Here is a 57,671-nt window from a genome sequence, read left to right as displayed (position 1 = left end):
TGATTCACTTTACAATTTGCTTATAGACTACTCACAAACCGTTGCACCACTGTTTCCTGCTCATGCCCAAACAATGCGGAGTTATCTACTTAATTATCAGCATCATCTACAAGTCATTGAAAATTATTCTGCTCCTAAGCTGATACAGCTGTTTAGGCCAGACTCGTATTTTGGCAAAATAAAGAATGGTCAACTTCACAATCTTCAAAAAACAGAAATTGAATTTCTAAGCACTGCAGGTCAGCACCACAAAGAATGGATTTCTGCCAAGCAACTTTCCCCGGCAGTGCTTTTTGCTCAGTTACTAACGACTTTATTGCAAGTCCCTGAAGTATTTCATGACCAGGAATTTAGACAATGGCTATTAAACCATTGTCTATTTTCGCCTATAGCAGAATTTTTGAGTGAAAATCTGTTACAGTCGTTACTTAGTCATTACCCTGCCAAAGAGTTTGAGGAAGAGCTTGCCAACATTTATCAGAATTTAAGGAAAATTGGTTCAGCCCTTGATATCGTAAAGAAATCAAATACCTATTCGACATTTTCTGAGGTGATTACAACCTTATATTCTCAATCCATAGAGGCTTTGACACTCGAAGTAGAAGTAACAACTTTTGCTCACCTCCCTCACTTATCCAATCTCTTGGGAATGCTTTTGCAAGCCAAAAAAACGCATTTATCGCAGCAACAAGTTGAGGCGTTATTACTCCCAACAAAATATAGTAATCACATGGATTTGGATTGGTTTCATATGGAGAGGGGGAAGCTTAGTAATATTGAAGATGAACTAATAGAGCGCTGTCGTAAATTAGCCATTTGGGGATTTAGTGCCAATAATGATAGCCAGAATTTAGCGCGATTAACCGCAATATCGCGTTCATTTATAAAAGATAGTTTAGAAAGTCTTGCGTATATTTTTAACGCGTATCAACCCCTTGTTTTTGATTCAAAACAAATTCTGACAGTCAATAAACTAATACATCTCATCGATGGAATTTATGCAGACCCGCAAAAAAGTTCCACCTTGCTAAAATGCTTAAATCCTGCTTTTTTAAAAGACCTCACCTGCTTCATGCTGAAAAACCCAAAAACTCATGAGAGTTTATTACGTAAAATTATTTATGCAGGTTTTGGTAAACTCTGCCAGAGTCTTATCGATATAGAACTTAATAGTGAATGGAAGATTAAACGAATTGATGAGAGTCAAAGTGAATTTATTGAGCAACTCTCTCCTGTACAGTTTGCCAATTTAACAAAAGAAAACTGTGAAAAAATTCTTATTCTGCAACATTTTCTTTTTACCATTAAAGCCCCCGCTGACTTTGAAGGCTGGCATCCTGGTGAGGAGCACGGACGAAATTATGCCCTTTTTTGTGCGGATGCCGCTCTCTACAAGAGCCTTCTTCATTTACAAAATGTAATTACCCAATCTGAGCTTCCCAATGATCTCGCCATACAAGCCCAGCAAAATCTGGAATATTGCTTTCACACTCTTACTCTAGAAACGAAAATCATCTCTTACAATACCGTCATGGAAAAATTTCATAAGGAAGTAAATACGAAACAGCCTGGTGTTTATTTTCATTGGTTGCGTCTATTTTCCTTTTTAATTGAAGACAGCGAGCGATTAATTTCTTCGTTTTTAAGTTGGTTATTGCAAACAGACGACCTTGATTTAGAAAAACAGCCCTTCCTGGAAAAATTATTACTGCATATTTTAAATCATGATCTGTTCGATGCATTGTGCAAACGACTCTCACAGATAGAAGGATTAACTAGCACCAAAGCAAATTGGCTTTTTGCACACATGGCAAAATTGCAGGCTAGTGCAGCTCATTTTATCCCTAATATAGTGCTTGCATTTTCTTGGGATTGGCTGAAAGACCATCTACAAAACTCCACAACAGAGCAGTTGATCTTACTTGATACTGCATTACATCAAGAGCAACATATAGCTGCAATCACCGCAAATACGAATACGAAATTAGCACTAATCTCAATTCTTGATAAGTGTCAATTTGTGGCTAATGACTTAATCAATTTACAAAAAAATATCGATAATAAAACTATTAAGTCTCTAATTAGTGCTCATTTGTTAGGACGCAAAGATTATATTGAAAAATTACAGGGTGAGTCGTTTCTCTCTCAATTGTCCACCGCGGTAAAATCTATTGCGCCACGATTACACCCTCTTGCAAAACATATGCATCTGGCGCAGCTTCCCTCGGATGCGTTAAAACAACTACATCCGGAAGCGGCAGCAACATTATTTTGTTCCATTAAAGATTTTCATCACCTCAATGAAACTTATGCTGAACCCTTTTTACACCTAATAGGTGAACACGATGAGGTGTTTATTAAATATTGGCTCACTTATTTTGGTACTCTTCCAAACAGTGAGACACCCTTAATTACTCTAGCAAACATTCGCACTAAAAAATTTATCACTGCGCTTACCAATCTTGCTGATGAGAAAAAGCGCGCCATTCTCTCTCTGTTAGTTAAGCATCAGGATAAACTTGGCTTGACAACCCTTCAGCAACTCACTCCTTTATGTGAGGAAGCTCATCTGAATTATGCGGTATATCTTTACCTCTATAAAGGTCAAGCAGAAGCTGTTTCAATTCAATTTATCCTTGACTTAACAGACAAGCTTCTTGAAAAAAAAGCTGCATTTTCTTCACAAACTATCCAGTTGCTTATGAGACTTAGTGAGGGTACTGCCTTTAGTGCACTACGTGGAAAACTGGGCAGAGCGACGAGTGATTACTTACGTAGCAGTGCTTTATTTGCTGATTGCTCCCTATTTTATGATGAGGGTCACTTAAATATTAAGCGAATGCAAAAGCTAGTTCCTCTGCATTCAAGTCAGACAACAACGGACACGCAACACAGCTTTCTTCAGGTTTTTACAAAATCATTTAAAAGTATGTTCATTGGAGCTGTCGAGACAACTTCCTTGCAATTAAACGATTTGGCAGTGAATCCGTTAATCGACTTAATTATGAAAAAAACCGGTAAATTGCAATCCTTTGATTATTTTTTAATTCATTACCAGGGGAAACTGGAGCCCCTACAGCGTTGTTTCAATGATTATCTTGATCATTTAGCTGAATCTCACATATCAACAAAAAAGGAACGGCTTCAAACACTTGCATGGCTGCTCACCCGGACAGAAATGAAGTTAGAGATTAGAGAAATACTGTTCAATGGTTTGCTTTCCCATCCTCAATTATTTAGTGAAGAAGTCAGTGCCGCGTTACTACTTTTTGATTGTAAACAAAGTATTCTTCGTTTTGGTATGAGCGGTGATTATAAAACCGTAATAAATTTATGCAAATTGGGTTTAACCTTCCTGGAAACTGGTTCTGAGAATAAAAAAATTGCTGAACGGGCGTTACAAGAAGCTCAATTTGAATCGTCCATACATTCAACTCAAGGATTTTTAGCAGAGTTTCGAGTTTGGATTAAACGTAGCTTTTTTTATGGTTGGGAAACTTGGTGGGAACCTAAAAAACCTCACTATGTTTTACTTTATGATTCCCAACGCCAAATATCTTCTCCGACAATAATTTTCCAAAAACTAAGCACCACGGATACAGTTGATTCTGACTATGTCGAGGAAAAATCACAACCTCGCGAAAATCTTGAAACGATTCTTGCCCGCATTGATGACAACAATCTCACTATTCCAGTACTTATCACAGTAGTAAATGCCTTGGCTATTTATGATTGGCAAAAACCTGTTCTTACAGAAATAGACACAAGAAAAGAGGTGGATGATTTATTTACAATGATATGGCAACGTAGTAAATGGGATCAAAGCCTGGCGACATGGCTGAGCCAGCACTTTGAACCTTTTCTCAATAATCGACGACGTTTAATTGGTCTTTATCTACAAAACAATCAACAGGAAAAATTAACATCGCTGTTGTTAACTGCAGCAACAGGACCTGGTCTGTTTCATGATGTCGCAAAACTTTTACTGGAAGCGCAAGAACCTGAGCTTGTCCCCAATCAAATTGAACCCCCTCCTTGTGCAGCAAACTCCGTCTCGATATTGAATAAGGTAACCAGTAGGATTTCATCCTTATCCTCTTATTTTTGGACCACCCAGGCTAACACTACCGATACCCCAGAAGCCGCAGCCCCTCCTCCACAACAATCGTGGTTTTTCAATTTATTTGGACGATGAAAAAAAGAACAACAAACTTCCTCGGAGGGAGCTAGCTCCCCTCGGGGTGTGTAGAGTTTGAATCAACTTGACATGCTATTTTTGTTTTAGAAATAAACTCTATAAAGCAAGTACAGGCCAATAAGTAACAAAATCACTGCAGTAACCAGCAGATAAGTCGGATTAGCTAACCACCATTGTCCAGCCTTTTGTGAAAACTCAGGCACCATTAATCTTAAAATGCCGACAATAAGCGTTAGCCATCCAATAATAGTAATAATTACCGGCCAACCCATAACCCAAACATTATGACTTATTACTAACAACAAGCCCAGAATAATGGTGATGGTGGCAATAAAAACTAATAATGCCCGTTGTACTAAAATATCCCCCATTACTGCTTTTAAATGCTCTTGACGAAACAGGGTATAAAGACTAACTATGATCAAATACCACCCAATTACCTGGGCTAAAAAAATCGTGATGTCCATGATTTTGCCCCCTAAAAAAACACCTACCCCTAAGGTCGTTGACAACTCACCTAAAATGTAAATCAACTTACCCTACTTTAAGTATAATCCTTGGCTACAATTTACTCGTCGAAGTTGATACTAAAAAAGCATTTTTATCCGTATCGAGTCTTAACCTGGTATATTCTTTGGTCGTAAAAAGAGAATGACCAGTAGTTACTGCATTGAGCGGGCGCCTTTGTACTCTGAACTTGCCAAGAATGCTGATAGCTGCTGAATTTGAGACGTTCTCAGCAAGAGTCAGTGCATCCTCACCATTTTTATCAACCAGTGTTAGACTAGCACCGGCATCTAGTAACTCCTTAAACAGCACAGTATTGGTATGAGTATAAGGTGATTGACATGCTAACATTAAAGGAGTGCGCCCATCTTTATTCCTGGCATCAATCATAACGTCGTCACAAGCAAGAAAAATTCTAACCAAGTCTAAATAGCCATAGTCACAGGCCATTGCCAGCGGTGTTAATTTCTCACTACCACACGGATAATTAATTTTAAATCCGCGTGCTTTAATTAATAAATTTATAACCGATTTTTGATTATTACCGATTGCATAAGAAACAGCATCACTAATTTGTGCAGGACTCAAATAATCAAAATTATTATGCAAATTTAATATTTGTCGCACCGTTCTTTCTTCACCATTTTGCGCACTGATGGCTAAAAAACCAACTTCTCTGCTATTTTTATAGGGGACCTGTTCGCGAAAAACGGGATAAATATCGTTTAATTGTTGAAGACGTCTTTTTAATTCAAGAGAGGGATGAGCAGCGATAAAATCTGTATTAAAAATGAGTCTTTGTTTATCCGAAAAACTTTCACTAAGTTGAGCGACAAGACCTTCATGATTCAAGATTAGGTATGGATATTCATCATTTTGTCGATAAAGCTTGTTAATATCAATAAATAACCAATGCGTATCTAATTTCTTAAGCCCTACAGCATGATTCTCACAACTCAATACCATGGACACCTTATCTGTCATTTTTAGTAATTGATGCAGTTGCGTGAAATAATCAATGGCATCTTCGCTGGTATCAAGCGCCACTGTTTTTAAAAGAAAACGCTTCACATGATTATTTCTCGCCAATTTATGACGAATTAACGATAAAATAGTATCAATATTGGTTTGGTTCAGTCGTTTCGCATAAACATCATCATACTCTTCTGGACTTTGAGCAAGACAAACAGACTCAAAAAAAGACTGGACATCTAAGAGTTGATCTTCATACCAATTAATGGCCTCTTTACTCTTTATTTTTAAATTAATACGCTCTATTTTAGAAGTGATATGATGCTTGTGCTGTCTAATTAAATTTAATCGCTGATAAAAACTCTGATCATTATCAAGTGCTGCATCCTGAGCCCAAGTCACTGTAAAGCCAAAGCAAACACCATCATCATGAACATAATCAAAATAATCTAATAGTGAGAGTATATCGCTGTGTTTTAAATATTTACTGTTGGTGGTCAAACTCTCCGAATTGGTAACCAAGAGTCGCTTAACCACAATGATTGTCGCTACCATCAATAACAAATAGACGACGTATATCATCTTACTTGTCCTCATCAAACTTTAGAAAACAACCCACACATGATTAGGCAGCATGGAAAATAAAATGCCAGCTTTTTATGCCAACTGTGAGCCAATAGTCTCTTTATAAGTAGTTTCAGGACTACAAGAATCAATAAATTTTGAAACGACAGTAGTACCCGTACGCGTTGTTAGATGAGCCAAAGTATAGGGTAACGAAATAACACCAAGAAGAGCACAACAAGGAAATAGTATCGCTGTTACACAAGCAACCATACCACAAAAATTACCAATGTCTCGTACTTCGCGTGCAAATTTAGACTTTCCAACTACACTGGCAACACCTGCAGTTAAATACGATGCAGCGCAAACAACAGCAGTTAATGCAGCAATAACTCCGGCAACTGCTGTGCCCAATGCTAGTGCAAATGGGGCATACAGCGGTGCACTTAAACTAAGTGCAATATCTTTACCACTGCTATAAGGCGCAAAAAAGCTGGGGACTTTCTTGTTATAAAGATCTTTTGATTCATTCCAAATGACATCTAATGCTTTAACAACAAAATTTTCACTTGCCATAGTTATCCCCATAAATATCATCCCTGTTAAATCATATTAAACCAAATCTTCCTCCAATGTTAACCATTTTTTACCAAGCACTTCCTGTCTGATGTCTTGTATATGATTGCCATTATCAACAAATATTACGGTAGGTTGATGTTGGTGGCAGACTTCGTTGGGTAATTGAATAAATGAGGCAATAATAATTATATCCCCTGGGGTTACCAGATGAGCAGCCGCACCATTGACACAGATGTCACTTGAGTTTTTTTCACCCGTAATCGCATAGGTTTCAAAGCGAGTCCCTGCGGTCACATTCCATACATTAACCGCCTCATTGGGTAAAATATTTGCAGCAATAAGCAATTCAGGGGAAATCGTAATACTTCCTTCATAATCAAGATCCGCCTGAGTCACTCGAGCACGATGGATTTTTGATTTCAGCATTTTTCTATAAAACATGGCATCACCCTGAAAATTAAATAGCTTGAGATAATTTGAATTCAAATTGAAGAGAAAATGATACCACAGAGCGCATTTTGCAAACAGCTTGCTTGTTTTGTGTGAGCAGTCCACTGAAAAAAGTAGATTGCTACAACGATTAATGCCTTGAAATTTCTTCCAAAGTTTCACCTTTGAGCTCATCTTCAGGGAAATTTGTAGCAATATCACCCAAAGAGAGCACACCAGCTAATTTTTTATTTTTATTTAATACAATCAAACGGCGAATTTGATTGTCTTTCATATATTTGGAAGCTTTCCTGATATCATTCGTTTCAAAACAATAGAAAACCCCTTGGTGCATGACATTTTCTATAGGGGGTATCGAGTCCTTTACCTGCAGCAAGCCCACCAATCACAAGAGCTCTATCAGTAACAGTACCAATAGCTTATCAGTAGCTTTATCACCTATCGGTAAAAAACCTACATCCAATTCTCGCATTTTTTTAGCAGCGTCGCTCAGTGTGCTGGTCCCTAGTAAATATTCAGGATTTGGAGTCATGATTTCTTTTACGTCCATGATGCACTCCTTAAACTTGCGATGTCTATTAATTACCGCTTCATGGTCAATTTTAATCAACATACCGGCATTTTTAGCCCATGCAAAGAATGACCTTATAACTTTGAATATAACAACTTTTGAACAGAAGTGACAAAGAGGGATGCTTTGCTGTTTTATGAGGGGATAATAATACCTTTGATGCTTAAAGCATCAAAGGTATTAAAATACCATCAAAGAAATGATGTAGGACCTTCTTTTCTTTCTTCAGCTTCACGCTTCTCTTGTTGTTCTTGTTGTTCAAAAGTATTTATTTTTTGAGTTAGGTCCGTACTTAAAGCTTTCGCCTTAACTACAGTTTCGGTGTCAGTTTTCCAAAAAGAATTGGGATTTGTAGTAACCAAACCGATGAACCAATTCGCTACCTGCTTTAAAAGCTTCAATGCTACTAGATAAGACTCTGGCTCTTTTGATAGATTACCTTTTAAGGCTGTATCTACTAAAGTTTCTAAATTCTTTAGAAAAGATTCCTGAACTTTTTTATCGAAAGGATTCTCAAGTAATTTGTTCGCTTCCTGATCTAAGTTTGAATGTAAACGCAGAGCAGCATTGCGAATATCTGCTTTTCTACTTTCCCCTTTGGTTTCCGGTAAAGCAACATTCACGTAGTCTTTAAACTCTTTAAGTAAATCTTTTAGCTCACCGCTTAATTTATCAATTTTTGCAACACGCTTTTCCTCAGCGATACGTCTCTTCTCTTCCTCTGCGCGTCTTTCCCTAATTTCTCTTTCTAGCTTTGCAACTTTTTCTTCCTGAGCCGATTGCTTGCTAGCTTTAACTTCAAGTACAGCTTCTAGAGCGGATCCTTTCTTTGCTGATACAGTTTCAGCTACCACTGGTTTTCTAATTTGCTTCTCCTCAAGTTCCGCTTCTAAATTTTCCTTCCAATCTTTAAAGTACTCAAAAATTGGTCTTAAATTTTCTTGTGAAAATTGAGCGAGCTCTTGTACATTCTCACCTTTGACCGCAGAAAGATTCCCTACTTCTTTAAGATACTTTGTCTTAGCCTCATCTAATAAGTTTATAGCTTCAGGTAAATTACCTGCTGTATAAAGCTCTATCACTTGTGCGTCAATGTTTAGTAATTCTTTTTTTAATGCTTTTAATTGCTCTAATTTGGATGGCTTCTCTGTTCTAGTTCTGGACATAATGTTTTCCTCTATTTGGGGTCTAATCGTAATTTTAGCTAATAAAGCTTAAGCCAAGATGATGAATTTATTGCTGGCTTGTTTGTTTTTAGTTAAGAAATGATAAGGAAGGGTCTTATTTTACAAAAAATTCACAAAAGAACATAAAAAAATTATTTAAAAAAATAGGTTTTCTACGGTTAATTAGGTATCATCATTCACTTATCGCATTGAAAATAATAAGAATTAATAAGGAGATTAATCCATGTTGCGATTTACAAAGAGTGCTCTCGCTGTTTTAGTCTTAGGTAGCAGTTCATTATTTGCAGGCACGATGGGTCCTGTTTGTGTTCCTGGTAATGTTACCGTTCCATGTGAGTGGCAGGGTTGGGATTTTGGTGTTAAAGCACTCTATCTTCAATCGACTTACGATGTAGATTATGGGTACGGCCCCTATAGATCATCAGACAATATTACCCGTTACTATCCTGACGTAAACACCGATTGGCATTGGGGATTTATGTTAGAAGCGTCGTATCATTTTAACACGGGTAATGATTTAAATCTGAATTGGTATCACTGGAAAAATGACATCGATTATAGTTATGCAGGCGCCTTTACTCCTGGCTTTAATGCGGGACTTTATGGTACCACTCGTTTTGAACCTCAATGGGACGCTGTTAATTTAGAATTCGGTCAACATGTCGATTTCGGTGAGTTTAAAGATATTCGGTTCCATGCCGGTATACAATATGCCCGCATAAAAAATGAAACGAGATCATCCGGCTATATCATTCCGGGAGCACTTCCTTTCTACCTCTCAATTGATAATACATTCAATGGGTTAGGTCCTCGTGTTGGTATGGATATGACCTATAATTTTGGTAATGGATTGGCTATTTTTGGTAATAGCGCTGCGGCCATTCTTGTGGGTGATTCAAAATTCAATACCGGAGCCACTATTCTTAGCGTACTGGGCTTAGCTGCTAACGGTTCAAAAACTACAATTGTACCTGAATTGGAAGCTAAACTTGGGGCTAAATATGGCTGGGCAATGACTCAAGGTAAATTGACTATTGATGCAGGATGGATGTGGGTCAACTATTTCAATCCTACCCATTTCATCGGTGTACTTGGTGGTAATAATGAATCCAATTTTGCATTACACGGTCCATTCATTGGTCTAAACTGGCTAGGAAATCTCTAATTTCTAGAAAAGCCTATCGTCTGGATAGGCTTTCATACCCTGCTTGAATCATAGAGTTAACATAACTTGTTGAATATTTTCTTATTATGAATAAAAAATAATCTTTCTTTAAAAAATTTGTTCTATACTGTAGATAAAAACTACTGCAGGAAGCCCTCTGAATGAAATTCTTCTGTATAGCCTGTTGTTTTTTCTACAGTATTTGCTTGTCCGCTAATCCTAAAATTATCATTGGCACACCTGTTTTTAATCCTCCTTATGTCATTGCAAGCCCGGCGATAACGCAGGGGTTTGACATTGATCTAATGAACGCTATTTGCTCTAAGCTCCAGTGGGACTGTAGTTATAAGTCATTTGCGTTTATTGATCTTCTTGATGCCATCCGTAACAATGAAGTTGATCTCGCTATTGGCTCCATTGTAATTACACCAGATAGAAGGCAAGAATTCATTTTTAGTATTCCCTATTTACCGTGTGATGGTGGCTTTACTGTATTGAAGGATAGTCCTGTCAAGAATGTCGATGATTTGCAAGGAAAACGCATTGGCGCCTTACGTCCAAGGGAATATTACCACTATCTCGCCGAAAATTTTATCGACCAATTCACAATAATCCCTTATGACCATTATCAGGATATATTCCTGGATCTTAAAAGTGGCAAACTCGATGCGGTCTTTGGGAATTACTTTAGTGGGCTTTATTTAGCACATCAATATCCCAATGATGTCAGAGTCCTTACAGAGCATTTTCAAATAGGTGAAGGACTGGGCATTATCGCCTCCCCTATCAATCAGGATAAAATCACACAAATCAACAAAGCTATTTTACAATTTCAAGTAGATGGTACATTTATTGGGCTATACAACTATAATTTTGAGTTTTTTACTCAACATCCCAATATCAGCAATTAACAAGGCTCTTTTAATTTCCAGCGTTTATGAAGCCAATGCCACTGTTCTGGATGTGTGAGTATTATGCGCTCCAGGGCTTGATTGTAGGCCAGTGTATTCTGATAAATTGATTCTTGTGCTGTCTCATAATCTTTCCAATAGATTGGCTCATGAAATTCAAGCACGTGTTTACCATTGGGTAAACGATAACCTGCTGCTGGCACTACAGGAACACCTGTGTGACGAGCAAAACTCGCTAAACTACGATAAGTTCCTGCCTTTTTACCAAAAAATTCAACCGCGACGCCATCGCGATTGACCAAAGAGGCGTGCTGATCGAGTACAAACACTACCGCATGATTCTGATCAAGCGCATTGCAAACTTGCTCGAGAGAATTTTTTTTGGGGATTACATTTAGACCCGCACGGTAATAACGTCGAAATAGCAATTGTTCAATAGTCTTATTACCCAAGGTTCGACGAATAAAATGAAACTGCCCCTGAAATTCCTTAAAATTTAATATCCCACCCAGGGGGGCAAATTCCCAATTACCGAAATGACCGGTTAAAATCAATACACCTTTTTCTTGAGCAACGATATCCAGTAACCGTTGGTATCCACGAACTTCTACCCGCTCGCGCAATTTTTTCTCACTCATGAATCGCAGCTGAATAATTTCTTTAATAGAAGTGGCCATGTGAGAATAAAATGCTTTTGCCAATCGCTCTTTCTGGATTGAATCTAGCTGATTACCAAATACCTGATTGATGTTTGCACGAATAATACTGCGCCGATAGGGAACAAATCGATGTAAAAAACGCCCCATCCATGAGATGCGTGCATTATCAATTTTCGTGCTTAATTCAGTCACAAGCTTTAATCACTATACAAGCGTTCATGCTGGCAAATCCTCGATTGATCATCATTGCGATTTTAGCCTTCTCTAGATGCCGATGTGCCGCGTTAATATTTAAATGCTCACCGGCTGATGTTGCCTTGGTAAAGTTAGCAATACCTGGTACACATTTATCTTTCAGCGCATAACTGGTTAATACTGCATCAACAACACCCGACGCACAAATAGTATGTCCCACTGCCCATTTAAAGGCTGTCACCGGTGTGTTTGCAAAAACATTCTGAATTGCTTGTGCTTCACTGTCATCTGATTTGATATTTCCATTCCCATGCGCGACGACGAAATCAATGTCCTTAGCCTCTAAATGATGTTCGTCCAAGGTACGTTTGATTAAAGCAGTCAGTGCCTCACCATCCGCCTCAAGAGAAAATAGGCCGTTTGCTTCACTTGCTGACATCCCCCCGGCGATTTCGCCAAAGCAACGGGCGGAGCGTGCTCGCACACTGGCTTCACTTTCCAGAACCAAGGCCGCAGCACCTTCTGCTAGAATGGTACCATCATGATCATGGTTAAAGGGCTTTAGATCGTGCTCACTGATTACCCCTAATTTTTCATAGTAATACAGAGCTTGTGGCTCAATACCCATATCATAGGCGACCACCACAGCTCGGTCAGCTTGGCCCTGCGCAATGGCATGATAAGCTTCGATTAGAGCTTGCGCTCCGCCCACAGCGTGGTTGGTAACATTGTGATTAGGGCCTTTAAAACCATAGGTAATACCGGTATAAGCAAGCACGTTATTGGGCAGAATACGTAACAGCCACATAGGGTGTACTTCATTGAATAGCTGGTCAGCGAAAGCTTTCATATCCCCTTGTGTTTTGGCCAACAAGGGTAAAAAATCTTCTTGTTGAAAATATTTATTGCCCGGTGAGCCAACATAAACAGCTGTTCTGTCATTAAACACGTCCACCATTTCAGGCTCTAGTGTAGTGCGATAGTCCACTAGTTGACTGTGATTAACCGCTTGCATTGCTGCATTAATACCGATTACATCTTGTCTGGAAATAACTTTCATTAATTTTCGATCAGGCAGCATTTTTGCAGGCTGAAAATTTTTCAGCTCACCACCTAATCGGTGCGACCAGGACGATAAATCCCATTGTTTAATTTCATCGATGCCAGTCTGCCCCTGTAAAATGGCATCCCAAGTGCTATCCGCTGTATCACCACAGGCGGTTAAAGCACTTAATCCCGTAATAAAAACACGATTGGAGTTTTTCATTAATTTTCTCCTCCAAACTCGGGATGCTTAAATAATAAGCAACTATTTGAGCCACCAAAACCAAACGAATTAGAAAGTACAACCCCTAATGATTTTTCGCGAGGACCATCAACTACGTAATCAAGATCACACTCAGGATCGGGTGTCGTTAAATTGGCAGTTGGGGGAATTTGTGCATGTTGAATACTTAGCACTGACAATACCGCCTCAAGCGCTCCTGCAGCAGCAATCAAATGACCAGTTTGGCTTTTTGTTGAACTTGTTGGCAGATGCTTCACATGATCTTTGAATACCGCTTTTATAGCATTGGTTTCACTTAAATCATTCATTTTAGTGGAAGTACCATGCGCATTAATATAATCAACATCACGGGCAGTAACTCCAGCGTCATCCAAAGCACGCTGAATAGCCTGAATTGCACCATCTCCATTGGGATGAGAATCAGTAATGCGATAAGAGCTTAATGAGTTTCCTTCACCAGCTAGTTCAGCATAAATCTTTGCGCCTCGAGCTTTTGCCTTGCCCCATTCTTCAAGAATTAAAAAGGCTGCACCTTCGCCTAAAACGAAACCATTACGAGTACCATCAAAAGGTCTGCTCGCAGTGGTTGGAGTATCATTATACGTTGACAAGGCACCCAACAGACAGAAACTTGATAAACCCAATGGGTTAATCATAGAATCAAAACCACCTGCTAGCATAAAATCCGCTTCACCTCGACGAATGACTTGCATGGCAAGTCCAAGGGCCTGACCTCCTGAAGCGCAAGCTGTATGTACAGAAGACGCATAGCCCTCTATACCAAATTGTTGTATTAGCAATGAAAGACCAGAATTTGACGTCGTTTTACCAAAATCAACCAAACGATAAAAATGCTGGGACTGCTCTTGTAAAGTTTGCCAGTTAATAATGCCGTCTTTGGCACAAGTATTTTGAAAGCGTTGCAAATAATCAAATTCGGCAGTCATCATCCCACTACCAGTCACCACGCCCCAGCGAGAAGCAGTCTGCTTATTAGGAAGAATACCTGCATCATCAAATGCCTGAAGTGCTGCATCCAATGCATAATGGGTGAATGCCATTGCAAAGCGATTATGCTTACCTTTAATAAGGGGACTAGGCTGAAAATGCTTTACTTCTGCCGCAATTCGAGTTGGAAACCCACTGGCATCAAATTGCTGAATTTCAGAAATACCTGAATTGCCCGCCATTAAATTTTGCCAAGTAGAATTGACATCATTGCCCAAGGGGGAAACGATACCTACTCCAGTAATTGCAACTCGTCTATTGTTCATAATTAGCAACCCCTCGCAGTCATAACCAACTCTAAAACACAGACACGCTTCCCTTCGACTTCACTGCGATAACTTAAAATTAATTGACTATCATCTTGTTGTTTGACTTTAACATGGCAGGTGACCGTATCGCCTGGATGAATAAAATCATTCATTTTTATTTTACGTAACTCGCTGATTTGGTAGGCCGTATTAAATTTTGATTGCGCCAAAAACTCTCGCGCTAAATTAAGCTTACACTCTAATAAAACAGTCATCGGCAACACCGGCTTTCTTGGAAAATGATCCGGAAAATAAGGTGCTGCTCGAGTTACATTTTTTTCTGCGATTAATGAGACGCCAGGTTCTAGCGCAACAATTCTATCAAAAGATAGCGCAGGAATAGGTGGAATAACTTCAGTTGTCATTATTTGCCAGGGAGAACCAGCACTTTGAGACCAATTCCCAGGTCGATTTATTTCATGAAATTGTCGGCGAACCTCTTCGACATCGATGAATTCCTCCATGGGAAGCAGGGGCCCCAAAGCACCATCGACTTCGAATACAATTTCATTACGAATACGTGCAACACTGTGATACTGCACAGCGGTATCATCAAGCCGCTCGATGAATGACTCTAATTCAAGAGTTTCTCCGACATAGGCAGAACGATAGATACGTGCACTTGCTACTACACCAGCCACAGGACGCAAGGTAAATCCATTAAAAGACATGACGTTCCATGCAGCCAATTGCCCAAGTGTTTCACCAATTAATGAAGGAATGAAACAACGTTTGCCTGTCTCATCATAGCATAGATAGGCATCATCCTGTGTGATATGCTTTATCCCCCGAATGGATTCTCCAGGAGATAACTGCAAAATTCTATCGACAAATAAAAACCGCATCAGGCCGGAGTTTCAGCTTTTTCATTAACTGCAACAACAACCAATTTACAAAAAGTTTCTACTGTAAAGAGGCTTGGAATCTCATTGACCTTTAGATTAGCTTTGAAATGCTCGGCAGGTACTTCACTTAAGTAGTTTTTAAGTGCTTGCATACCGTTAGCAGTTAACACACCGCCTTTTTCAAACTCATCTTCAGCCAAATCGCCACGAGCGTTTTTTTCTAATTGGCCGCGAGGGATCTTGATGCTGAATTCTTTTTCCAGTTGGAAAACCAAATCAAGAAAATCAATAGACTCTGCGCCTAAATCAGCTATCAGACGACTATTCAAAGAAACCTCTTCTTCGTCAATAACCAAGACATCAGCGATAATTTCCCTTACCTTAGGGTATACGCTTTCTACATTCATGTTTATTCCTCTAGAACTCTACTGGTTTTTCAAAACCCGGGAGTATATCATAATTTTTTAATAGACAGCTACGGCAACAAAGAGAAACACCAGATAAACGATTAATCCTTTTTGAACATATTGAAAAAATTATACCCACTCATAGATCAAGAACCGTTAAAATCTTAAGGCTATAAAAAAAAACAGTTATCTCTTATACTTTTCCTTTGGTGTTGAAAAATTTCTTAAGATTTTTCTTAAAAGGTAGTGGGGAATAATGCAAAAAATAAAAATAATCCTTTTGTCCGTTCTTGTTTCTTTACCATTCCATCTTGCTCATTCTTATACATCTCCTAATACGAGCTCGCAATCAATAGAGGTTAACCAAAATCAAGAGTTCCGCGACATGGTCATTGCGCACGTTCGCTCAGTTGCAAATAATGTGATTGTCCATACGCCTTTAGCAGCAACGCAACTAGACGTTCTATGGAATAAATCTTACCAAATTCCAAATTGGAGTACTGAAATCAGCGTTTATTATCAGGGCACCAAGATTGGACGAGGTAATGCACAAGGACAAGATTTGGCACACGTGGTGCAAACAGCCACCGAAAATGCTTTAAAAAATACCACACTAAAACAAATTACCGGAAATGAGTTGGCACAATTCCGCTTCAAGGTTAGCTTTGATTATTATCCCACACAAACGTATTCTTTTATTGAGTTTATGAAAAAAGGGTTAGAACTTTTAGGGAATCGTGTCGCAGTTCGCGTTCTGGATGTCCCAACCATTAAAGACCAAGTGGCCAATAGCCAAGAATATTTGCTCAATGTCATGCACCCCTCTTTACATGGTTTTTTTAAATTTTATGATGCCGGACAAGATAAACCAGAAGAGAAATTACGCACCATTTATAGCGCTTCAAGTTTGTATACTTTTTTAAAACTCTATAAATTTAACCATGACCCTAAACTTGAAAAAAATTTCAAACCCATTGCCAAGTTTATTTTATCCATGCAAGTACCTTCCGGACCACATGCAGGAGGATTTTATTATTCTTATGATCCTGCTTCGTCCCAGAAACAATGCCGTGTTGTTGTAGGAACAACCTCGAAAACAATTTTTACCCTTTTAGAGTTATATCGTTTTTATAACGATGATAGTTATCTTACTGCTGCCAAGAAAGCCGGGGATTGGCTGTTAACCATGGTAAAACCCGATGGCAATGTGACACCTATTGCTGTATGCAAAAACAATGACTGGCATGTTTATGATAAACAGTCTTTCCTTTATTCTGGCCAAGTACTCTCAGCCCTGTCGCGCCTTTATGCAATCACCCAAGAGAAGCGTTACTATAACGGCGCGACAAAAGTCGCAAATCACTTCAAAGATGAGGTTAAAAAGCAAAATATCTTTGTTGGTGATGATTTCCGACCCAAAAACTCTATCTCTACCAGTTGGGTCCTAATGTCCATGATTGATTATGCCAAAATCAATAATGACAATACCTATTTAGACATCATTCGCCAAACCTCTGCAAAACTATTATCGCAGCAAATTACCGATAATCATGATGCATATACCTATGGACGTTATCGTGATGCTATCACACCAAGTGGTAATGGGTGGATTAATGAGGTCATGGGAGTACTGTATGATTTTTGTCAAACCACTCATTTTACGGACTGCAACCAATATCGTAAACCAATGATATTGACGACTCGTTGGTTATTACAAAATGCCTACACAAAAGCCAATACCTACGACGTAAAAAATCCAGAGCGAGCAATTGGCGGCTTTATAACCAACTTTAGTACTCAAACGGTTCGTACAGATGCTGTTTGCCATGGTGTGAATAGTTTACTTAGCTTATTAGCCATGGTCAGTGATAGTACACAGCCACTACTGACAGTTCCCGAGAGACCTTTAGCAGAAATTTTGCCTTCTCTAAGAGCAGGTAGATTACCTGGCTAGTCTGCAAAGAGTTTACAGAAGTTTTCAATCATTTTTATGAGGTACCACCAACAATTGGGGTACCTCATAAAAACCATATGATTCTGTTTTGCTCATAATATGATAAAATTAGACACCTTTTTTAACTCTGGGTCTTCCAATGGCTCAATATATTAATTTACTTAATTTAACGGCGAGCAATCGCTCTTTAGTACACCAGCTTCTCACCGCCACCCCGAATAAAACTACATTTGCAATGGGTTCACACTGGATAGATGACGAAGAAATTATCTTCAGCCATCGCATTATTAGGCATTTAGACTCAACAAGCTCTAAAAATGTTTATGAGGTATTAGGCAATAACATTTATGGCAAAGGATGTTTTGGTGAGCTTTATTTAAGCTTGTTAACCATCTCTATTGATGAGAGCGAACTAATTACCAAAATTAAACCTGAGGATAAGCAACGCCTGGTTAAGGTGCAACCGTTTAAATATGTCTCGAAAGAAAACGCTGAAAAAGAGGTCAGCAATTTACGCGCTTTGAGCCTTTTCCACTGTAAGCCACTTACTGTTGATGAAGAGCAAAGTTATATCGTTATGCGTAAACTTCCAGGTCTACCGCTTATGGAGCTCATTGAGGCAAATCAGTTAACCATCCAACAACGATTCGACCTAACAATCATCCTGGTTCAAGCCCTCCAGGAGCAAATTCATAGTCAGGGATTTATCCATCGCGACATAAATCCTAAAAATATTTTAGTGGATAAGCAATTTATTGCGTACTTCATCGATCTCGCTTTTGCTATTATCAAAGGTTTTGATGATTCAAAAGAACATCATGGTGCAATTCCCTACGCAGCTCCCGAATGCTATTCGTTTTACCAAAACAGCACTATTGAAACCGATATTTATGCGCTTGGTCGAGTATTAATGCTTTTGTGGGGTGATGATGTGTTTGCAAATCCTGATTTTCACCCCACTGATGTCATTTGGGCAGCAAAATGTCCCTCCTTCGCCACGTTGTATTCTCGGATGAATGAAATTCCGACGTGTCACGCAGAGATTAAAGCGTTACTTCGAAATATGATGCATGAAGATTCTTTTGAGAGACCAACCTATTCTCAAATTTTAGATACGCTGGCGACTTTAGCGAATAAGCTAGATCCAATTCCCAATCCCTCTAAAAAGCAGATCCTAGCGTCAATCGTCACGCCCATGCACGAAAAGAAAGAGGACGTGTCTTGTTCATACGACAGTTATTACGCTGCTGATAATGAAGATGACAATGCTTATAATAAGTATTTAGGTTTTGGCACCTGCAATTAAGCCTTCAGAAAGAATTGATCAATTACTTTCCCACGTAAGCGGGAAAAGCAATTGATAGTAATCGGATGTTTTACCTGATGATTAGCCTACCTGGCTATAGCCCGCATCAACAAATAAAGTATGTGCATTAATCATTTTTGCTTCAGGTCGACATAAGAGATATATAACATCAGCCACATCTGCTGCTGTGAGCGGTTCTGCTGATAATGAATGAGCGTGGTATTCGTCTAATAACTGCTGACGGTTGGGGAAATGCTTTAGTGCATCAGTATCAACCACTCCCGCAGACACTGTATTAACCGTTATACCGAATTCTGCAAGCTCAAGACTTAAAGAGCGTACTAATGCTTCAAGCGCTGCCTTGGATGCACCAATAAATGCATAATTTGGGATCGCTCTATGCGCTCCTAAACTCGACAAAGCAATAACACGGCTCTGCGGAGGCATTAACTCTCGTCCTTCTGTCACTAAATGATTTAAAGCCAGAGCATTTGTTTCCAAACACCAACGCCAATGCTTGGTTGACATTTTTAATGCCGGTTTTAATACGCCACTCGCAGCATTGCTGATTAAAAAATTAAGTTGTGAGAAATGCTCACGAAATTGGGTAAACATCTCTTTAACAGATTGGTGGTCAGCAACATTCGCTTGTAAAGCGACTGCCTTACGTCCTAACTGTTGAATCTCTTCAACTAAGCGTTGTGCTTCATCAGAGCTGTTGTAATAAACAATTGCTATATCACTGCCAGCTTGTGCTAACTTCAAGGCAGTTGCTTTACCTATGCCTCGAGCTCCACCTGTAATTAATGATACTTTATTAGCAAATATGCTCATTACCCTTTTCCTCTCGGTAAAAAATGCATCAAAACTACAGTGATTCGCCCAGTCTGTCAATCATACTAACCCTATTCCTCCATTTCTTATAAAGATATCCTTGTCACCTAGACGCTAACTTTGTACCATCAGCAAATCACATTAAGAGGCCTTGTCGTTAATGAAGTATTCCTGGTTAAAAACAGTCTTTCCTATTGCCGCTATCTTTTCATTTCGTATGTTGGGATTGTTTATGCTAATCCCGGTTTTTACGATATTTGCCGGCAAGCTTGACGGAGCAACACCCTCCTTAATTGGTTTGGCGTTAGGAAGTTACGGTTTAAGCCAGGGATTATTGCAAATGCCATTTGGCCTACTTTCCGATCGTTTTGGACGTAAACCAATCCTAACCATTGGACTGTTAATGTTCGCTTGTGGCAGTCTAATTGGCGCTTTAAGCCATTCAATCTATACGATGATTTTTGCTCGCACATTGCAAGGTACAGGAGCTATCGGCAGTGTATTAATTGCCCTTATGGCTGATCTAACTCCGGACAATCATCGAACGCGAGCTATGGCCGTAATCGGTATGACTATCGGTATGTCATTTAGTTTGGCGATGGTTATTAGTCCTGCAATAACTTCACATTTTGGTTTAGCAGGTATTTTTTATTTAACAGCTATTCTTGCATTAATGGGCTTGTACTTATTGCATTTTGTCATTCCCACACCTAAGAAAGAAAGCTTCCATGCAGATAGTGAAGCGAATTTCACCTTGCTAAAAACTGTCCTGTCTAATCGACATTTACAGCGTTTAAATGTCGGTATTTTTTTTCAACATTTTATTCTAACTGCAACATTCTATGTTATTCCCCTTCTTCTACAGCAACATATTCGCCAAGCGCATTTAAGCCAACAATGGCATTTTTATTTACCTCTTATGCTTTTTTCCTTCGTAGTAATGATCCCCTTTATTTTGTTGGCTGAAAAAAAACGCCAAATGAAAAAAGTTTTTATTGGAGCAGTTTTTACAACGAGTCTAATGCAATTATTGTTAGCTTTTGTTAATCAACAATGGATGAGTTTGTGGGTTTTGATGTTTATTTATTTTGTAGCATTTAACATTCTCGAAGCAACCCTGCCTTCATTGATTTCCAAGCAGGCTGATCCCAGTAGTAAAGGTACCGCAATGGGTGTGTATTCCAGCAGCCAATTCTTAGGTATTTTTGCAGGCGGCGCCTTTGCGGGTATTTTATTTCAGTTAGGCGGAAGCATGACTGTATTTATCATTAATGCCTGTCTCGGGACTCTCTGGTTTGTCATCTCACTATTTATCAAACCCGATATCTATGTTTCAACCCTTATCTTAAGCTATCCCCAATCCATCACCGATGTGCAACAATTGATACATCAATTAAAAAACTTACAGGGAGTTCGCGACGTAAATATTTCTCAAGCTGAACAAGTTATTTACTTACGAATCGATAAGGCAACTTACCAGGACGGTAGTGCAGTACAACTATTAGAACAAATGGAAGTTAACAAATGATATAATGAGATATAGCTGCACCTCACGCCTACGCAATCGCCTCTAGATTGGGTATAATTTCGCTCTAACTATCGCATACAGGAGAAAAACAATGGCTCGTGGCATTAACAAGGTAATTTTAATAGGCAATGTTGGTGTAGATCCCGATGTCAGGTATATGCCTAATGGCAATGCAGTCACAACAATATCACTAGCGACTAGTGAAACATGGAAAGACAAACAAACTGGGGATAAGCAAGAGCGTACAGAATGGCATCGTGTCGTATGCTTTAATCGTTTAGGTGAGATCGCGGGTGAATATGTTCGTAAAGGTTCAAAACTCTACGTCGAAGGCAGTTTGCGCACTAGAAAATGGCAAGATCAACAAGGCCAAGATCGTTATACTACCGAAATCGTAGCGACAGACATACAAATGCTTGACGCTAAATCTGGTTCCTCGAGTTTTGACGAAATGTCTGCAGCAGCGGCGGCACCAATGGCTCAGCCAATGAATCGTAAACCACAAGCAACCCAAACTGCACAAGAAGCGTTTGATGAGTTGGATGATGATATTCCGTTCTAAATGTATATAAAGAGATTGATGAAGAATAATTGATTTGTCTTTATTCATTGAGCCAATAAACTAAGCCATCATTACATATAAAGATATTGATGGCTTTTTTATTCGAAACAATAGATATTCTAAAAATCTCTATATATTTAATATTGATATACATGCGCATAATGGAAATTAACAATTGGAAATAAAGAAATCCGCTTTGCAAGATCTTGCTGCACCGGAGGGTATCTGTTTTGGCTGCGGCTCAAAAAACGAGCATGGCCTGCAAATTAAAAGTTATTGGGATGATGACAATATACACGTCATCGCAAAGCATATGCCAGATGTGCGTTATACGGGTTGGCCATCGCTTGTCTATGGTGGATTGATCAGTTGTCTCATCGATTGTCATTCGAACTGGACAGCAATGGCAAATCATTATCGTACTGAAGACAGGGAAGTGGATACTCTACCACGCATTGACTGTGTAACGGGCTCTCTTGGCATTAAATATATTAAACCAACACCAATGGGCATTCTACTAACACTCAAAGCACGGGTCGAGGGTAACGTTGAGCGTAAGACTCGTGTATTATGCGAAGTTTATGCTGGCGATACACTAACGGCAATTGGTGACTCAATTTTTGTTCGAGTAGATGTTGGCCACTTGGCAAAGACTGCCCATGATGTAGCGTAATTGCATCTCTTGTCGCGTTTACAATTCCATTAGAACGACGCGAATATTGCCTCACAAATTCGTGCCAAGATAAAAAAAAACCCGCATCAGCGGGTCTTTTAGCGACAAAGATTACTCTTCAGTAGCTTCTTCTACAGGCCTGTCGACCAATTCAACGATCGCCATAGGAGCATTGTCTCCGGGACGATAACCGCATTTTAAGACTCTAACATAACCACCTGGACGCTCGACATAGCGTGGGCCTAAAGTGGTAAATAATTTACCTACAGCACTTTTGGAACGCAATCTATCAAATACATAGCGTCTTGTGGCGACAGAATCTTTCTTACTAACAGTGATCAAAGGCTCAATGTAGCGACGTAGCTCTTTAGCTTTTGGCAATGTTGTTTTAATTAATTCATGCTCAATAAGCGATGTACACATATTTGAAAACATTGCTTTTCTATGGCTACTTGTACGGCTAAAACTACGGCCTGAATTACGGTGACGCATGACAAACTCCTAAATATTACTCGCCAAGATTTGCTGGCGGCCAATTCTCAAGCTTCATTCCCAAAGATAAAGAGCGTGAAGCAAGTACGTCTTTAATTTCGGTGAGAGATTTTTTACCTAGATTTGGTGTCTTTAACAATTCATTTTCAGTCTTTTGAACCAGATCACCAATATAATAAATGTTTTCTGCTTTTAGACAGTTTGCAGATCGAACGGTAAGTTCTAAATCGTCAACAGGTCTTAGCAAAATAGGATCAAAATCATTTCGCTCTTTATTATCAGCACGTGACTCTTCAAACTTCATGTCAACAAAGGCATGTAGCTGACGCTGCAAAATAGAGGCAGAAATACGGATCGCTTCTTCTGGATCAAGCGTACCATCAGTCTCTAAATCAATAGTTAACTTGTCCAAGTCTGTTCGATTTTCTACCCGAGCACTATCAACAAAATAGGCAACTTTTTTGACAGGTGAAAAAGTATTGTCGAGTTTTAATTTTCCAACAGATTTTTGTTCAATTTCTTCATCAAAACTTCTGATGAAAGAATCTGTTGAATGGAACCCAACACCCTTTTCTACCTTTAAAGTCATATTCAACTTGCCGTTTTCATTCAACGTGGCAATGACCAATTCAGGATTAACAATTTCCTGGCCATGAGTCAATTGAATATCACCTGCAGTAACCTGACATGGACCTTGCTTACTTAAGGTTAAAACTGCTTCTTTTCCGGTAGTAAGCTTGATAGCAACCTGTTTCAAGTTTAAGAGGATATCTACTACATCTTCTTGTACACCCTCAATTGTGCTGTATTCATGCAACACACCATCAATAGCTACTTCGGTAATTGCATAACCTGGCATAGATGATAAGAGAATACGTCTTAACGCATTACCTAGGGTATGACCGTATCCACGCTCTAAAGGCTCAAGAACAACGCGTGAGTGGTAAGGCGACTTAGCATCTACTTTAAGCACAGATGGCGTCATCATTTCATGTATGTCCATTCGGTTTGTCTCCCGAGCTTACTTAGAGTAAAGTTCTACAACTAAATTAACGTTATAATAGGATGATAAATCATTCAGTGTAGGCGAAGATGTAAAAGTACCTTTAAAAGTACTTGCATCAACAGTTAACCAATCACAAGAGGCACGTTGCTCAGAAAGTGCAACAGCAGCTTGAATTCGGCCTTGACCTTTTGCTTTTTGACGAATTGAAACAACATCGCCTGGCTTCACTAAATAAGATGGAATATTTACAACTCCATCATTAACCAATACTGCTTTATGAGCAACTAATTGTCTAGCTTCTGCACGAGTACTGGCAAATCCCATTCTGTAAACAACATTATCAAGACGTCTTTCTAGAAGAACCATTAAATTCTCACCAGTAGACCCTGGTTGTCTAGCGGCTTTCTTATAATAATTATGGAATTGCTTTTCAAGAACCCCATAGAGACGTCTAATTTTTTGCTTTTCGCGCAACTGAACACCATAGTCACTTAGACGAGGCTTGTTAGCACCATGCTGACCTGGAAGCTTTTCAGATTTACACTTTGATTTATGGTCTCGAACACCACTCTTTAAGAATAAATCAGTGCCCTCTCTGCGTGACAACTTACATTTTGGACCAAGGTATCTAGCCATTAAAAACTCCTGAACTTATACACGACGTTTTTTAGGTGGCTTACATCCATTATGAGGTATGCCAGTTACATCGGTTATTTCTACAATTTTAAAATCCTGTGCGATCAGCTCGCGAATGGTAGATTCACGACCTGGTCCAGGACCATCAATTAATACTGCTACAGATTTCACACCGTATTCTTTTGCAACAACAGCTGCTCTTTCAGTAGCAACCTGCGCCGCATAAGGGGTACTTTTTCTTGAACCACGGAAACCAGAACCACCGGCAGTAGCCCAGCATAATGCATTACCTTGGCGGTCAGTGAAAGTAACGATGGTATTATTAAAAGAAGCGTGAACATGTACAATACCATCAGATACTATTCGCTTTACCTTCTTTCTTGATTTTTGCTGCTTTGCCTTATTCATCTTGTTTTCCTACATATAATTAGATATTGCTAGCTTTACGTCGACCTTTACGCGTACGCGCATTAGTCTTTGTACGTTGTCCACGCAATGGCAAGCCACGACGGTGACGAAGACCGCGATAGCAACCAAGATCCATGAGGCGCTTAATATTCATATTAATCGCACGGCGTAAATCTCCCTCAACGGTCATTTTAGCAATCTCAGTACGCAAAGCTTCGAGTTTTTCTTCAGATAATTGAGATACCTTTGTTGCTGTCTCAATACCTACAGCTTCACATAATTTAATTGCTGTTGTCTTGCCAATTCCATAAATCGATGTAAGGGCTATCACGATATGTTTGTGATCCGGTATGTTAACACCTGCAATACGAGCCATTAGTCTCTCCGAACGTTATTTTTTGCTCTGTCAGAAAGGGACAGAAGAATACTATTATAATGAACTAAAATCAAGCAAGGATTTTATCCTTGCTTTTGCTTATGCCGTGCATCTTTGCATATAACGCGAATAGTTCCATTACGCTTAATAATTTTACAGTTACGACAGAGTCGTTTTACTGATGCTCTAACTTTCATTAAAAACTCCGATAATAATCATAAAAGACCAGGCAACTTGGTCCCTCTAAAATTGGCTTTTTTCATCAACGAATCATATTGTTGAGTCATAAGATGCGCTTGCACTTGAGCAACAAAATCCATAATAACAACAACAATGATTAACAGCGAAGTTCCACCAAAATAAAAAGGCACATGCCAGGTATACATTAAAATCTGCGGTAACAAGCACACTAACACTAAGTATATAGCACCAACCAAAGTTAGGCGTGTCATAACCGAATCAATATAACGAGTCGTTTGCTCACCGGGACGAATACCAGGAATATAAGCCCCCGATTTCTTCAAATTATCAGCGGTATCTTTAGGATTAAACACTAAGGCCGCATAAAAGAAAGCAAAGAACAAAATTGCAATGGCATAAATAATTAAATAAAGTGGTTGCCCTGGAGAAAGTGCCATACCAATATCAGCTAACCAATCCATCCCTTTACCTTTGGCAAAAAACTGTGCCAGAGTCGCCGGCAATAATATAATGCTTGATGCAAAAATTGGCGGTATTACCCCTGACATATTAATTTTTAAAGGTAAATGGCTAGTTTGAGCTGCATAGACTTTTCGGCCGTGTGTACGCTGAGCATAATTAACTCTTATGCGGCGCTGCGCTCTTTCCATAAAAACAACAAAACCAGTAACCAATACTACAATCACACCTACTAATAATAGGGTGAGAGCTTGCATTTGGCCTTCTTTTACTTGCTGAAATACAGATGCAATTGCATGAGGCATACTGGAAACTATTCCTGAAAATATAATCAGGGATATCCCATTACCAACGCCCTTTTCAGTAATTTGCTCTCCAAGCCACATGAGGAACATTGTTCCTGTAACCAGAGTAACAACAGCGGTAAAGTAAAAGAATATGTCAGCATGCAAAGCTATTTGCTGTCCTGCAAGCCATCTTGCCATACCTAAAGATTGAAAAATAGCGAGGATCAGCGTCAAGTAGCGAGTATACTGGTTAATTTTTCTGCGTCCAGATTCACCTTCTTTTTTCAATTGCTCCAATTTTGGAGAAACAACAGAAAATAATTGAATAATAATAGATGCAGAAATATAGGGCATGATTCCAATTGCAAAAACAGTTACCCGTGATAAAGCGCCACCAGAAAACATATTGAACAAGCCAAATATAGTATTTTGCTGCTCGCCAAAAAAATTAGCCAATTTCTGTGGATCTAAACCAGGAACAGGAATATGTGCGCCTAAACGATAGACTAATATGCCTATTATGACAAATAACAACCTTGATTTTAGTTCCGCCAATCCACCGCGGGATTGGCCTGATGTTTGCCTCTGGTTATTCATAGTCACTCTTCAATACTGCCGCCAGCCTGTTCAATTGCTGCACGTGCACCTTTAGTTACACGCAAGCCCTTTAATTTCAGAGGAGCATTAATTTCGCCAGAAAGAATAACCTTCACTTCTTTAATGGACTTATTAATCAAACCAGAATCTTTCAATGCTTGAAGATCAATACTTTCTGCTTTTATTGTTGCCAATTCACCCAAGGTAATTTGATCAACAGTACGTGCAGTTCGTGATTTAAAACCCATTTTAGGAAGACGACGTTGAATTGGCATTTGCCCGCCTTCGAAATTAATTTTATGGAATCCACCTGCGCGAGCCTTTTGACCTTTATGCCCTTTACCACAAGTTTTACCTAAACCAGAACCAATTCCTCTACCAAGGCGCTTTTTTCCTGGACGTGAACCGGGATCTGGAGATAGTGTATTCAAATTCATTATGCACACTCCTCAACTTGCACCAGGTAATTAACAATATTAACCAATCCTCTTATTGCAGGATTGTCTTGTTGAACTACACTGCTGTTTAACTTGCCTAAGCCAAGTTGTTTAACTATTTCAATGTGCTTTGGCTTACGTCCAATGACGCTCTTCACCAAAGTAATTTTGATTTTTTTGCTCATTATTATTCCGCCATTACTTCTGCAACTGTTTTACCACGCTTAGCTGCTACATAATCAGGAGTTCCGATGTTAGTAAGCGCATTAATTGTGGCACGCACAATATTGCTTGGGTTGGTAGAACCAATACTTTTCGCCAAAATATTTTGAACGCCCAATACTTCAAGCACAGCTCGCATAGCACCGCCAGCAATAATTCCTGTACCTTCACTCGCAGGTTTCATAAATACTTTTGAAGCGCCGTAGTTCCAAGTAATTTCGTGATGAATGGTAGTACCTGCTAAAGGAATATAAGTCATATTCTTTCTTGCTTGATCCATTGCCTTTTGAATTGCAATCGGCACTTCTCTAGCTTTACCACGACCAAACCCAACTTTACCTTTACCATCACCAACTACTACTAGCACGGCAAAGCCAAAAACACGACCACCTTTTACTACTTTGGCTGTACGTGTTACAGATACTAATTTTTCTTGGTATCCGTCACTCTTTTGAATTTCATCAAATGCTGCCATAACCGTTCCTTAAAAATTCAACCCAGCTTCTCGAGCGCCATCGGCCAAAGCTTTCACTCTACCGTGGTATTTAAAACCTGAACGATCAAAAGAAACTTCATCTATATTTTTAGCCTTGGCTCGTTCACCTAACAATTTACCAACTTGCTGGGCTTGCTCTACTTTGGTTCCTGAAAGCTTTGACTTAAGCTCTTTATCCATCGTAGATGAACAAACAATGACTACGTCACCTTTTTCACCACGCACAACGATTTGAGAATAGATGTGAGTACCACTTCTATGCACGACAAGTCTTGCTTTCTCGGGATTACGGCGATGAATAGCTTTCGCCTTTAAACCACGTCGTATACGGGCCTGCTCTTTATTCTTCATCTCTTACACCTTATTTCTTTTTGGCTTCTTTACGAATAATAATTTCACCAGCATAACGAATGCCCTTGCCTTTATAAGGCTCAGGTGGTCTAAATCCACGGATTTCAGAGGCAACTTGCCCTAACAATTGTTTGTCAATACCACGGATTATAATGGTTGTGTTATTTGGCGTTTCTGCAGTAACACCTTGAGGCAAGGCGTATTCTATTGGATGAGAAAAGCCTAAGGATAAAGTAATTGCTTTATTATTAGCTTGAGCACGATATCCTACACCTACCAGTTCTAACGTAACATCAAAACCGTTGGTTACACCTTTAACCATATTATTTACTAAAGCGCGGACAGTTCCTGCATGTGCCCAAGCATTAGGATCGTTAGAAGCAGGTTTAAACTCTATCTTATTATTGCTATCTTCACTTTTGCTAACATTTACCAGCTTATTATAGTGCTGAACTAGTGAACCTTTTGGGCCCTTTACGGTTAAAGTATCTTTTCCGATGGTAAGCTCAACGTTTGCAGGCAAATTAATTGGGGCTTTTGCTACTCTAGACATATCATTCCTCTCAAGTATTAGGCCACTTCACAAAGAATTTCACCACCAACACCTTGTCTTTTAGCTGCAACATGAGTCATTACCCCTTTTGAGGTAGAAAGAATGGCAACACCAAAACCAGGAATTGAAGGCAAATCTTTAAATGATTTATAAACTCTTAAACCAGGGCGACTAATACGCAAAATACGCTCAATTACAGGTTTACCATGATAGTACTTTAATTGTAACGTAATAGATTTAATATTATTTTCAAGAAGTTGCACATTATAATCTAATATGTAACCTTCTTCTTTTAAAACCCTAGCTATTTCTTCTTTCAACTTAGATGAATTCAGGGTTACGCTCTGATGTTTAGCTTGCTGACCATTACGAATTCTAGTCAACATGTCAGCAACAGGATCATGCATACTCACAGTTGTTCTCCATAGAATAAAATTTACCAGCTGGATTTGCGACCACCAGTAACATTACCGGTCATTAGCTGCTGTCTTAAGCAAATCCTGCAAAGGCCAAATTTGCGATATACCGCATGCGGCCGCCCACATTGCTGGCAACGAGTGCTGTGTCGCACTGGATTAGAATTAATCGGAAGCTTAGACAATTTAGCCTGTGCTTCCATAATTTCATCAAAATCAGTAGACGACTTAATCAAAACTTTTAATTCGTTTCTACGCTCTTTATATTTCGCGACAAGTTTAGCTCTTTTACGTTCGCGTGCGAGCATTGATTTTTTAGCCACAGTATTACCCTTTTTTAGTGTTTATCTCTGTCTTTCAAAGGCAGGTTGAACGCTTCTAACAAGGCCTTCGCTTCTTCATTGGTTTTTGCACTTGTAGTGATACAAATATCTAAACCGCGGATGCCATCAGTCTTGTCAAAATCAATTTCAGGGAAAACCAATTGTTCATGAATTCCCATACTATAGTTACCTGTACCATCGAATGACTTAGGGTTTAATCCACGAAAATCACGTACTCGAGGGAGAGCAATAGTAATTAGACGGTCTAGAAACTCATACATACGCTCACGTCGCAGAGTTACTTTACATCCAATCGGCCATCCTTCACGAATTTTAAACCCAGCCAAAGACTTTTTAGCTTTAGTGACAACAGGTTTTTGTCCAGCAATTAAAGTCATATCCTCAAGCGCATGGTTCATAACCTTTTTATCACCAACCGCTTCACCAACTCCCATATTCAAAGTTATTTTTAGAATCTTGGGAACTTCCATTACACTTTTGTAGCCAAATCGTTTTACCATCATTGGAACTACATCTTTTTTATAAAAATCTTTAAGTCTAGCCATTTCAGTCACCTAATCAGACAAGATCAATAATTTCGTTATTTGATTTAAAATAACGAACTTTGTATTTATTGCCATCTTTTTCGAGGTATTTAAATCCAACTTTATCTGCTTTTTTAGATACGGGATTGTACATGGCAACATTTGATACATGGACAGGTGCCTCGCGTGAAATAATTCCACCTTGCTGGTTCAATTGTGGATTTGGCTTAACATGTTTTTTAATCATGTTACCGCCTTCTACAACAACGCCATCAGCGTAAACTTTGGTTACCTTGCCTACATGACCTTTACTCTTACCGGCGATAATAATTACTGTATCGCCTGATCTAATACGCTTCATAACTAATCCTTCTCACAATACTTCAGCAGCAAGAGAAATGATTTTCATAAACCGCTCTCTTAGCTCACGAGTTACAGGGCCGAATATACGTGTACCTATAGGCTCATTTTGGTTGTTTAAAAGAACAGCAGCATTACCATCAAAACGAATGAGAGAACCATCGTCGCGACGAACGCCTTGACTAGTTCTAACAACGACAGCTTTCATTACTGCACCTTTTTTTACTTTGCTACGTGGTATTGCATCTTTAATGCTTACTTTAATAACATCACCAATACGGGCATACCGTCTATGTGATCCACCAAGCACTTTGATACACATCACTTTTCGCGCTCCGCTGTTGTCTGCAACATCGAGCACAGTCTGCATTTGTATCATTTTATTCTCCAGCTCTAAATTCGACCAGAAAAAGGCTGCTGATTATATCAGGCCTCTTAGTAATTTAAAAGTAATCAAAATGAATATCAGGAAATTACTTCAACTAATACCCAACTTTTCATTTTAGAGAGTGGTCGAGATTCGCGAATTCTTACAATATTTCCAATTTTACCAATTTGATTTTCATCATGAGCATGTAGTTTAGTTCTACGTTTCATGATTTTTCCGTATTTCGGATGTTTCACTGTACGCTCAACCATGACAACAATAGTCTTTTGCATTTTATCGCTAACGACTTTTCCGACGATGGTTCTGGCGTTGGTTTCACTACTATTAGTCATGACGCTTTCCTACCTTCTGAGTCATAATTGTTTTAACTTGAGCAATAGATTTTCTAACTTTAGTAATAAGATGAGTCTTATCTAAAGAGCCATTAGCTTTTTTCATGCGCAAGTTAAACTGTTCTTTGCGAAGGGAGAGTAGCTCGGTCTGCAATTCATCGGTTGTTAAATCTCTTAACTCTTTAATGTCTTTCATCACATCACCTTGCGCTCTTCAAATATTACTTTGAAAGGAAGCTTCGCCTTGGCTAAATCAAATGCTTCCATAGCCAATTCTCTGCTAACACCTTCCATTTCAAATAAAACTTTACCAGGTTGAATTTGAGCAACCCAATATTCAACACTACCTTTACCTTTACCTTGACGGACTTCAAGAGGCTTTTGAGTAATTGGCTTATCTGGGAAAACTCGAATCCAAATTTTTCCACCACGCTTAATATGACGAGTCATAGCACGTCGCGCAGCTTCGATCTGTCGAGCAGTCAAGCGCCCTCTTTCAAGAGCTTTTAATCCAAACTCCCCAAAGCTAACCTTAGAACCTCTTTGAGCCAAACCGCGGTTGCGGCCTTTCATTTGTTTACGATATTTCGTACGTTTTGGCTGTAACATGATTGTAATTCCTCACTTACTTACCACTTTCAGTATTTCGATTCTTCTGAGGAAGCACTTCCCCTTTGAAGATCCATACTTTAACACCTATGATTCCATAGGTTGTTTTTGCTTCGGCAGTACCATAATCAACATCGGCACGGAAAGTATGTAGAGGAACTCGGCCTTCGCGGTACCATTCACTTCGAGCAATTTCAGCACCACCAAGTCTACCACTCACACAAATTTTAATTCCTTTTGCACCAGCCTTCATTGCTGAAGTTACTGCTCTCTTCATAGCACGTCTAAACATCACACGCTGTTCTAGCTGTTGAGCAATACCTTCTGCGACCAAAGTTGAATCTAATTCTGGCTTACGCACTTCTTCGATGTTCAAGTGAACTGGAACACCCAACTTAGAAGCAATTTCACTTCTTAATGCTTCAATGCCACCACCTTTCTTTCCAATGATGACACCTGGTCTAGCAGTATGAATAGTAACAACTGCATTACTGGCTGGTCGGTCAATACGAATCTTACTGACCGCAGCTGCCATAAGCTTTTTCTTAAGATGTTTACGTAGATTGATATCTTCATTGAGGAGTTGAGCATAGTTTTTACTAGCATACCATTTGGAATTCCAATCTTGAACGATACCTAATCTGATACCTATAGGGTTTACTTTCTGTCCCATTGCTATTCCTCGTCAGATACTTTAATTGTGATGTGGCAGGTACGCTTACAGATACGATTAGCACGACCTTTAGCTCGTGGACTAATTCTTTTGAGTGTTGCCGCCTCATCTACACACACTGCACCAACTTTTAATTCGTCAATATCTGCACCATTATTGTTTTCTGCACTAGCAATTGCAGATTCCAATAATTTTAGCATTAGGTGCGCACCCTTCTTGGGAGTAAATTTCAAAACGTCAATTGCGTTAGAAACGTCCATCTTGCGAATCATATCAGCGATCAATCTGCCCTTTTGGGCAGAAAGCGGTGCATTTTTTAATTTTGCTGTTACTTCCATCATTGCCTCTTACTTACCTTTAGCCTTTCTGTCGCCAGAATGACCTTTGAATGTACGAGTCATGGCAAACTCACCTAATTTATGGCCAACCATATTGTCAGTGATATAGACTGGAACATGATCTTTACCATTATGTACCGCGATTGTTAAATCAATCATCTCAGGTACAATCGTTGAGCGCCGGGACCAAGTTTTAATTGGTTTCTTAGACTTAGATTCGATCGCCGCTTCAACCTTCTTAATTAAATGGTGATCGATAAACGGACCCTTTCTTATAGAACGTGCCACCTTGATATCCTCTTGCTAATTATTTCTTCTTACGTCTTCTGACGATAAAACGATCAGTACGTTTATTACTGCGCGTTTTGTACCCTTTAGTGGGAATACCCCATGGAGTTACTGGGTGACGACCACCAGATGTGCGTCCTTCACCACCACCATGTGGGTGATCTACTGGGTTCATCGCAACTCCGCGAACAGTAGGTCTAATTCCACGCCATCGTTTTGCGCCAGCTTTACCAAGAGCACGTAAACTGTGTTCACTGTTACTAACTTCACCAATAACAGCTCTACAAGAACTCAGGACTTTGCGCATTTCACCAGAACGCAACTTTAACGTTGCATAGCTACCTTCTTTAGCTACAATTTGTCCACTGCAGCCAGCACTTCTCAACATCTGAGCACCTTTACCAGGCTTAAGCTCAACACAATGAATTGTAGTACCTACAGGTATATTTCGTAGAGGTAAGCAATTACCAGTACTAATAGGTGAGTCTTCACCACTAACAATAGTATCGCCGGCCGTTAAACCAGAAGGTGCAATAATGTAACGCCGTTCACCATCTTTGTAAACAACTAAAGCAATTAAAGCAGAGCGATTTGGATCATATTCCAATCGTTCAACTTTAGCCTCGATACCATCTTTGTTTCTTTTGAAATCAATTATACGATATTTTGCACGAACACCGCCACCAATATGTCGAACAGTAATTCGACCTTGGTTATTACGTCCACCTGTCTTATTTAACTTCTCAACCAGACTAGCATGAGGCTGTCCTTTGTGAATATTGTGATGGACGACTCGAATTTCACCACGTTTACCAGGTGATGTTGGTTTAGATTTTAATAATGCCATCTTAATCTGCCTTATTCAGTCACGGTAAAGTCGATGTCGTAATTTTCTTGCAAGGAAACAAAAGCTTTTTTCCAATCACTGCGTTTGCCGTTTAATTGTTTAAAACGCTTTTTCTTTCCTTTTACATTAATTACTGATACTGACTTCACTTTGACATTAAACATATGCTCTACAGCGTGTTTAATTTCTTGCTTAGTAGCCGTCTTTAATACTTTAAATGTAAACTGCTTATATTTGTCAGCCATTACAGTCGCTTTTTCAGAGGTATGTGGCTCACGCAAAACCATTAATATATGTTCAGCATTCATTGTAACTGCTCCTCTAAACTCTTAATGGCACCCTCTGTCATCAGCACTTTTTCAAAACTAAGTAGGCTAACAGGATCTAATGACGTTACATCACAAATGTCATATTCAATCAAATTACGAGAAGCCAGGTATTCATGCTCACCCACTTCATGCATAACGATTAAAGCATTTTGCAACTCTAACTCATTCATCTTTTTGATAAAATCTTTAGTCTTGTGAGATTCACATTGAAAATCACTGACTACAACAAGGTTACCTGTACGATGAAGTTCGGAAATTATACTACGCAATGCGCGTTTGTACATTTTTTTATTAATCTTTTGGGAATAATCACGCTTTTTAGAAGCAAAAGTTACCCCCCCTGAACGCCACAAAGGACTACGGATGGTACCAGCTCTTGCTCTACCAGTTCCTTTTTGACGCCAAGGCTTTTTTCCACCTCCACGCACTTCCGCACGAGTTTTTTGAGCACTGTTACCACTACGAGAATTATTCATAAAAGTAACAACTGCTTGATGGATTAAACCTTCGTTGTATACGTAACCAAATACATCTTCATTAACTTTAAGTGATGCTTTGGTATCAACAGTTTTAATTTCCATTATTTTTGCCCCCTTTAGTCTTAACTGCGGGCCGTACTTCAACTCGTGCACCAGGACAACCAGGTATAGCACCTTTGATCAGAAGCAAATTACGCTCTTTATCAACACGAACAATTTCTAAACTTTGAGTAGTGCAACGCACATTCCCCAAGTGTCCGGCCATTTTTTTACCTTTAAACACACGACCAGGAGTCTGGTTTTGACCAATCGAGCCAAGAACACGGTGCGAACGTGAGTTACCATGGGTAGCATCTTGTGTGCGAAAATTATGACGCTTAACACCACCGGCAAAACCTTTACCCTTCGTTGTGGCTGCAACATCAACAAACTGTCCATCATTAAAGATATCATGCACAGAGATAACTTGACCTGCAGTAAACTCGTCAATAGAGTCAACTCGAAATTCGCCCATCATATCGCCTGCATCAATTTCAGCCTTAGCAAAATGTCCTGCTAGCGGCTTGCTAACACGGCTTGATTTCTTCTCACCACCGGTTAACTGAATAGCAGTGTAGCCATCAGTGTCCATAGTTTTAATTTGTGACACACGGTTAGGAATCACCTCAACCACAGAAACAGGTATTGATATACCGTCCTCTGTAAATACCCGTGTCATACCGATTTTACGGCCTAATAACCCAATCGTCATTCTAACACCTCGTTAATAACCTTTGCCTTAGGACACATTATTCGTCATCAAGGCTAATCTGTACGTCAACTCCAGCAGCCAGATCAAGCTTCATCAACGCATCTACTGTTTTCTCTGTAGGATGCACAATAACGACCAGGCGTTTGTGAGTTCGTAATTCATACTGATCACGCGCATCTTTATTAACATGGGGCGAAATCAATACAGTAAATTTCTCTTTCTTAATTGGCAAAGGTATAGGGCCACGTAATTGTGCCCCTGTCCGTTTTGCTGTCTCAACAATCTCACGAATTGAAATGTCAATCAGTCGATGGTCAAACGATTTAAGACGTATTTTAATATTTTGATTATTGCTCATCATTATCACTCAATAATTTTTGCGACTACACCAGCACCAACTGTGCGACCACCTTCACGAATTGCGAAACGCAATCCTTCGTCCATAGCAATTGGTGAATGCAAGGTAACTGTCATTTGGACGTTATCCCCTGGCATTACCATTTCTATTCCGCTTGGTAATTCACAAGATCCAGTTACGTCTGTCGTTCTGAAGTAAAACTGTGGACGGTATCCATTGAAAAATGGAGTATGACGACCACCTTCATCTTTTGACAACACGTATACTTCTGCTTCAAACTTGGTGTGAGGCTTGATTGTACCAGGTTTCGCCAATACTTGACCACGCTCTACTTCGTCTCTCTTTGTTCCACGTAACAATACGCCAACGTTATCGCCTGCGCGACCTTCGTCAAGTAACTTACGGAACATTTCAACGCCTGTACAAGTCGTCTTCTGGGTATCTCGTATTCCTACAATTTCTACTTCTTCACCAACTTTTACTATTCCACTCTCAACACGACCAGTTACTACTGTTCCTCGACCAGAAATTGAAAATACGTCTTCAATCGGTAATAAGAAACTCTTGTCAATGTTTCTTACTGGTTCTGGTATGTAGGAATCCATCGTCTCTACCAACTTCTCAATCGCTGCCACGCCAATCTCGCTGGTATCGCCTTCCAGTGCTTTTAGCGCTGAACCGACTACAATAGGAATATCATCTCCTGGAAACTCATAACTGCTTAACAGGTCACGTACTTCCATCTCTACTAATTCTAACAACTCCGGATCGTCCACCATATCCGCTTTGTTCATGAATACTACAATGTATGGCACACCTACTTGACGTGACAACAAAATGTGTTCACGTGTTTGTGGCATTGGACCATCCGCTGCTGATACTACTAAAATAGCTCCGTCCATTTGAGCTGCACCTGTAATCATGTTCTTCACATAGTCAGCATGACCAGGGCAATCCACGTGGGCATAGTGGCGGTTCGCTGATTCATACTCAACGTGTGCCGTTGATATCGTAATTCCACGCTCTCGCTCTTCCGGCGCCGCGTCAATTTGATCATACGCTTTCGCTGTCCCACCAAACTTCTTTGCCATAATTGTGGTAATCGCTGCAGTCAATGTGGTCTTACCATGGTCTACGTGACCAATCGTTCCCACGTTTACGTGCGGCTTCTTACGCTCAAACTTTTCCTTCGCCATTTCAAATACCTCATTAACATTTATTGTTTCTTAATAATCGCTTCAGCAATGTTTGTGGGCGCTTCTGCATATCTAGAAAACTCCATAGAATATGTTGCACGACCTTGAGTTGCAGAACGAAGATCCGTAGCGTAGCCAAACATTTCAGCAAGAGGAACTTCTGCTCGAACAATTTTTCCAGCAGGAGAATCTTCCATACCTTGAACCATACCTCTTCGACGATTGAGATCTCCCATTACATCACCCATGTAATCTTCAGGAGTAACTACCTCTACTTGCATGATTGGTTCAAGTAAAACAGGCTTAGCCTTCAACGCACCTTGCTTAAAGCATTGGGAACCAGCAATTTTAAACGCCATTTCGCTTGAATCGACTTCATGGAATGAACCATCAAACAAAGTCACCTTGACATCAACAACAGGATATCCAGCGAGAACACCATTTTGAAGTTGCTCTTGTACACCTTTATCAACCGCAGGAATGTATTCTTTTGGAATGACACCACCAACGATAGCATTTACGAACTCATAACCAGCACCTGGTTGTTGAGGTTCAATTTTCAACCAAACGTGACCATATTGACCACGACCACCTGATTGACGAACAAATTTACCTTCTTGTTCAACAGCATTTCTAATTGTTTCGCGATAGGCAACTTGAGGTTTACCTACATTCGCTTCAACATTAAACTCACGCTTCATGCGGTCAACAATAATTTCCAGGTGAAGCTCACCCATTCCTTGAATAATCGTTTGTCCTGACTCTTCATCGGTATGAACACGGAATGAAGGATCTTCCTGTGCTAACTTACCTAATGCAACACCCATTTTTTCTTGGTCAGCTTTAGTCCGAGGCTCCACCGCTACTGCAATAACAGGATCTGGAAAATCCATACGCTCTAGAGTTACGATATGGTCAACATCGCAAAGTGTATCACCGGTTGTCACAGTCTTAAGACCAACTGCTGCTGCAATATCACCAGCTCTCACTTCTTTGATTTCTTCACGTGAGTTAGCATGCATTTGGAGCAAACGGCCGATACGCTCTTTTTTTCCTTTTACAGGGTTATAAATTGTATCGCCACTCTTAAGCACACCTGAATATGCGCGGAAATAAGTAAGCGTCCCCACAAAAGGATCTGTCGCAATCTTGAATGCTAGTGCGGAAAAAGGCTCGTCATAAGATGTCTTACGATGAGTTTCTTCACCATCATCATCTACACCCCGAATATCCGGAATATCGATAGGTGAAGGCAAGTATTCAATCACACCATCGAGTACTGCTTGAACTCCTTTGTTTTTAAACGCTGAACCGCAAAATACAGGTACGATTTCGTTATTAACAGTGCGCTTGCGTAGCGCGGTTTTAATTTCTTGCTCGGTGAACTCTTCACCTTCAAGATATTTTTCCATTAGCTCTTCAGAAACTTCCGCTGCAGCTTCGATGATCTTAGAACGATACTCAACACATTGTTCCAGCATATCAGCAGGGATATCTTTATATTCAAAAGACATTCCTTTAGATTCTTCATCCCAATGAATTGCTTTCATTTTGATAAGATCAATAACACCTTTAAAAGAATCTTCCGCGCCAATAGGCAATTGAACAACAACTGGGTTAGAACCTAGACGTTGCCTAATTTGTTCAACAACACGCAGGAAATTTGCACCCATCCTATCCATTTTGTTGACAAAAACAATACGAGGAACTCCGTATTTATCCGATTGGCGCCACACAGTTTCAGACTGTGGCTCTACTCCTGAAACAGAATCGAATACCACAATTGCACCATCCAGCACGCGTAATGAACGCTCAACTTCAATCATGAAGTCTACGTGGCCTGGAGTATCAATAATATTGATACGATGCCGTTGATAGTTCTTATCCATTCCAGACCAGTAACAAGTTGTTGCTGCGGAAGTAATGGTAATCCCCCGTTCCTGCTCCTGAACCATCCAGTCCATCGTTGCAGCACCGTCGTGTACCTCACCGATTTTATGCGACATACCGGTATAAAAAAGCACGCGCTCGGTAGTAGTCGTCTTACCGGCGTCAACGTGGGCGGCAATGCCAATGTTTCTGTATAGTTCCAATGAAGTAGACACGAGTTACCTCTCTATTAATTCCATCTAAAATGAGCAAAGGCTTGGTTGGCTTTTGCCATTTTATGTGTATCTTCACGCTTTTTAACTGCAGATCCTTTATTTTCAAACGCGTCCGTCAATTCTCCGGCGAGGCGTAACATCATACCTTTTTCACCACGAGAACGAGCAGCTTGCACAATCCAACGCATACCTAATGCAATACTTCTATCAGTACGTACTTCAACTGGAACCTGATAAGTAGCACCACCAACGCGACGAGATCTTACTTCAACGCTCGGGCGAACGTTATCAAGAGCCTGTTCGAAATAACGAAGAACACTAGTTGCAGCGCCTGAACTACCTTCATCGCCACCTTCTTCATCGTTTTTCTTTGTTTTCTTTACGCGGTCATTCAATAATTCCAAAGCACCATAGATTACTTTTTCAGCAATGGACTTCTTTCCACTAACCATTAGTACGTTAATAAATTTTGCGAGCAATTCACTGTGATGCTTAGGATCAGGTAAAATTTCTCGTTTGGGGACTTCTCTTCTTCTTGGCATGTCTAGTTCCTAAAATCAGATTATTTCTTATCTTTTGGTTTCTTAGTACCGTACTTAGAACGGCCTTGTTTACGATCGTTAACACCAGAGGTATCCAAACTACCGCGAACAGTATGATAACGCACCCCAGGTAAGTCCTTGACACGACCACCGCGAATCAATACTACAGAGTGCTCTTGTAAATTGTGGCCTTCACCACCGATATAGGATGTAACCTCGAAACCATTCGTCAAACGAACACGAGCAACCTTACGCATCGCTGAGTTAGGCTTTTTAGGTGTTGTTGTGTATACACGAGTACAAACACCTCGTCGTTGTGGACAGGATTCCAATGCGGGGACGTTACTTTTCTTTTTAGCATCCACGCGAGGCTTTCTTACTAACTGATTAATAGTAGCCATTTATTCTTAACTCCGAACTTTCTCTTTTGTATATATTTCGAATGCATAAGGAGGCCGGATTCTATATAGGTCCAGCAGGTTTGTCAAGTTCAAACCTGCTGGTTAATAGATCCTGCATCAATGATCATGATGATCTGCATTAAGTGCTTCACTTAATGCATGTTCGACATCACTCGCAGTCACCGTATGCGTACCTTGCTCACTCCCTGCAGCAGCCTTTGCGCGTCTAGCCTTGCGGCCTTGATGATAGGCGTAACCTGTTCCGGCTGGAATCAAGCGTCCTACCATCACGTTTTCTTTTAATCCACGCAGATCATCGACCTTTCCACTAACAGCTGCCTCAGTCAAGACACGTGTTGTTTCCTGGAATGACGCTGCAGAAATAAATGACTCAGTTGCTAAAGATGCTTTCGTAATACCCAATAAAATTGGAATGCCTTGAGCTAATTCTTTATTTTCTGTGCCAAGTTTATCGTTTTCTTGCAGCATTACACTTTCTTCAATCTGCTCACCCACCAAGAATTTTGAATCACCCGAATAAGTTATGACACGCTTGCGTAACATTTGTCGGACAATCACCTCGATGTGTTTGTCATTAATTTTTACCCCTTGCAAGCGGTATACATCTTGAACTTCATTAACGATGTAATTTGCAAGTGCACCAACACCTAGTAGACGTAAAATATCATGCGGATTAAGGGGACCATCGGCAATAACTTCACCTCGTTCCACATGTTCACCTTCAAAGACTGAAATATGACGCCACTTAGGTATTAACTCTTCATGAGAATGATGTTCTGATGCTGTTATTATCAGACGTCGTTTACCCTTCGTTTCTTTACCAAAGTTAACTAGTCCAGATACTTCTGCCATAACAGCTGCATCTTTTGGTTTTCTGGCCTCGAAGAGGTCAGCAACTCTAGGTAGACCCCCGGTAATGTCACGAGTTTTAGAACGTTCTTGAGGAATACGGGCGATAACATCCCCAACACCTACCGTACTACCATCCTCAAAATTGATGATCGCATCTACAGGTAAGTAATACTGAGCGGGAACATTCGTACCTGCCAGATAAATTTCGTCACCATCATCAGAAACAAGTTTAACCATAGGACGAAGATCTTTGCCCGCAGCAGTGCGCTGTTTAGCGTCGATAACTACGATATTACTCAAACCTGTTAGCTCATCAGTCTGACGATTCATTGTCATACCTTCGATAAGATCGACGAACTTTAACTTACCACTCACTTCTGAAATAACCGGGTGAGTATGTGGATCCCAGGTCGCAATAACTTGGCCTGCTTCTACTGACATGTTGTCATGTACGGTTAAAACTGCGCCATAAGGCAATTTATAACGCTCACGCTCACGTCCGAAATCATCAACAATAGATACTTCCCCAGAACGTGATACAGCTACTAAATTGCTATTTTCATGAGAAACCGTCTTAATGTTGTGTAGACGGATAACCCCTTTATTCTTAATTTGAATATTATTTGCAGCGGTTGCTCTTGAAGCCGCCCCTCCGATATGGAAGGTACGCATGGTCAACTGTGTTCCAGGTTCACCGATTGACTGTGCAGCAATAATGCCCACTGCTTCGCCGGTGTTAACCAAATGTCCACGAGCTAAATCACGACCATAGCATTTCGCACAAAGACCAAATCTCGTTTCACAAGTAATTGGTGAACGAACCGACACTTGGTCAACACCAAATTTCTCAAGTTTTTCAACCCAATCTTCATCAAGCAAAGTACCCGCAGTTACAATTGGTTCACCTTGATTTGGAATGTAAACATCAGTAGCAACTACACGACCTAAAACACGCTCGTGTAATGGTTCTACAATGTCTCCACCTTCAATCAATGGTTGCATCAATATGCCGTTCTCAGTACCACAATCATCTTCAGTAATGACTACGTCTTGAGCGACATCCACTAAGCGACGTGTCAAGTATCCAGAGTTAGCAGTCTTTAATGCAGTATCGGCAAGACCTTTACGTGCTCCGTGGGTAGAAATAAAGTACTGGAATACGTTCAATCCTTCACGGAAGTTTGCTGTAATTGGCGTTTCAATAATTGAACCGTCAGGAGCAGCCATCAATCCACGCATACCAGCGAGCTGTCTGATCTGTGCGGCAGAACCCCTCGCGCCTGAGTCAGCCATCATAAAGATTGGATTAAATGACTCTTGACGAGTTGTTTTCCCATCACGTGTTTCAACTTCTTCTGTAGCAATCTTAGCCATCATCGATTTGGCAACCATTTCATTGGTACGAGACCAAATATCGATAACTTTATTATAACGCTCGCCATTGGTTACTAAACCTGAACGATATTGTGCTTCGATTTCACGAACTTCATTGTCAGCTTGTTCAATAATCGCTGCCTTGTCGTCAGGAATTTCCATATCTTCAATACCGATTGAAGCACCGGCACGAGTAGCAAACTTAAATCCTGTATACATTAATTGGTCAGCAAAAATAACTGTTTCTTTCAATCCAAATTTACGGTAGCAAGTATCTACTACTTTGGATATTGCTTTTTTAGTCATTGCTCTGTTAATTAAAGAGAATGACATACCTTTTGGAAGAATATCTGAAAGAATAGCGCGACCCACTGTTGTTTCAACTAAGTGGTAACCTTCAGAATCTTCACGAGACATTCTTATTTTTACTTTCGCATGGATATCTACATAACCTGCTTCGTAGAAATTTTGAGCTTCTTGCGGGCTTGCAAAAATTTTACCTTCGCCTGGAGCATTTACACGCTCTCTTGTTAAATAGTACAAACCAAGTACCACGTCCTGACTAGGAACAATAATTGGCTCTCCACTCGCTGGTGACAAAATGTTATTGGTTGACATCATGAGTGAACGTGCTTCTAACTGGGCTTCCAAGGTCAGAGGTACGTGTACCGCCATTTGGTCCCCGTCGAAGTCAGCGTTGTATGCTGTACACACAAGTGGGTGTAATTGAATAGCTTTACCTTCAATCAACACGGGTTCAAATGCCTGAATACCCAAACGGTGTAAAGTCGGCGCACGGTTAAGCAGAATTGGATGCTCACGAATAACGTCATCGAGAATATCCCATACCACAGGATCTTCGCGTTCAACCATTTTCTTAGCCGCTTTAATGGTCGTTGCTAAACCTCGGAACTCTAGCTTACTAAAAATAAATGGTTTAAAGAGTTCCAACGCCATTTTTTTGGGTAGACCGCATTGATGTAAACGTAAAGTAGGGCCTACTACAATTACAGAACGGCCAGAATAATCCACACGTTTACCAAGAAGGTTCTGTCTGAAGCGACCTTGCTTACCTTTAATCATATCTGCTAATGACTTTAGCGGACGCTTGTTTGTACCTGTAATAGCACGACCACGACGACCATTATCAAGAAGGGCGTCAACAGACTCTTGCAGCATACGCTTCTCATTACGCACGATAATGTCAGGTGCATTTAAATCAAGAAGACGCTTTAGTCGGTTGTTACGATTAATAACTCGGCGATACAGATCATTTAAATCCGATGTTGCAAAACGGCCACCATCTAATGGTACTAATGGACGCAGATCAGGTGGAAGTACTGGTAAGACATCCATGATCATCCATTCAGGCTTATTACCTGATTCTTGGAAAGCTTCAAGTAGTTTGAGTCGTTTTGTAATTTTCTTGATCTTGGTTTCTGAGTTTGTTGTTGGTAACTCTTCACGAAGTGATTTAATCTCTTCTTCCAAATCAATTTGACGTAATAAGTCACGAATCGCTTCTGCACCCATACGTGCGTCAAATTCATCACCATACTGTTCCATTGCATCAAGATAAACTTCATCATTGAGTAATTGACCACGCTCAAGTTCAGTCATGCCTGGATCAACAACAACAAATGCTTCAAAATAAAGCACACGCTCAATATCACGTAAAGTCATATCTAACAATAAGCCGATACGGGATGGAAGTGACTTAAGGAACCATATGTGCGCAACAGGACTTGCCAGTTCAATATGGCCCATTCTTTCGCGACGGACTTTAGCAAGTGCTAGCTCAACACCGCACTTTTCACAAATAACACCACGGTGCTTAAGTCGCTTATATTTACCACACAAACATTCATAATCCTTAACAGGACCAAATGTTTTAGCGCAAAATAAACCATCACGCTCCGGTTTAAATGTACGATAGTTAATGGTCTCAGGCTTTTTAACTTCACCGTAGGACCATGAACGAATTAAATCGGGTGAAGCCAATGCAATTTTAATCGCATCAAACTCTTCACTTTGACCTTGTTGTTTGAGGATGCCAAGCAAATCACTCATCACAGGTGGTTTTCTCATTGGTTCGAGATTAGCCAAGTCTATGCCTCCAAAAATAGTTGTCAGAAATTATCGCTGAACGAATTAGTCATGTTCCAGTTCGATATCGATACCTAATGCTCTTATTTCTTTCAATAAAACATTGAATGATTCAGGCATACCAGGATCCATACGATGGTCACCATCAACTATATTTTTATAAATCTTCGTGCGTCCTCCGACATCATCTGATTTAACTGTTAACATCTCTTGCAACGTATAGGCAGCACCATACGCCTCTAACGCCCACACTTCCATCTCCCCAAAGCGCTGGCCACCAAATTGTGCCTTACCGCCTAGTGGTTGCTGTGTTACCAAGCTATATGATCCTGTAGAACGGGCGTGCATCTTATCATCAACTAAATGATTAAGCTTAAGCATATACATATAGCCAACAGTTACTGGATTATCAAATTGCTTACCAGTTCTGCCATCATACAACGTTGTTTTACCATCTGGACGTAAGCCTGCTAACTCCAGCATTGCCTTAATTTCTTTTTCACTAGCCCCATCAAACACAGGCGTAGCCATAGGAACACCAGCACGTAGGTTGTCAGCCAATATCATGACCTCCTCATCAGCCAGGCTATTTAAGTGAATTCGCTTTTGCCCGTCATGATTATAGATTTTATCCAGATATGATCTGACCTCTGCCACAGAATGTTGAGAATCAATAAGATCAGCTATTCTTTGACCAAGACCTTTAGCAGCTAATCCCAAATGGGTTTCCAGGACCTGTCCGATGTTCATACGTGAAGGAACACCAAGAGGATTTAACACGATATCGACAGCGGTTCCATCAGCCATGTGTGGCATATCTTCCACAGGAACAACAATAGAGATAACCCCTTTGTTTCCGTGACGACCTGCCATTTTATCGCCAGGTTGAATACGACGTTTAACGGCCAAGTAAACTTTAACAATCTTAAGTACGCCAGGCGCTAAATCATCACCTTGAACAATTTTCTTACGACTATCATTAAAACGCTTTTCCATTTCTTTTCCAAGTAATTCCATTTGTTTGGAAAGCTGTTCTAATTGTTGGCTTGTTCCTTCATCATCCACACGGATATCAAACCATTTTTCTCTATTTACTTTATCTAAATAATCAGAGGTTACTTTTGAACCTGGTTTAATGCTGTTTGGTCCACCAGTAGCCACTTTATCCAAGAGTAAATTACTTACACGGTGATAAATATCTTCTTCACGGATACGTCTTTCATCAATTAAGTCTTTACGAACACGAGCTAAGTGCTCCTCTTCAATACTTTTAGCACGCTCATCTTTCTCAAGACCATCACGAGTAAATATTTGTACATCGATTACGGTACCATTCATTCCAGAAGGAACGCGTAAAGAAGAATCCTTAACATCAGATGCTTTCTCACCAAATATTGCTCTTAATAATTTTTCCTCAGGCGTTAGTTGAGTTTCTCCTTTTGGTGTTACTTTACCCACCAAAATATCACCGGCACTAACTTCAGCACCGATATATACAACACCTGACTCGTCTAAACTTGCCAATGCTGATTCGCCCACATTAGGAATATCTGCAGTGATTTCTTCAGTACCAAGTTTTGTATCTCGAGCAATACAAGTTAACTCTTCAATATGAATAGTAGTAAATCTATCTTCTTGAACAATACGCTCAGAAATAAGAATAGAGTCCTCAAAGTTGTAACCATTCCAAGGCATGAATGCGACTAAGAGATTTTGTCCTAATGCTAACTCTCCCATATCGGTGCAAGGTCCATCAGCCAAAATATCTCCTCGCTGAATACGATCACCTGTAGAAACGATAGGACGTTGGTTGATACATGTGTCTTGGTTTGAACGGAAGTATTTCGTTAGGTTGTAAATATCAACCCCTGCTTCACCCGCTGTAGTTTCATCATCATTAACACGTACAACGATACGAGAAGCATCAACTAAATCAATGACTCCACCACGTCTCGCGACTACTGATACTCCAGAATCCGAAGCAACAGTACGTTCCATACCTGTTCCAACTAGTGGCTTTTCAGAACGCAACGTTGGTACTGCTTGACGTTGCATGTTAGAGCCCATGAGTGCACGGTTAGCATCATCATGTTCAAGGAAAGGAATCAAAGAAGCAGCAACAGAAACGATCTGCTTCGGAGAAACGTCCATATAGTTAATTTTATCAGGAGTTGTTAAAGAAAACTCATTCTGATGTCTGCAAGGTACCAAGTCCGCTAGAATATTGCCTTTTGCATCAACTGGAACATTAGACTGCGCAATGTATTGATCGACTTCTTCAATAGCAGAAAGGTATTCAATATCGTCAGTTACACGACCGTCAATTACCTTACGGCAAGGAGTCTCAATAAAACCATAATCATTAGTTCTGGCATATACTGAGAGTGAGTTAATCAATCCAATATTTGGACCTTCAGGCGTTTCAATTGGGCAAACACGACCATAGTGAGTAGTATGTACGTCACGCACCTCAAAACCTGCACGCTCTCTAGTTAAACCACCTGGGCCAAGCGCTGAAACACGACGTTTATGAGTTACCCCGGATAGTGGATTTACTTGATCCATAAATTGTGACAATTGGCTTGAGCCGAAGAATTCTTTCACCGCAGCCGAAACTGGTTTTGCGTTAATTAAATCTTGTGGCATTAAGTTTTCAGACTCAACCAAACTTAAACGCTCTTTAACAGCTCGCTCAACGCGAACAAGACCAACGCGGAATTGGTTTTCAGCCATCTCGCCAACGCTTCTTACACGACGGTTACCTAAATGATCAATATCATCGACCATACCGATACCATTACGTATATCAATAAGAGTTTTAATAACAGCGAGAATATCTTCTTTTGCTAATGTTCCAGGACCAGTATCTTCTTTTCTACCAACACGACGGTTAAATTTCATACGACCAACTGCAGAAAGATCATAGCGATCTTCAGCAAAGAATAAATTCTTAAATAATGCTTCTGCAGCTTCTTTAGTGGGTGGTTCCCCCGGACGCATCATACGGTATATTTCAACCAATGCTTCTAATTGGCTAGTGGTTGGGTCGATTCTGAGCGTATCAGAAATATATGAGCCATGATCTAGATCATTGGTATAAATCATCTCAAAGTTGAGGATACCATTATCAGCGAGTTGATCGAGTAACTCAGCACTTACTTCATCATTAGCCTGTGCTAAAACTTCGCCTGTTTCAGTATTAATGATATTTTTAGCAAGTACTTTACCAATCAGATAATCTCTTGGAACGACCAGATCTTGCATATTGCTTTTTTCCATCATTTTAATATGACGTGCAGTTATGCGTCGGCCTTGTTCAACAATTAACTCACCAGTTTCAGGAACAACAATATCAAAGGATGCAATTTCACCACGCAATCTTGCGGGTATAAGGTTAATATGAAACTCACCATTTCTTAATTGACAAACAGTTGTTTCAAAAAATTGAGCCAAAACATCTTCAGTTTCATAACCAAGAGCACGCAATAAAATAGTTACGGGTAACTTGCGGCGTCTATCTATTCTAACAAACACACAATCTTTTGGATCGAATTCAAAATCAAGCCATGACCCACGATACGGAATAATACGAGCTGAATATAGCAGTTTTCCGGAAGAATGTGTTTTACCACGATCATGTTCGAAAATTACGCCTGGAGAACGATGTAATTGAGAAACAACAACACGTTCGGTTCCATTGACGACGAAGGTACCTACGTCAGTCATTAAAGGAATTTCACCCATGAATACGTCTTGTTCACGGATATCTTTAATTGGTTTGGGTTCACCTGCTGCGTCTTTGTCTAGAACAACCAGACGAATTTTTACACGCAGTGGTGCAGAATATGTTAATCCTCTGAGTTTGCACTCACGTACATCAAACGCTGGCTCACCAAGCTTATAGCTCACATATTCGAGTCTGGCATTTCCAGAAAAGCTTTCTATAGGGAATACTGATGAGAACGCAGCATGTAAACCTGTTTTCTGTCCGTTTCCATTAGGATCGGTTTCTAAAAAATCGCGATACGATTTTAGCTGGATTTCAAGCAGATTTGGAATTTCCATTTTATCTGCCTGCCTACCAAAGCTTTTGCGAAATCGTTTTTTCTCAGCATGTGAATATTGAGGTTTAGCTTCTGCAATTGCCATGGTGGTTCCTCTGTAAAATTATTGATATCATCAAACACACAAACCCAGCCATGAAACCATGGCCGGGTTCTTAAACTTATCTACAACGGTATTACTTAACTTCGACAGACGCGCCAGCTTCTTCAAGCTTCTTCTTAATGTCAGCAGCTTCGTCTTTAGATACACTTTCTTTAACAGTTGAAGGAGCACCTTCTACTAGATCTTTAGCTTCTTTCAAGCCTAATCCAGTGATTTCACGAATTGCTTTAATAACACCGACTTTGTTTGCACCGAAACTGGTCATTACAACATTGAATTCAGTTTTTTCTTCGGCAGCAGCAGCACCACCTGCAGCAGGTGCAGCAACAGCTACAGCAGCAGCGGCAGCAGAAACATTGAATTTCTCTTCCATTGCTTCGATAAGTTCAACAACTTCCATTACAGTCATGTTAGAGATTGTTTCAAGAATCTCATTTTTTGATACAGCCATTTCTAGCTCCTAAGTTAAAAATTATAAAGATTATGTGGTCTATTACTGTTTTTTGTCTTTGATTGCAGCGACTGTTCTTACCAATTTGGCATGAGGTTCTGCAAGAGTACGGACAAATTTCTCTATTGGTGCCTTCATCACATACATTAGTTTAGCTAATGCTTCATCACGAGTAGGTAGACTAGCCACAGCTTCAAGTTGATCCGGACTATATACTTTACCACTCACTGCTAATGCTTTGATTTCAAGCTTATCAAATGTCTTGACGAATTCCTTTAGCATTCTTGCAGCATCGCTCGGAGCTTCGAGAGATAAAGCAATAAATAAAGGTCCAACCAACTTATCACTCAAGCAGGAAAACTCGGTATTTTCAAATGCTCTACGAGTTAGTGTATTAGGTACTACTCGTAAATAAACACCTGATTTCCGTGCTTCGCTACGCAGTTGGGTCATTTGATTCACAGTTAAACCACGATAATCAGCAACGACTGCCGAAATAGCCTTAGAAGCGACAACACTCACTTCCTCTACAACGGCTTTTTTTGCAGCTAATGTCAATGTCACGTTACTGACCTCCTAAGTTGCGCAAATCATTATCTGATTTGACAGTTATGGTGGCCGTCTCAGAATATTCAGAGTCGGTTCACCGTCTGCGCAGGATATTAAGCCTGAGGCACCTGCGGTCTTCGACGGCATCGAACCATGTCTATGCCGTGAAAGCGGTTTTAAGGGCGTTATATGTTACACAGGTATTGTAGCAATATCAATAGGCAAGCCTGGCCCCATTGTTGTTGATAATGAAATTTTCTTGAAATATACACCTTTAGCTGATGTAGGTTTCGCTTTACGCAAGTCAACCAACAATGCAGCGATGTTTTCAATCAAATCTTCAGCAGAGAAATGAGCCTTTCCAACTGTGCAATGAATAATACCATTCTTGTCAGTTCTATAACGAACCTGACCTGATTTAGCATCGTTAACAGCACCTTCTACGTTCATGGTCACAGTACCAACTTTAGGGTTAGGCATTAAACCACGAGGACCAAGAATTTGTCCTAACTGTCCAACGATACGCATTGCATCAGGTGTTGCAATTACAACATCAAAGTCCATCTGACCGGCTTTAATTTGGTCAGCCAAGTCTTCAAAACCAACTATATCTGCACCTGCATTCTTAGCTTTAGTTGCATTATCTCCTTGAGCAAATACTGCCACACGAACCTTTTTACCGGTACCTTTTGGTAGATTTGTCGAAGAGCGAACAACTTGATCTGACTTACGAGGATCAACACCAAGATTAACACTGATATCAACACTTTCTTCAAAATTTTTACTAGCAAACTCTTTAAGTATAGCAATTGCTTCTGATGCATTATAAAGATGATTTACTTTCACTTTTTCACGTATTTTCTTTTGTTTCTTACTAATAGCCATTGGTAACCCCTTATTGCAAATCCTCAACCTCGATACCCATGCTTCGTGCAGTTCCAGCAATACTACGAACCGCAGCTTCTAAACTACCTGCTGTTAAGTCAGGTTGTTTCATCTTAGCAATGTCTTCGAGTTGAGCGCGTTTTAACTTAGCAACTTTCTTGGTATTTGGGGTGCCACTTCCACTTTGAATACCAGCAGCTTTCTTAAGCAGCACAGAAGCTGGAGGAGTCTTAGTTATAAATGTAAAACTACGATCCGCGTACACAGTGATTACTACTGGAGTAACCAAGCCTGGTTCCATATTCTGGGTTTGAGCATTGAATGCCTTGCAAAACTCCATAATATTTACACCACGCTGTCCTAAAGCAGGACCAACTGGTGGACTTGGATTTGCCTTACCTGCTGGTATCTGTAGTTTAATATATGCTTCTACTTTTTTAGCCATAATTGCTCCTTACGGGTATAACGCTTGTTCGCTGTCTATACTTAAAGTACTTTTAGCTACTAGAGCTTCCCAGTTACACACAAAAATTAAGTCTTTTCTACCTGACTAAATTCGAGCTCGACTGGAGTTGAGCGACCGAATATTAGTACCGCCACTCTTAAGCGGCTTTTCTCATAGTTAACTTCTTCAACAACACCATTGAAGTCAACAAAAGGTCCTTCTTTAACACGCACAACTTCTCCTGGTTCAAATAATATTTTTGGTTTAGGTTTCGTTACGCCTTCCTCAACACGCTGTAAGATAGCTCTAGCTTCTTTATCAGTAATTGGTGTTGGTGTTTGACTTGTTCCACCGATAAAGCCTAAAACTCGAGGAATTGCTCGAATCATATGCCATGTTTCATCATCCATGATCATATTAACCAACACATATCCAGGAAAGAATTTTCGCGTGCTTTTTCGTTTTTGACCGGCCCGCATCTCAACAACTTCTTCCGATGGAACAACTACCTCACCTATCTTATCTTGTAGATGATGGTGTTCTGCACGTGATTTAATTTCGCGCATGACAAAATTTTCATAGCCAGAGTAGGCATGAACCACATACCATTGTTTAGTTTTATGCTCTTCCACCGTATTTTCAACCCAAATGTGTTAGTTTAGCGATTGCCCACATCATTGCAGAGTCTACACCCCAAAGAACAAATCCTGTTACTGTAACCATGATCATGACAATAGATGTGGTTTGAATAGTTTCCTGGCGAGTTGGCCAGACAACTTTTTGTAGCTCAATTTTAGCTTCTTTTGCAAATGCAAAAACTTGTCTTCCCTTAGATGTAAAAAATCCCAGGACACCGACTAAGACAAACCAGCCAATCCAGACAATGGCTTTTATAGGGGCTGTGAAATCGAAATAATAGGTCCCTAAAAAGGCAAAAATTGTGATCAGCACAATGCCAAACCACAACATAATTTCTTTAAAGTTCAATTTAGAATCACTTGAATTTTTCATATTTATCTAACTGTTGGCAGGCCAGGAGGGAATCGAACCCCCAACCTGCGGTTTTGGAGACCGCCGCTCTGCCAATTGAGCTACTGGCCTAACATTTAGCATATTGTGTGAAGCTTTTAAGCTTCACACCTTTCATCATTTATTCAATGATTTTTGCAACAACACCAGCACCAACTGTGCGACCACCTTCACGAATTGCGAAACGCAATCCTTCGTCCATAGCAATTGGTGAATGCAAGGTAACTGTCATTTGGACGTTATCCCCTGGCATTACCATTTCTATTCCGCTTGGTAATTCACAAGATCCAGTTACGTCTGTCGTTCTGAAGTAAAACTGTGGACGGTATCCATTGAAAAATGGAGTATGACGACCACCTTCATCTTTTGACAACACGTATACTTCTGCTTCAAACTTGGTGTGAGGCTTGATTGTACCAGGTTTCGCCAATACTTGACCACGCTCTACTTCGTCTCTCTTTGTTCCACGTAACAATACGCCAACGTTATCGCCTGCGCGACCTTCGTCAAGTAACTTACGGAACATTTCAACGCCTGTACAAGTCGTCTTCTGGGTATCTCGTATTCCTACAATTTCTACTTCTTCACCAACTTTTACTATTCCACTCTCAACACGACCAGTTACTACTGTTCCTCGACCAGAAATTGAAAATACGTCTTCAATCGGTAATAAGAAACTCTTGTCAATGTTTCTTACTGGTTCTGGTATGTAGGAATCCATCGTCTCTACCAACTTCTCAATCGCTGCCACGCCAATCTCGCTGGTATCGCCTTCCAGTGCTTTTAGCGCTGAACCGACTACAATAGGAATATCATCTCCTGGAAACTCATAACTGCTTAACAGGTCACGTACTTCCATCTCTACTAATTCTAACAACTCCGGATCGTCCACCATATCCGCTTTGTTCATGAATACTACAATGTATGGCACACCTACTTGACGTGACAACAAAATGTGTTCACGTGTTTGTGGCATTGGACCATCCGCTGCTGATACTACTAAAATAGCTCCGTCCATTTGAGCTGCACCTGTAATCATGTTCTTCACATAGTCAGCATGACCAGGGCAATCCACGTGGGCATAGTGGCGGTTCGCTGATTCATACTCAACGTGTGCCGTTGATATCGTAATTCCACGCTCTCGCTCTTCCGGCGCCGCGTCAATTTGATCATACGCTTTCGCTGTCCCACCAAACTTCTTTGCCATAATTGTGGTAATCGCTGCAGTCAATGTGGTCTTACCATGGTCTACGTGACCAATCGTTCCCACGTTTACGTGCGGCTTCTTACGCTCAAACTTTTCCTTCGCCATCGAAAGATCTCCCCATTCAAAAGTTGATAACTGTATGGTGCCCACAACTGGACTCGAACCAACGACCTCTTCCTTACCAAGGAAGTGCTCTACCACCTGAGCTATGTGGGCCTTTAGCTACAGTCTGCACTATTCACAGGCTGTTATAAAACTTGGAGCGGGTGATGGGAATCGAACCCACGCTATCAGCTTGGAAGGCTGAAGTTCTACCATTGAACTACACCCGCCTGCTCACTTTTTTTCGTCTTCACAATACTGGTGGAGGGGGAAGGATTCGAACCTTCGAAGGCAGAGCCGTCAGATTTACAGTCTGATCCCTTTGACCGCTCGGGAACCCCTCCCAAAAGAACGCCATTTTCTTTCATGGCATGACTAAAGTCAATAGCCTTAGTCCAGTAAATGTGGACTAGATCTAGATGGTGCTGGCACCAGGAATCGAACCCGGGACCTACTGATTACAAGTCAGTTGCTCTACCTACTGAGCTACGCCAGCAATACTCTTTCACTATGTGCTTTAGCCTGGCTATTTTATAGGCCTTAAGCAGCACAATATTCACTTAATCGCGAATTACTACTTATATAAAGCCCTGGCAATGACCTACTTTCGCATGAGGACACCTCACACTATCATCGGCGCGGGTCTGTTTCACTTCTGAGTTCGAGATGGAGTCAGGTGGTTCCAGACCGCTATGGTCGCCAGGAAAACTGGTTATCCTAAACTGGGGTTGACAGGATTAACTGTCTTGCCAGTCAGGCTGGTAAAGAAGTAAGGGTAACACAAGTTGCCTTTCGGCTCTAATCTTTTGTTGCCATATTCCGAAGCAATTCAGGTTATATGGTCAAGACAATCAGCCAATTAGTACGAGTTAGCTTCACACATTACTGCGCTTCCACACCTCGCCTATCAACGTCGTAGTCTTCAACGGGCTTCATGGGAAAACTCATCTTGAGGGAGGCTTCCCGCTTAGATGCTTTCAGCGGTTATCCCGTCCGAACTTAGCTACCCGGCAATGCAACTGGCGTCACAACCGGTACACCAGAGGTTCGTCCACTCCGGTCCTCTCGTACTAGGAGCAGCTCCTCTCAATTTTCCTACGCCCACGGCAGATAGGGACCGAACTGTCTCACGACGTTCTAAACCCAGCTCGCGTACCACTTTAAATGGCGAACAGCCATACCCTTGGGACCTGCTTCAGCCCCAGGATGTGATGAGCCGACATCGAGGTGCCAAACACCGCCGTCGATATGAACTCTTGGGCGGTATCAGCCTGTTATCCCCGGAGTACCTTTTATCCGTTGAGCGATGGCCCTTCCATTCAGAACCACCGGATCACTAAGACCTACTTTCGTACCTGCTCGAGCCGTCACTCTCGCAGTCAAGCACCCTTTTGCCTTTACACTCTTGGTACGATGTCCGACCGTACCGAGGGTACCTTTGTGCTCCTCCGTTACTCTTTGGGAGGAGACCGCCCCAGTCAAACTACCCACCATACACTGTCCTCAACCAGGATTACTGGCCCAAGTTAGAACCTCAATAATAACAGGGTGGTATTTCAAGGTCGGCTCCATGCGAACTGGCGTCCGCACTTCATAGCCTCCCACCTATCCTACACAGTTATCATCAAAGTCCAGTGCAAAGCTGTAGTAAAGGTTCACGGGGTCTTTCCGTCTAGCCGCGGGTACACTGCATCTTCACAGCGATTTCAATTTCACTGAGTCTCGGGTGGAGACAGCGTGGCCATCGTTACGCCATTCGTGCAGGTCGGAACTTACCCGACAAGGAATTTCGCTACCTTAGGACCGTTATAGTTACGGCCGCCGTTTACCGGGGCTTCGATCAAGAGCTTCTCCGAAGATAACCCCATCAATTAACCTTCCGGCACCGGGCAGGCGTCACACCCTATACGTCTTCTTTCGAATTTGCAGAGTGCTGTGTTTTTAATAAACAGTCGCAGCCACCTGGTCTCTGCGGCCCTCACCAGCTTCGTTTAGCAAGTAAACTAACCAGCAAGGGCGTACCTTCTCCCGAAGTTACGGTACCATTTTGCCTAGTTCCTTCACCCGAGTTCTCTCAAGCGCCTTAGTATTCTCTACTTGTCCACCTGTGTCGGTTTGCGGTACGGTTCTCTATAAGTTATGGCTAGCAGCTTTTCCTGGAAGCTTGGCATCAATGACTTCCCTGCACCCCGTAGGGTCAGGACCACTCGGCACCTCTGCGTATCGAGAAACCGGATTTGCCAGGTCTCTCCGCCTACATGCCAGTACCGGGACTACCAACGCCCGGCTCACCTAGCCTTCTTCGTCCCCACATCACCACTTATAGAAAGTCCAGGAATATTAACCTGGTTCCCATCGACTACGCTCTTCAGCCTCGCCTTAGGGGCCGACTCACCCTGCTCCGATTAACGTCGTGCAGGAAACCTGGGACTTCCGGCGAGAGGGTTTTTCACCCTCTTTATCGTTACTCATGTCAGCATTCGCACTTCTGATACCTCCAGCCCACTTCTCAATGAACCTTCATCAGCCTACAGAACGCTCCCCTACCACGTGCACTTAGTGCACATCCGCAGCTTCGGTGTATAGTTTTAGCCCCGTTACATCTTCCGCGCAGGCCGACTCGACCAGTGAGCTATTACGCTTTCTTTAAAGGATGGCTGCTTCTAAGCCAACCTCCTGGCTGTCTATGCCTTCCCACATCGTTTCCCACTTAACTATAACTTCGGGACCTTAGCTGGCGGTCTGGGTTGTTTCCCTCTTCACGACGGACGTTAGCACCCGCCGTGTGTCTCCCGTGATTCAATTTGCCGGTATTCGGAGTTTGCATCGGTTTGGTAAGCCATGACAGCCCCCTAGCCGAAACAGTGCTCTACCCCCAGTAATCATTCACGAGGCGCTACCTAAATAGCTTTCGGGGAGAACCAGCTATCTCCGGGCTTGATTAGCCTTTCACTCCTAGCCACACGTCATCCGATAATTTTTCAACATTACCCGGTTCGGACCTCCAGTTGGTGTTACCCAACCTTCATCCTGCACATGGCTAGATCGCCCGGTTTCGGGTCTACTCACAGCGACTCTCGCCCTTTTAAGACTCGATTTCTCTACGGCTTCCTTATTCAGTTAACCTCGCCACTGAAAGTAACTCGCTGACCCATTATACAAAAGGTACGCAGTCACACAGCCTAAGCTATGCTCCCACTGCTTGTACGCAAACGGTTTCAGGTTCTATTTCACTCCCCTCTCCGGGGTTCTTTTCGCCTTTCCCTCACGGTACTGGTTCACTATCGGTCAGTAAGGAGTATTTAGCCTTGGATGATGGTCCACCCATCTTCAACCAGGATTTCACGTGTCCCGGCCTACTTGTTCGCATGCCTAGTTCTTCAATACTATGTCGTATACGGGACTTTCACCCCCTACGGTCAGCCTTCCCAAACTGTTCTACTTCTAGTATCGATAAATCATGCCAGGCTCTTCCCCGTTCGCTCGCCGCTACTTAGAGAATCTCAATTGATTTCTTTTCCTTCGGGTACTTAGATGTTTCAGTTCCCCGAGTTCGCCTCTGTAACCTATGTATTCAGCCACAGATAACCTACTCTCGTAAGTTGGGTTCCCCCATTCGGACATCTCTGGATCAACGCACGTTTCCAACTCCCCAGAGCTTTTCGCAGGATTCCACGTCCTTCTTCGCCTCTTACTGCCAAGGCATCCACCGTTTGCGCTTCTCTTCTTGACCATATAACCTGAGTTTCCTCAGATTATTTCCGACAAAAGATTAATACTAATTCGCTTGTGTTTACCCTTTCTTCTTTACCAAATTGTTAATGAACGTCCGGATTAACCAGATTAAAGTAATCTCTATAAAATCACTTTGATCTAATCCATCCTACAGAAACGTTGGTGGGTCTGAGTGGACTTGAACCACCGGCCTCACCCTTATCAGGGGTGCGCTCTAACCAGCTGAGCTACAGACCCATTTTTCTGCAACCTTTTACCTTACTCTTCGTTATATTG

The 57,671-nt window shown here is 40.8% G+C and carries 62 protein-coding genes, 6 tRNA genes and 2 rRNA genes (1 of these 70 running past the window's edge); 8 read left to right on the top strand and 62 right to left on the bottom strand.

The window, feature by feature from the left end; genetic code table 11:
* A protein-coding gene (locus LHA_RS01775; RefSeq protein WP_045105015.1) for a hypothetical protein crosses the window boundary here: on the top strand, positions 1-4,195 show its 3' portion. It extends 4,382 nt beyond the left edge of the window; 4,195 of the gene's 8,577 nt are visible here — the last part of the coding sequence; its start codon lies off the left edge, out of view; it ends in the stop codon at positions 4,193-4,195.
* Positions 4,196-4,281: 86 nt separating this feature from the next.
* On the opposite strand, the gene LHA_RS01770 is transcribed toward LHA_RS01775, so the two are convergent.
* The 7 genes from LHA_RS01770 to LHA_RS01745 form a co-directional block, all read right to left on the bottom strand.
* On the bottom strand, positions 4,282-4,731 hold the full coding sequence (locus LHA_RS01770; RefSeq protein WP_231861961.1) for a hypothetical protein: 450 nt from the start codon (positions 4,729-4,731) through the stop codon (positions 4,282-4,284).
* Between the two features lie 28 nt (positions 4,732-4,759).
* A complete protein-coding gene (gene ankG, locus LHA_RS01765; RefSeq protein WP_058393138.1) occupies positions 4,760-6,259 on the bottom strand; it encodes a Dot/Icm T4SS effector AnkG/AnkZ/LegA7 in 1,500 nt (499 codons plus the stop codon).
* 75 nt (positions 6,260-6,334) lie between these two features.
* Positions 6,335-6,817, bottom strand: coding sequence for a hypothetical protein (locus tag LHA_RS01760; protein ID WP_045105013.1), 483 nt, complete (start codon positions 6,815-6,817; stop codon positions 6,335-6,337).
* Positions 6,818-6,853: 36 nt separating this feature from the next.
* Complete coding sequence (gene panD, locus LHA_RS01755) at positions 6,854-7,261, bottom strand: aspartate 1-decarboxylase (RefSeq protein ID WP_045107333.1); 408 nt, start codon at positions 7,259-7,261, stop codon at positions 6,854-6,856.
* Positions 7,262-7,400: 139 nt separating this feature from the next.
* A complete protein-coding gene (locus LHA_RS16435; RefSeq protein ID WP_052673551.1) occupies positions 7,401-7,604 on the bottom strand; it encodes a CBS domain-containing protein in 204 nt (67 codons plus the stop codon).
* A gap of 51 nt (positions 7,605-7,655) precedes the next feature.
* Positions 7,656-7,820, bottom strand: coding sequence for a CBS domain-containing protein (locus LHA_RS16870; RefSeq protein ID WP_147292381.1), 165 nt, complete (start codon positions 7,818-7,820; stop codon positions 7,656-7,658).
* 212 nt (positions 7,821-8,032) lie between these two features.
* On the bottom strand, positions 8,033-8,923 hold the full coding sequence (locus LHA_RS01745; protein WP_147292380.1) for a hypothetical protein: 891 nt from the start codon (positions 8,921-8,923) through the stop codon (positions 8,033-8,035).
* A gap of 328 nt (positions 8,924-9,251) precedes the next feature.
* Here LHA_RS01745 and LHA_RS01740 point away from each other — a divergent pair, with 328 nt between their 5' ends.
* A complete protein-coding gene (locus tag LHA_RS01740) occupies positions 9,252-10,193 on the top strand; it encodes an Lpg1974 family pore-forming outer membrane protein (protein WP_045105011.1) in 942 nt (313 codons plus the stop codon).
* 161 nt (positions 10,194-10,354) lie between these two features.
* A complete protein-coding gene (locus tag LHA_RS01735; RefSeq protein ID WP_052673550.1) occupies positions 10,355-11,104 on the top strand; it encodes a transporter substrate-binding domain-containing protein in 750 nt (249 codons plus the stop codon).
* Here the strand turns inward: LHA_RS01735 and LHA_RS01730 are convergent.
* Genes LHA_RS01730 through LHA_RS01710 form a run of 5 tightly spaced genes read right to left on the bottom strand, consistent with a single transcriptional unit; the run spans position 11,101 to position 15,814 of the window.
* A complete protein-coding gene (locus tag LHA_RS01730) occupies positions 11,101-11,910 on the bottom strand; it encodes a lysophospholipid acyltransferase family protein (RefSeq protein ID WP_370447953.1) in 810 nt (269 codons plus the stop codon). The two genes, LHA_RS01735 and LHA_RS01730, sit on opposite strands and share 4 nt — an antisense overlap.
* 37 nt (positions 11,911-11,947) lie before the next feature.
* Positions 11,948-13,225, bottom strand: coding sequence for a beta-ketoacyl-[acyl-carrier-protein] synthase family protein (locus tag LHA_RS01725; protein ID WP_045105009.1), 1,278 nt, complete (start codon positions 13,223-13,225; stop codon positions 11,948-11,950).
* On the bottom strand, positions 13,225-14,520 hold the full coding sequence (locus LHA_RS01720) for a beta-ketoacyl-[acyl-carrier-protein] synthase family protein (protein WP_045105008.1): 1,296 nt from the start codon (positions 14,518-14,520) through the stop codon (positions 13,225-13,227). The genes LHA_RS01725 and LHA_RS01720 overlap by 1 nt, the downstream gene beginning before the upstream one ends.
* A gap of 2 nt (positions 14,521-14,522) precedes the next feature.
* The gene (locus tag LHA_RS01715) at positions 14,523-15,407 is read right to left on the bottom strand and encodes a hotdog family protein (protein ID WP_045105007.1); all 885 of its coding nucleotides are present in this window, start codon (positions 15,405-15,407) and stop codon (positions 14,523-14,525) included.
* On the bottom strand, positions 15,407-15,814 hold the full coding sequence (locus tag LHA_RS01710; protein WP_045105006.1) for an acyl carrier protein: 408 nt from the start codon (positions 15,812-15,814) through the stop codon (positions 15,407-15,409). The genes LHA_RS01715 and LHA_RS01710 overlap by 1 nt, the downstream gene beginning before the upstream one ends.
* A gap of 256 nt (positions 15,815-16,070) precedes the next feature.
* On the opposite strand from LHA_RS01710, the gene LHA_RS17215 reads away from it, so the two are divergent.
* On the top strand, positions 16,071-17,768 hold the full coding sequence (locus tag LHA_RS17215; RefSeq protein ID WP_058393139.1) for a glycoside hydrolase family 76 protein: 1,698 nt from the start codon (positions 16,071-16,073) through the stop codon (positions 17,766-17,768).
* Between the two features lie 139 nt (positions 17,769-17,907).
* Positions 17,908-19,074, top strand: a complete 1,167-nt coding sequence (locus LHA_RS01700) for a protein kinase domain-containing protein (RefSeq protein WP_045105004.1) — start codon at positions 17,908-17,910, stop codon at positions 19,072-19,074.
* A gap of 81 nt (positions 19,075-19,155) precedes the next feature.
* Here the strand turns inward: LHA_RS01700 and fabL are convergent, their stop codons facing one another.
* Positions 19,156-19,908 (bottom strand): enoyl-[acyl-carrier-protein] reductase FabL, encoded by a 753-nt coding sequence (fabL, locus tag LHA_RS01695; protein ID WP_045105003.1) that lies wholly within the window; start codon positions 19,906-19,908, stop codon positions 19,156-19,158.
* A gap of 160 nt (positions 19,909-20,068) precedes the next feature.
* Here fabL and LHA_RS01690 point away from each other — a divergent pair, with 160 nt between their 5' ends.
* The 3 genes from LHA_RS01690 (at position 20,069) to LHA_RS01680 (ending at position 22,671) form a co-directional block, all read left to right on the top strand.
* Positions 20,069-21,436, top strand: coding sequence for an MFS transporter (locus LHA_RS01690; RefSeq protein ID WP_045105002.1), 1,368 nt, complete (start codon positions 20,069-20,071; stop codon positions 21,434-21,436).
* Between the two features lie 91 nt (positions 21,437-21,527).
* Positions 21,528-21,998 (top strand): single-stranded DNA-binding protein, encoded by a 471-nt coding sequence (gene ssb, locus LHA_RS01685; protein ID WP_045105001.1) that lies wholly within the window; start codon positions 21,528-21,530, stop codon positions 21,996-21,998.
* Positions 21,999-22,173: 175 nt separating this feature from the next.
* Positions 22,174-22,671, top strand: a complete 498-nt coding sequence (locus LHA_RS01680; protein WP_045105000.1) for a PaaI family thioesterase — start codon at positions 22,174-22,176, stop codon at positions 22,669-22,671.
* A gap of 111 nt (positions 22,672-22,782) precedes the next feature.
* Here LHA_RS01680 and rplQ read toward each other — a convergent pair whose 3' ends face one another.
* From rplQ to LHA_RS01440, 49 genes are all read right to left on the bottom strand, one after another.
* Complete coding sequence (gene rplQ / locus LHA_RS01675) at positions 22,783-23,163, bottom strand: 50S ribosomal protein L17 (RefSeq protein ID WP_045104999.1); 381 nt, start codon at positions 23,161-23,163, stop codon at positions 22,783-22,785.
* A gap of 16 nt (positions 23,164-23,179) precedes the next feature.
* Entirely contained in the window at positions 23,180-24,166 is a 987-nt protein-coding gene (locus LHA_RS01670) for a DNA-directed RNA polymerase subunit alpha (RefSeq protein WP_045104998.1), read from the bottom strand.
* An 18-nt stretch (positions 24,167-24,184) separates the two neighbouring features.
* Positions 24,185-24,805: a 30S ribosomal protein S4 gene (gene rpsD / locus LHA_RS01665; protein ID WP_045104997.1), complete on the bottom strand. Its 621-nt coding sequence runs from the start codon at positions 24,803-24,805 to the stop codon at positions 24,185-24,187.
* A gap of 15 nt (positions 24,806-24,820) precedes the next feature.
* Positions 24,821-25,213, bottom strand: coding sequence for a 30S ribosomal protein S11 (rpsK, locus tag LHA_RS01660; RefSeq protein WP_045104996.1), 393 nt, complete (start codon positions 25,211-25,213; stop codon positions 24,821-24,823).
* 19 nt (positions 25,214-25,232) lie between these two features.
* Positions 25,233-25,589 (bottom strand): 30S ribosomal protein S13, encoded by a 357-nt coding sequence (gene rpsM / locus LHA_RS01655; RefSeq protein WP_045104995.1) that lies wholly within the window; start codon positions 25,587-25,589, stop codon positions 25,233-25,235.
* 83 nt (positions 25,590-25,672) lie between these two features.
* A complete protein-coding gene (rpmJ, locus tag LHA_RS16425) occupies positions 25,673-25,786 on the bottom strand; it encodes a 50S ribosomal protein L36 (RefSeq protein WP_081778074.1) in 114 nt (37 codons plus the stop codon).
* Between the two features lie 18 nt (positions 25,787-25,804).
* A complete protein-coding gene (secY, locus tag LHA_RS01650) occupies positions 25,805-27,133 on the bottom strand; it encodes a preprotein translocase subunit SecY (protein ID WP_045104994.1) in 1,329 nt (442 codons plus the stop codon).
* Positions 27,134-27,135: 2 nt separating this feature from the next.
* Positions 27,136-27,570, bottom strand: a complete 435-nt coding sequence (gene rplO / locus LHA_RS01645) for a 50S ribosomal protein L15 (protein WP_045104993.1) — start codon at positions 27,568-27,570, stop codon at positions 27,136-27,138.
* On the bottom strand, positions 27,570-27,755 hold the full coding sequence (rpmD, locus tag LHA_RS01640; RefSeq protein ID WP_045104992.1) for a 50S ribosomal protein L30: 186 nt from the start codon (positions 27,753-27,755) through the stop codon (positions 27,570-27,572). Before rpmD ends, rplO begins: the two co-directional genes overlap by 1 nt.
* A 2-nt stretch (positions 27,756-27,757) precedes the next feature.
* Positions 27,758-28,267 carry a 30S ribosomal protein S5 gene (gene rpsE, locus LHA_RS01635; RefSeq protein ID WP_045104991.1) on the bottom strand — a complete coding sequence of 170 codons (510 nt, stop codon included), beginning with the start codon at positions 28,265-28,267 and terminating at the stop codon, positions 27,758-27,760.
* Between the two features lie 9 nt (positions 28,268-28,276).
* On the bottom strand, positions 28,277-28,639 hold the full coding sequence (rplR, locus tag LHA_RS01630) for a 50S ribosomal protein L18 (RefSeq protein WP_045104990.1): 363 nt from the start codon (positions 28,637-28,639) through the stop codon (positions 28,277-28,279).
* A 10-nt stretch (positions 28,640-28,649) separates the two neighbouring features.
* On the bottom strand, positions 28,650-29,192 hold the full coding sequence (gene rplF / locus LHA_RS01625; protein WP_045104989.1) for a 50S ribosomal protein L6: 543 nt from the start codon (positions 29,190-29,192) through the stop codon (positions 28,650-28,652).
* Between the two features lie 17 nt (positions 29,193-29,209).
* The gene (gene rpsH / locus LHA_RS01620; RefSeq protein WP_197541153.1) at positions 29,210-29,599 is read right to left on the bottom strand and encodes a 30S ribosomal protein S8; all 390 of its coding nucleotides are present in this window, start codon (positions 29,597-29,599) and stop codon (positions 29,210-29,212) included.
* A gap of 29 nt (positions 29,600-29,628) precedes the next feature.
* The gene (gene rpsN / locus LHA_RS01615; RefSeq protein ID WP_045104987.1) at positions 29,629-29,931 is read right to left on the bottom strand and encodes a 30S ribosomal protein S14; all 303 of its coding nucleotides are present in this window, start codon (positions 29,929-29,931) and stop codon (positions 29,629-29,631) included.
* A 14-nt stretch (positions 29,932-29,945) separates the two neighbouring features.
* Complete coding sequence (rplE, locus tag LHA_RS01610) at positions 29,946-30,497, bottom strand: 50S ribosomal protein L5 (RefSeq protein ID WP_045104986.1); 552 nt, start codon at positions 30,495-30,497, stop codon at positions 29,946-29,948.
* 13 nt (positions 30,498-30,510) lie between these two features.
* Positions 30,511-30,837 carry a 50S ribosomal protein L24 gene (rplX, locus tag LHA_RS01605; protein ID WP_045104985.1) on the bottom strand — a complete coding sequence of 109 codons (327 nt, stop codon included), beginning with the start codon at positions 30,835-30,837 and terminating at the stop codon, positions 30,511-30,513.
* A 12-nt stretch (positions 30,838-30,849) separates the two neighbouring features.
* Complete coding sequence (gene rplN, locus LHA_RS01600; protein ID WP_045104984.1) at positions 30,850-31,215, bottom strand: 50S ribosomal protein L14; 366 nt, start codon at positions 31,213-31,215, stop codon at positions 30,850-30,852.
* Positions 31,216-31,301: 86 nt separating this feature from the next.
* Positions 31,302-31,556 carry a 30S ribosomal protein S17 gene (rpsQ, locus tag LHA_RS01595; RefSeq protein ID WP_045104983.1) on the bottom strand — a complete coding sequence of 85 codons (255 nt, stop codon included), beginning with the start codon at positions 31,554-31,556 and terminating at the stop codon, positions 31,302-31,304.
* Positions 31,549-31,752, bottom strand: a complete 204-nt coding sequence (gene rpmC, locus LHA_RS01590) for a 50S ribosomal protein L29 (RefSeq protein WP_045104982.1) — start codon at positions 31,750-31,752, stop codon at positions 31,549-31,551. The genes rpsQ and rpmC overlap by 8 nt, the downstream gene beginning before the upstream one ends.
* Positions 31,752-32,165, bottom strand: coding sequence for a 50S ribosomal protein L16 (rplP, locus tag LHA_RS01585; RefSeq protein ID WP_045104981.1), 414 nt, complete (start codon positions 32,163-32,165; stop codon positions 31,752-31,754). The genes rpmC and rplP overlap by 1 nt, the downstream gene beginning before the upstream one ends.
* 16 nt (positions 32,166-32,181) lie before the next feature.
* Positions 32,182-32,838 carry a 30S ribosomal protein S3 gene (rpsC, locus tag LHA_RS01580; RefSeq protein WP_045104980.1) on the bottom strand — a complete coding sequence of 219 codons (657 nt, stop codon included), beginning with the start codon at positions 32,836-32,838 and terminating at the stop codon, positions 32,182-32,184.
* Between the two features lie 2 nt (positions 32,839-32,840).
* Positions 32,841-33,176 (bottom strand): 50S ribosomal protein L22, encoded by a 336-nt coding sequence (gene rplV / locus LHA_RS01575; protein WP_045104979.1) that lies wholly within the window; start codon positions 33,174-33,176, stop codon positions 32,841-32,843.
* A 9-nt stretch (positions 33,177-33,185) separates the two neighbouring features.
* The gene (gene rpsS / locus LHA_RS01570; RefSeq protein ID WP_045104978.1) at positions 33,186-33,464 is read right to left on the bottom strand and encodes a 30S ribosomal protein S19; all 279 of its coding nucleotides are present in this window, start codon (positions 33,462-33,464) and stop codon (positions 33,186-33,188) included.
* Positions 33,465-33,483: 19 nt separating this feature from the next.
* On the bottom strand, positions 33,484-34,311 hold the full coding sequence (gene rplB, locus LHA_RS01565) for a 50S ribosomal protein L2 (protein ID WP_045104977.1): 828 nt from the start codon (positions 34,309-34,311) through the stop codon (positions 33,484-33,486).
* An 11-nt stretch (positions 34,312-34,322) separates the two neighbouring features.
* On the bottom strand, positions 34,323-34,619 hold the full coding sequence (gene rplW, locus LHA_RS01560; protein ID WP_045104976.1) for a 50S ribosomal protein L23: 297 nt from the start codon (positions 34,617-34,619) through the stop codon (positions 34,323-34,325).
* Positions 34,616-35,221, bottom strand: coding sequence for a 50S ribosomal protein L4 (rplD, locus tag LHA_RS01555; protein WP_045104975.1), 606 nt, complete (start codon positions 35,219-35,221; stop codon positions 34,616-34,618). Before rplD ends, rplW begins: the two co-directional genes overlap by 4 nt.
* Positions 35,211-35,870: a 50S ribosomal protein L3 gene (gene rplC, locus LHA_RS01550; RefSeq protein ID WP_045104974.1), complete on the bottom strand. Its 660-nt coding sequence runs from the start codon at positions 35,868-35,870 to the stop codon at positions 35,211-35,213. The genes rplD and rplC overlap by 11 nt, the downstream gene beginning before the upstream one ends.
* A gap of 37 nt (positions 35,871-35,907) precedes the next feature.
* Entirely contained in the window at positions 35,908-36,228 is a 321-nt protein-coding gene (gene rpsJ / locus LHA_RS01545; protein WP_045107331.1) for a 30S ribosomal protein S10, read from the bottom strand.
* Between the two features lie 5 nt (positions 36,229-36,233).
* Positions 36,234-37,424 (bottom strand): elongation factor Tu, encoded by a 1,191-nt coding sequence (gene tuf / locus LHA_RS01540; RefSeq protein WP_045104964.1) that lies wholly within the window; start codon positions 37,422-37,424, stop codon positions 36,234-36,236.
* Positions 37,425-37,444: 20 nt separating this feature from the next.
* Positions 37,445-39,529, bottom strand: coding sequence for an elongation factor G (gene fusA / locus LHA_RS01535; RefSeq protein WP_045104973.1), 2,085 nt, complete (start codon positions 39,527-39,529; stop codon positions 37,445-37,447).
* A gap of 14 nt (positions 39,530-39,543) precedes the next feature.
* Positions 39,544-40,071, bottom strand: coding sequence for a 30S ribosomal protein S7 (rpsG, locus tag LHA_RS01530; protein WP_045104972.1), 528 nt, complete (start codon positions 40,069-40,071; stop codon positions 39,544-39,546).
* Positions 40,072-40,091: 20 nt separating this feature from the next.
* Positions 40,092-40,472 (bottom strand): 30S ribosomal protein S12, encoded by a 381-nt coding sequence (rpsL, locus tag LHA_RS01525; RefSeq protein WP_045098305.1) that lies wholly within the window; start codon positions 40,470-40,472, stop codon positions 40,092-40,094.
* A gap of 117 nt (positions 40,473-40,589) precedes the next feature.
* The gene (gene rpoC / locus LHA_RS01520) at positions 40,590-44,789 is read right to left on the bottom strand and encodes a DNA-directed RNA polymerase subunit beta' (protein ID WP_045107330.1); all 4,200 of its coding nucleotides are present in this window, start codon (positions 44,787-44,789) and stop codon (positions 40,590-40,592) included.
* Between the two features lie 81 nt (positions 44,790-44,870).
* The gene (gene rpoB / locus LHA_RS01515) at positions 44,871-48,974 is read right to left on the bottom strand and encodes a DNA-directed RNA polymerase subunit beta (protein ID WP_045104971.1); all 4,104 of its coding nucleotides are present in this window, start codon (positions 48,972-48,974) and stop codon (positions 44,871-44,873) included.
* A 91-nt stretch (positions 48,975-49,065) separates the two neighbouring features.
* A complete protein-coding gene (rplL, locus tag LHA_RS01510) occupies positions 49,066-49,443 on the bottom strand; it encodes a 50S ribosomal protein L7/L12 (protein ID WP_045104970.1) in 378 nt (125 codons plus the stop codon).
* A gap of 42 nt (positions 49,444-49,485) precedes the next feature.
* Entirely contained in the window at positions 49,486-50,007 is a 522-nt protein-coding gene (rplJ, locus tag LHA_RS01505; RefSeq protein WP_045104969.1) for a 50S ribosomal protein L10, read from the bottom strand.
* Between the two features lie 177 nt (positions 50,008-50,184).
* Positions 50,185-50,877: a 50S ribosomal protein L1 gene (gene rplA / locus LHA_RS01500; RefSeq protein ID WP_045104968.1), complete on the bottom strand. Its 693-nt coding sequence runs from the start codon at positions 50,875-50,877 to the stop codon at positions 50,185-50,187.
* A 10-nt stretch (positions 50,878-50,887) separates the two neighbouring features.
* Positions 50,888-51,322 carry a 50S ribosomal protein L11 gene (rplK, locus tag LHA_RS01495; RefSeq protein ID WP_045104967.1) on the bottom strand — a complete coding sequence of 145 codons (435 nt, stop codon included), beginning with the start codon at positions 51,320-51,322 and terminating at the stop codon, positions 50,888-50,890.
* Between the two features lie 86 nt (positions 51,323-51,408).
* Positions 51,409-51,954, bottom strand: coding sequence for a transcription termination/antitermination protein NusG (nusG, locus tag LHA_RS01490; RefSeq protein WP_045104966.1), 546 nt, complete (start codon positions 51,952-51,954; stop codon positions 51,409-51,411).
* A 7-nt stretch (positions 51,955-51,961) separates the two neighbouring features.
* On the bottom strand, positions 51,962-52,333 hold the full coding sequence (gene secE / locus LHA_RS01485; RefSeq protein WP_045104965.1) for a preprotein translocase subunit SecE: 372 nt from the start codon (positions 52,331-52,333) through the stop codon (positions 51,962-51,964).
* Positions 52,334-52,347: 14 nt separating this feature from the next.
* Positions 52,348-52,423: transfer RNA gene (locus LHA_RS01480), tRNA-Trp, on the bottom strand.
* Positions 52,424-52,472: 49 nt separating this feature from the next.
* The gene (gene tuf / locus LHA_RS01475) at positions 52,473-53,663 is read right to left on the bottom strand and encodes an elongation factor Tu (protein WP_045104964.1); all 1,191 of its coding nucleotides are present in this window, start codon (positions 53,661-53,663) and stop codon (positions 52,473-52,475) included.
* Positions 53,664-53,698: 35 nt separating this feature from the next.
* Positions 53,699-53,774, bottom strand: a tRNA-Thr gene (locus LHA_RS01470).
* A gap of 42 nt (positions 53,775-53,816) precedes the next feature.
* Positions 53,817-53,890: transfer RNA gene (locus LHA_RS01465), tRNA-Gly, on the bottom strand.
* A 29-nt stretch (positions 53,891-53,919) separates the two neighbouring features.
* Positions 53,920-54,004, bottom strand: a tRNA-Tyr gene (locus LHA_RS01460).
* Positions 54,005-54,080: 76 nt separating this feature from the next.
* A tRNA-Thr gene (locus LHA_RS01455) sits at positions 54,081-54,156 on the bottom strand.
* Between the two features lie 92 nt (positions 54,157-54,248).
* Positions 54,249-54,364 (bottom strand): 5S ribosomal RNA (gene rrf / locus LHA_RS01450).
* Positions 54,365-54,498: 134 nt separating this feature from the next.
* A 23S ribosomal RNA gene (locus LHA_RS01445) occupies positions 54,499-57,393 on the bottom strand.
* Between the two features lie 162 nt (positions 57,394-57,555).
* Positions 57,556-57,632: transfer RNA gene (locus tag LHA_RS01440), tRNA-Ile, on the bottom strand.
* Positions 57,633-57,671: the final 39 nt, after the last annotated feature.

This window comes from Legionella hackeliae (genome assembly GCF_000953655.1).
Taxonomy (GTDB): domain Bacteria; phylum Pseudomonadota; class Gammaproteobacteria; order Legionellales; family Legionellaceae; genus Tatlockia; species Tatlockia hackeliae.
This window is presented reverse-complemented; position numbering and strand designations above follow the sequence as displayed.

Coding starts and splice junctions, on each gene's coding strand:
- tuf (WP_045104964.1), bottom strand. CDS start 37,424: ATGGCGAAGGAAAAGTTTGAGCGTAAGAAGCCGCACGTAAACGTGGGA.
- panD (WP_045107333.1), bottom strand. CDS start 7,261: ATGTTTTATAGAAAAATGCTGAAATCAAAAATCCATCGTGCTCGAGTG.
- rpsQ (WP_045104983.1), bottom strand. CDS start 31,556: ATGACTAATAGTAGTGAAACCAACGCCAGAACCATCGTCGGAAAAGTC.
- LHA_RS01690 (WP_045105002.1), top strand. CDS start 20,069: ATGAAGTATTCCTGGTTAAAAACAGTCTTTCCTATTGCCGCTATCTTT.
- rpsK (WP_045104996.1), bottom strand. CDS start 25,213: ATGAATAAGGCAAAGCAGCAAAAATCAAGAAAGAAGGTAAAGCGAATA.
- secE (WP_045104965.1), bottom strand. CDS start 52,333: ATGAAAAATTCAAGTGATTCTAAATTGAACTTTAAAGAAATTATGTTG.
- rpsE (WP_045104991.1), bottom strand. CDS start 28,267: ATGGCAGCATTTGATGAAATTCAAAAGAGTGACGGATACCAAGAAAAA.
- rplE (WP_045104986.1), bottom strand. CDS start 30,497: ATGGCTAGACTTAAAGATTTTTATAAAAAAGATGTAGTTCCAATGATG.
- rpsL (WP_045098305.1), bottom strand. CDS start 40,472: ATGGCTACTATTAATCAGTTAGTAAGAAAGCCTCGCGTGGATGCTAAA.
- LHA_RS01720 (WP_045105008.1), bottom strand. CDS start 14,520: ATGAACAATAGACGAGTTGCAATTACTGGAGTAGGTATCGTTTCCCCC.
- LHA_RS17215 (WP_058393139.1), top strand. CDS start 16,071: ATGCAAAAAATAAAAATAATCCTTTTGTCCGTTCTTGTTTCTTTACCA.
- LHA_RS01715 (WP_045105007.1), bottom strand. CDS start 15,407: ATGCGGTTTTTATTTGTCGATAGAATTTTGCAGTTATCTCCTGGAGAA.
- rplW (WP_045104976.1), bottom strand. CDS start 34,619: ATGAATGCTGAACATATATTAATGGTTTTGCGTGAGCCACATACCTCT.
- rplD (WP_045104975.1), bottom strand. CDS start 35,221: ATGGAAATTAAAACTGTTGATACCAAAGCATCACTTAAAGTTAATGAA.
- LHA_RS01670 (WP_045104998.1), bottom strand. CDS start 24,166: ATGGACATACATGAAATGATGACGCCATCTGTGCTTAAAGTAGATGCT.
- rplX (WP_045104985.1), bottom strand. CDS start 30,837: ATGAAGCGTATTAGATCAGGCGATACAGTAATTATTATCGCCGGTAAG.
- rplN (WP_045104984.1), bottom strand. CDS start 31,215: ATGATACAAATGCAGACTGTGCTCGATGTTGCAGACAACAGCGGAGCG.
- LHA_RS16870 (WP_147292381.1), bottom strand. CDS start 7,820: ATGGACGTAAAAGAAATCATGACTCCAAATCCTGAATATTTACTAGGG.
- LHA_RS01710 (WP_045105006.1), bottom strand. CDS start 15,814: ATGAATGTAGAAAGCGTATACCCTAAGGTAAGGGAAATTATCGCTGAT.
- rplP (WP_045104981.1), bottom strand. CDS start 32,165: ATGTTACAGCCAAAACGTACGAAATATCGTAAACAAATGAAAGGCCGC.
- LHA_RS01735 (WP_052673550.1), top strand. CDS start 10,355: ATGAAATTCTTCTGTATAGCCTGTTGTTTTTTCTACAGTATTTGCTTG.
- LHA_RS01700 (WP_045105004.1), top strand. CDS start 17,908: ATGGCTCAATATATTAATTTACTTAATTTAACGGCGAGCAATCGCTCT.
- rplF (WP_045104989.1), bottom strand. CDS start 29,192: ATGTCTAGAGTAGCAAAAGCCCCAATTAATTTGCCTGCAAACGTTGAG.
- rplR (WP_045104990.1), bottom strand. CDS start 28,639: ATGAAGAATAAAGAGCAGGCCCGTATACGACGTGGTTTAAAGGCGAAA.
- rpsD (WP_045104997.1), bottom strand. CDS start 24,805: ATGGCTAGATACCTTGGTCCAAAATGTAAGTTGTCACGCAGAGAGGGC.
- ankG (WP_058393138.1), bottom strand. CDS start 6,259: ATGATATACGTCGTCTATTTGTTATTGATGGTAGCGACAATCATTGTG.
- rpsG (WP_045104972.1), bottom strand. CDS start 40,071: ATGCCAAGAAGAAGAGAAGTCCCCAAACGAGAAATTTTACCTGATCCT.
- rplV (WP_045104979.1), bottom strand. CDS start 33,176: ATGGAAGTAACAGCAAAATTAAAAAATGCACCGCTTTCTGCCCAAAAG.
- rpmJ (WP_081778074.1), bottom strand. CDS start 25,786: ATGAAAGTTAGAGCATCAGTAAAACGACTCTGTCGTAACTGTAAAATT.
- rpmC (WP_045104982.1), bottom strand. CDS start 31,752: ATGAAAGACATTAAAGAGTTAAGAGATTTAACAACCGATGAATTGCAG.
- LHA_RS01740 (WP_045105011.1), top strand. CDS start 9,252: ATGTTGCGATTTACAAAGAGTGCTCTCGCTGTTTTAGTCTTAGGTAGC.
- rplA (WP_045104968.1), bottom strand. CDS start 50,877: ATGGCTATTAGTAAGAAACAAAAGAAAATACGTGAAAAAGTGAAAGTA.
- rpoB (WP_045104971.1), bottom strand. CDS start 48,974: ATGGCAATTGCAGAAGCTAAACCTCAATATTCACATGCTGAGAAAAAA.
- rpoC (WP_045107330.1), bottom strand. CDS start 44,789: ATGAGTGATTTGCTTGGCATCCTCAAACAACAAGGTCAAAGTGAAGAG.
- LHA_RS01725 (WP_045105009.1), bottom strand. CDS start 13,225: ATGAAAAACTCCAATCGTGTTTTTATTACGGGATTAAGTGCTTTAACC.
- rplB (WP_045104977.1), bottom strand. CDS start 34,311: ATGGCATTATTAAAATCTAAACCAACATCACCTGGTAAACGTGGTGAA.
- secY (WP_045104994.1), bottom strand. CDS start 27,133: ATGAATAACCAGAGGCAAACATCAGGCCAATCCCGCGGTGGATTGGCG.
- LHA_RS01760 (WP_045105013.1), bottom strand. CDS start 6,817: ATGGCAAGTGAAAATTTTGTTGTTAAAGCATTAGATGTCATTTGGAAT.
- rplO (WP_045104993.1), bottom strand. CDS start 27,570: ATGAATTTGAATACACTATCTCCAGATCCCGGTTCACGTCCAGGAAAA.
- rpsC (WP_045104980.1), bottom strand. CDS start 32,838: ATGGGACAGAAAGTAAACCCTATAGGTATCAGATTAGGTATCGTTCAA.
- rplL (WP_045104970.1), bottom strand. CDS start 49,443: ATGGCTGTATCAAAAAATGAGATTCTTGAAACAATCTCTAACATGACT.
- rplQ (WP_045104999.1), bottom strand. CDS start 23,163: ATGCGTCACCGTAATTCAGGCCGTAGTTTTAGCCGTACAAGTAGCCAT.
- rpsH (WP_197541153.1), bottom strand. CDS start 29,599: ATGCATGATCCTGTTGCTGACATGTTGACTAGAATTCGTAATGGTCAG.
- tuf (WP_045104964.1), bottom strand. CDS start 53,663: ATGGCGAAGGAAAAGTTTGAGCGTAAGAAGCCGCACGTAAACGTGGGA.
- LHA_RS01730 (WP_370447953.1), bottom strand. CDS start 11,910: ATGGGGCGTTTTTTACATCGATTTGTTCCCTATCGGCGCAGTATTATT.
- rpmD (WP_045104992.1), bottom strand. CDS start 27,755: ATGAGCAAAAAAATCAAAATTACTTTGGTGAAGAGCGTCATTGGACGT.
- LHA_RS16435 (WP_052673551.1), bottom strand. CDS start 7,604: ATGCACCAAGGGGTTTTCTATTGTTTTGAAACGAATGATATCAGGAAA.
- rpsJ (WP_045107331.1), bottom strand. CDS start 36,228: ATGAGCAATAATCAAAATATTAAAATACGTCTTAAATCGTTTGACCAT.
- fabL (WP_045105003.1), bottom strand. CDS start 19,908: ATGAGCATATTTGCTAATAAAGTATCATTAATTACAGGTGGAGCTCGA.
- rplC (WP_045104974.1), bottom strand. CDS start 35,870: ATGACGATTGGGTTATTAGGCCGTAAAATCGGTATGACACGGGTATTT.
- rpsM (WP_045104995.1), bottom strand. CDS start 25,589: ATGGCTCGTATTGCAGGTGTTAACATACCGGATCACAAACATATCGTG.
- ssb (WP_045105001.1), top strand. CDS start 21,528: ATGGCTCGTGGCATTAACAAGGTAATTTTAATAGGCAATGTTGGTGTA.
- rplK (WP_045104967.1), bottom strand. CDS start 51,322: ATGGCTAAAAAAGTAGAAGCATATATTAAACTACAGATACCAGCAGGT.